Below are 56,419 nucleotides of genomic sequence, written 5' to 3'. Positions count from 1 at the left end.
GGGGTTGCCCGGTGCTTTTCAAGGCGCGTGCCGCGAAACTGGACCGGAGGCGAGCCCCGGATTGTGCCGCCTCGCGCCGCCCCGGCCCCGGTCGTCCATTCAAAAGCGGCGTTCGTCGCAGCGCCGGCGCCGCCTGCTTGACCGGCCGCCAGCCCGGCCCTTATCGTGCGCGGATGACTTCGGCCGCGCCATCCATGCCAGTGCCGGCGGCCGAGCCGCCGCGCAAGGTGCTGCCCCGCGGCCGCCAGCTGGTCGCGGTGGTGCTGGCCGCCGGCGTCGTGGCCGCGGCGCTGAAGCCGGTCACCCGCAACCCGTACATCGAACTGCTCGGCGAGACCCTGTTCGTCGGATTCATGCTTTTGTTTGCCTTCACCGCCGCCGGCGCCTGGCGCCAGCGCCTGGTGCCGGGCTGGGCCGTACAGGTGGCGGCGATCGCCGTCGCCGCCGTCGTCGCGCCCCTGGTCGTGCAGCTGTTCACCTTCGGCGGCGACTTCGCCGCGTTCGCCGGCTCGCGGCCGCACGTGCGCGGCTACGTCCTGGTCACGGTGGTGGCCGCGATCGTCGGCACCCTGTTCGCGGTGGCGGCCTGGCGCGGCGAGCGCACCCGGGCCCAGGAGCTGCAGTTCGCGCTGGAGCGCGAAACGCTGCAGCGGCAGGCCGCCGACGCCCGGCTGGCGCTGCTCACGGCGCAGATCCAGCCGCACTTCCTGCTGAACACGCTGGCCAACGTGCAGGAGCTGGTGGAGAGCGGTTCGCCCCGGGCGGCGCCGGTGTTCCGCAGCCTGATCGAGTACCTGCGCGCCTGCATGCCGCGCCTGCAGCAGGCGGACGCCACGCTCGGCGACGAGGAAAAGCTGGTGCGCGCCTACCTCGACGTGATGCACATGCGCATGCCGGACCGGCTGGCCTGCGCCATCGACATTCCCCCCGAGCTGCGCAGCCTGCGCTTTCCGCCGATGGCGCTGCTGACGCTGGTGGAAAACGCGGTCCGCCACGGCATCGATCCGGCGCTGGAGGGCGGCCGCATCGAGGTCGGCGCGGCGCGCGCCGGGCAGACGGTTCACCTGTGGGTGGCCGACACCGGCGTCGGCCTGCCGGCGCAGGCGCCCGAAGGGCAGGGCCTGGCCAACCTGAAGGCGCGGCTGCGCGTGTTCTTCGGCGAGGCGGCCCGGGTCGAACTGAGCGAGCAGGCGCCCAGCGGTGTCCGTGCCGACATCCGGGTGCCCTGGACCGCCACGCCTTGACATGCCCACCGCCCTGATCGCCGACGACGAGCCACTGCTGCGGCAACGCCTGGCCGCGCTGCTGGCGCGGCTCTGGCCCGAGCTGCAGATCGCCGGCCAGGCCCGCAACGGCAGCGAGGCCCTGGCGCTGTTCGAGCGGCTGCAGCCGCAGGTGGCGTTCCTCGACGTCCAGATGCCGGGCGCCAGCGGCATCGAGGTGGCGCGCCGGATCGCCGGCCGGGCCGAGGTCGTGTTCGTGACGGCGTACGACCAGTACGCGGTCGAGGCCTTCCGGCACCGCGCCGTCGACTACCTGGTCAAGCCGCTCGACGAGCAGCGCCTGGCGGAAACCGTCGGCCGGCTGCAGGCGCGGCTGCAGCAGCCGGCTGCGGACGGCGGGGCGGCGCTGGCGGAGACGCTGGACCGGATCGCCGCCGACCTGCGCGCGCGGCTGGCGCCGCCGGCACGGCTGCAGTGGATCAAGGCGTCGGTGGGCAGCACGGTGCGCCTGATCCCGGTGGACGAGGTCATCTACCTGAAGTCGGACAACAAGTACACGCTGGTGGTGTGGGACGGCGGCGAAGCGCTGATCCGCAAGACCATCCGGGAACTGGCCGACGAACTCGATCCGCAGCAGTTCGTCCAGGTGCACCGTTCGGCCATCGTCAGCCTGCGGCGCGTGAGCCAGTTCGTCCACGGCAGCGGCGACACCGGCGAGCTGCTCCTGAAGGGGCGGCCCGAGCGGGTGCCCGTCAGCCGCAGCTTCCAGCACCTGTTTCAGGCGCTGTGAAAACGCTGACGCGTTTTCACAGCGGTCTGATCCATTGAAGGGGGCCGGGCCCTGTGCCCTCGACAGGCTCAGGGCGGCGGCGGCTTCAGTGGGTATCCAGCAGCTCGACGTCGAACTTGAGCGTCGCGTTGGGCGGGATCACGCCGCCGGCGCCACGCGCGCCGTAGCCCAGCTGCGGCGGAATGATCAACGTGCGCTGGCCGCCGGTCTTCATGCCGGCCACGCCTTCGTCCCAGCCCTTGATCACCATGCCGGCGCCCAGCGAGAACTCGAACGGATCGCCGCGGTCGCGGCTGGAGTCGAACTTCGCGCCCTGCTGGGAGCCGTTGTAGAGCCAGCCGGTGTAGTGCACGCGCACCTGCTGACCGGGCCTGGCCTCGGCGCCGGTGCCGGGCGTGGTGTCTTCGTACTGGAGGCCGGAAGGGGTGGTGATCATCGAGGTTCCTTGCGTGAAGATGGGCGGGAGCCCGGTGCCGGCGGCCGCGACCAGCGTCGGCTCAGGCCAGCAATCCGCGCCGCGCCAGGTCCCGCATGAGCGCGCGGGTGCCGTAGCTCCACGGTGCCACCCGGTCGCTGGTGTTGACGCGATTGGCGAGTGTACCCAGGCGCGGCGTGGCCACGCTGACCACGTCGCCGACCACGTGGGTGAAGCCCTGGCCGGGGCCGTGGCGGTCCTGCGTCGGCGCGAACATGGTGCCCAGGAACAGCATGAAGCCGTCCGGGTACTGGTGGTTGGCGCCGATCGCCTGGCTCACGAGATCGAGCGGGTCGCGGCTGATCTTCGACAGCGCGCTGGCGCCGTGCATGACGAAGCCGTCCGGGCCTTCGACCCGCATCGAGAGCTCGCAGCCGCGCACGTCGTCGATGCCGAAGTGCGCATCGAACAGCCGGATGAACGGGCCGATGGCGCAGCTCGCGTTGTTGTCCTTGGCCTTGCCCAGGAGCAGGGCGCTGCGGCCTTCGAAGTCGCGCAGGTTCACGTCGTTGCCCAGCGCCGCGCCCTTCACCTCGCCGCGGCTGTTGACGGCCAGCACCACCTCAGGCTCGGGGTTGTTCCAGGCGCTGCCCGGGTGGATGCCGACCTCGGCGCCGGTGCCCACCGCGCTCATCGGCTGCGACTTGGTGAAGACCTCGGCATCGGGGCCGATGCCCACTTCGAGGTACTGCGACCACATGTTCTGCGCGATCAGGATGTCCTTCAGCCGCGCCGCCTCCGGCGAGCCGGGCTTGACGGCGCCGAGGTTCTCGCCGATCACGGCGATCACGGCCTGGCGCACCGATTCGGCCTTCGACGCGTCGCCGCGCGCCTGCTCCTCGATCACGCGCTCCAGCATCGAGGCCACGAAGGTCACGCCGGCGGCCTTGATCGCCTGCAGGTCGCACGGGGCCAGGAAGAACGGCAGGTCCTCCACGCGCGCGTCGCAGGAGCTGTTGGCCAGGATCTCCTTGGCGCCGCCGATGCGGGCGCCGCCATGGCTGCGCACCGCGGCGGCCGGATCGGGCAGCTCCAGCAGCTCGCTGCAGGTGGGCGCGAGCCGCGACAGGTCGTGCACGCCGTCGGGGCGGACGTGCACCAGGGTGGGGCCGGCGCCGGGGAGCTGGACGCGGCCGATCACGAGGGCGGCCGCATGGTCGGAGGGGAAGGCGGCCTCGGGCCGCAGGTGCGAGGAGATCATGAGCGAAGGGGTGTGGGCGCGCTTACGAAGCGGTGCGCGCCGGGAGACCGCTTTTCTTCCTGGACTGGGTGGCGGACCATTTGGCCGCGAACGACGGCAGGTCGGACAGGCGCCGCAGCAGGTCGGAGCCGCTGGGCGTGACGACGTAGCCGTTGCTGTCGTGATGGAGGAGGCCGGCCTGGCGCAGCTCCTTGATCCGGGTGTTCAAGGTGTTCGGCGTGATGCCGCCGACGCTGTCCTGCAGCAGCCGGAAGGTCTGCGCGTGGCCGTCGCGCAGGGCCCAGAGCACGCGGATCGCATAGCGCGACTCGAGCAGGCCCAGCAACTGGGTGACCGCGGCGTTTTCCTTCGAACTCATGGATGCCTTTCCTCGCCCGCGCCGGCCGGCGGCGTCGGTTGGTTCGAGTGTACGCACAAGCTGCTATGCAAACAATAGCAGTCAGGCGGGACGGTAGATCTTTTGCAACAGCCTGATCAGCGTGCGCGCCTGGGCGGCCGACAGCCGCGACGCCACCTCGGCCTCCAGCGTGCTCGCGGTGCGCTCGGCCCGGCGCATCAGCTTGCGGCCCCGGGCCGTCAGGTGCAGTCCCATCGCGCGACGGTCGGTGGGGTGGGGCGCGCGCACGATCAGCTCGCGCCGCTCCAGCAGGTTGACCATGCCGACCAGGTTCGGCGGCAGGATCCCCAGCGTGGAGCACAGCTGGCGCGAGGTGATCCCGGGGTTGTGCAGGACCAGCGACAGCACGGAAAAGTCCACCGGCCGCAGGTCGTAGGCCGCCATGCGGGGCAGGAACACCTCGATCATCGCCAGCGCGGCGCGCCGCGCGTTGTAGCCGATGAGACTCTCGAGGTACGCGGTGTCGACCTGGTCGACGGCCACCGCCGGAGCCGGTTCGCGTGCGCTCATGGATCGCGCCTGGCGTCGGCGGCCATGCCGAGGTAGGTGTCGACAACGCGCGCGTCGCCGGCGAGGTCCCGGGCCGGCCCCTGCAACGCGATCTCGCCCATTTCCAGCACGTACGCGTGGTCGGCGACTTCCAGCGCGGCGCGTGCATTCTGCTCCACCAGCAGGATGGTGACGCCGGTCTCGCGCAGCTTGACCACCGTGCGGAAGATCTCGCGCACCACCAGCGGCGCGAGACCGAGGCTCGGCTCGTCCAGCATCAGCAGGCGCGGGCCCGCCATCAGGGCGCGGCCGACGGCCAGCATCTGCCGCTCCCCGCCCGAGAGCGTTCCGGCGAGCTGCCGCCGCCGCTCGTGCAGCCGCGGGAAGATCGCGTAGACGTCGTCCAGCCGCGCCCGCCAGGGGCGATGGCGCCGCACCTGCGGCCAGGCGCCGAGCGCGAGGTTGTCCTCCACCGGCATCGACCCGAACAGCTCGCGCCGCTCGGGCACCAGCGCCATGCCGAGCATCACGCGTTCTTCGAGCGCGGCGCCGCCGATGTCCTGGCCGTCGAACAGCACGCCGCCGCGGGCGGGCAGCATCCCCATCAGCGTGTTGAGCAGGGTCGACTTGCCGGCGCCGTTCGGGCCGATCACGGTCACCACGCTGCCGGCCGGGGCGTCGAGGTCGAGCCCGTGCAGCACCTCGGCGCGCCCGTAGCCCGCGTGCAGGCCGGCGATGCGCAGCAGCGGCGTCCTGGCCATCGCGTCAGTGCTCCGTGCCGAGATAGGCCGCGCGCACCGCGGGGCTGCGCTGCACCTCGCCCGGCGTACCCTGCATCAGCAGCGTGCCGAATTCCATCACGACCAGCCGGTTGCAGACTTCCATCACCAGGTCCATGTCGTGTTCGACCAGCAGGATCGTCAGGCCTTCGGCCTGCAACTGCCGCAGCACCTGCGCCAGCGCGCGCTTTTCCTGGTGGCGCAGTCCGGCCGCCGGTTCGTCGAGCATCAGCAGCGCAGGGTCGGCGCACAGGGCCCGGGCGATCTCCAGCAGGCGCTGCTGGCCCATCGCCAGGTTGCCGGCGGCTTCATGCAGGTGCGCGCCCATGCCGATGCGTTCGAGCTGGCGCTGCGCTTCGCGAAACAGCGTGCGCTCCTCGGCGCGGTCGAGCCGCAGCATCGCGCCGAGCACGCCCTTGCGGCCGCGCGCGTGGGCGCCGAGCGCGACGTTCTCCAGCACCGTCATGTCCGGCACCATCCTCACGTGCTGGAACGTGCGCGCGAGGCCCAGGCGCGCGATGTCGCGCGAGCGCATGCCGCCGACCGACCGGCCGCGAAAGCGCACCTCGCCGGCGGTGCGCGCGAGCACGCCGCTGATCATGTGGAAGGTCGTCGTCTTGCCGGCGCCGTTGGGCCCGATCAGGCCGACGATCTCCGCGGCGCGGATCTCGAAGCTCACGTCGTTGACGGCCACCAGGCCGCCGAACGCCTTGCGCAGCGCCCGCACCTGCAGCACCGGCTCGCCGGCCGCCGGCCGGGTCCGCACGGCGAGCGGCGGCGCGTCGCTCCAGTCGACGGCGCGCGGCGCCCGCGGCAGCCGCCGCTGCACGAAGTCCCACAGGCCGTCCGGCTGGTACTTCAGCACCAGCACCAGCGCCACGCCGAACACGATCACCTCGTAGCTGCCGCTGGTGCCGATCAGGCGCGGCAGCAGGACCTGCAGCTGATCGTCCAGCAGCTTGGTGAGCGCCGCGCCGGCGATCGCGCCCCAGACATGGCCGACGCCGCCGACCACGGTCATGAACAGGTACTCGATGCCCATCTTCAGGCCGAACGCCGTCGGGTTCACCGTCCGCTGGAAATGCGCGAGCAGCCAGCCGGCGAGGCAGGCGAACAGGGCGGCGATCAGGAAGATCGCCACCTTGTAGCGGAAGGTGCTGATGCCCACCGACTCGGCCATCACGGCGCTGGTCTTGAGCGAGCGCATCGCCCGGCCCGCGCGCGAGTCGAGCAGGTGCAGCAGGGCCACGGCCAGGGCGATCACGAGCGTCCAGGTGAGCAGGAAGAAGCCGCGGCCCTGGCCGAGGTCGTGGCCGAACAGCGAGAGGCTCCGCACGCCGAGGATGCCGTCGTACTTGCCGAGCGCGTCGAGATTGCCCATCAGGTAATAAAGCGACAGCCCCCAGGCAATCGTCGCGAGCGGCAGGTAGTGTCCGGACATGCGCAGCGTGACGAGCGCGAGCAGCAGCGCGCTGGCGCCGGTGATGGCCAGGCCCACCGGCAGCGTCAGCCACGGCGACCAGCCCAGGTTCACCGTGAGCCAGCCCGTGGTGTAGGCGCCGATGCCGACGAAGGCCGCCTGGCCGAACGAGGTGAGCCCGGCAATGCCGGTCAGCAACACGAGGCCGAGGCAGGTGAGGCTGTACAGCCCGATGTAATTGAGCTGGGTGATCCAGAAATCCGGCAGCGGCAGCAGCGCCGCCAGCGGCAGCGCGGCCAGCGCGGCCCAGCCCAGCCGGCGCCGCGCGCGCACCCGGCTGCGGGCGCCAGGCACCGCCGCGACGTCGGACAGGCTCACGCTTCCTCCTCGGCGTGGTCGGTCAGCGAGCGCACCAGCAGCACCGGCAGGATCAGCGTGAAGACGATCACTTCCTTGAAGGCGCTGGCCCAGAACGAGCCGAACGACTCGATGACGCCGACGAACAGCGCGCCGAGCAGGGCGCCCGGATAGCTGGCGAGGCCGGCCATCACCGCGGCGACGAAGCCCTTCAGGCCGATCAGGAAGCCGGAGTCGTAGAACACCGTCGTGGTCGGGCCGATCAGCAGTCCCGACAGCGCGCCGATCAGCGCCGCCATGGCGAAGGTGGTGCGCCCGGCGCTCTCCGCGGAAATGCCCATCAGCCGGGCCCCAAGCCGGTTCACGGCCGTGGCCCGCAGCGCCTTGCCGCGCAGGGTGCGGCCGAAGAACAGCCACAGCATCACGATCAGGGCGAGCGAGACGGCCGCGATGATGATCGCCTGGCCGCTGAGGTTCACCGGTCCGAGCGGCAGCCGCAGGTCCCAGAAGGTCGGGTTGCGGAAGCCCTCGGCGCCGAAGAACAGCAGCCCCAGCCCCGTCATCGCGAAGTGCACGCCGACCGACACGATCAGCAGCACCAGCGGCGTGGCGCCGGCGAGCGACTGGAAGGCGACGCGATAGACGAGCGGCCCGTAGGCGGTGACCACCGCCAGGGTGAGCAGCGCCTGCAGCGCGATGTGCGGCCGGTGCGGGGCGGCCCACGCGGTCACCAGCGCCACCGCGACCGGCGCCGCCAGCGTCGCCGCCGCCGCGCGCAGCGCCGGCAGCGCGGCCCGGCGGCGGCGCCAGGCCGCGGTCGCGTTCATGAGCGCGGCGACGCCGGCCAGGATCAGCAGCAGCCACACCGTGCCGGGCACCTTGCCGGTCTGCAGGATGGCCAGCGTCAGCGCGCCGTAGGCGACGAATTCCCCCTGCGGGATGAAGATGACGCGCGTGACCGCGAACACGAGCACCGTCGCCAGCCCCAGCAAGGCGTAGATGGCCCCGTTGGTGAGGCCGTCGAGCAGCAGGATGCCGGCGATCGAAAGGTCCATGGGTCGGGCCGCGCGTGCGGCCGGCGCCGCGCCGCACCGGGCGGCGTGGTCCGGCCGGTGGCAGGCAGGTCAGTCGACCTTGAAGTCGCCGCCCGAGACCTTCAGCATCACGCCGGTCTCGTTGGTGAAGCCCCAGTGGTCGTCGCGGGTCCAGTTCATCACGCCGTGCGAGAACACGGTGCGGCCCATGGTCTCCATGGCGTCGCGGATCGCCGCGCGGAACTCGCTGGTGCCGGGCTTGGCCTTCTTCAGCGCCACCGGCAGCACCTTTTCCAGCACGATCTGCGAGTCGTAGGCATGGCCGGCGAACTGGTTGCGGGTGCCGGCACCGACCGACTTCTCGTACTTCTGCACGAAGTCGATCGCGACCTTCTTGGACGGGTGGCTGTCGGGCAACTGCTCGGCGATCACGGCCGGCCCGGAGACGACGAAGGTGCCTTCCACCGCCTTGCCGCCGACGCGCATCAGGTCCTTGGTAGCCGCGGCGTGGGTCTGGTAGATCTTGCCCTTGTAGCTGCGGTCGACGATCGCCAGCTCCGGCATCGCCGCGCCACTGCCCGAGGCCACGATCAGCATGGCGTCGGGATTGGCCGCGACCAGCTTGAGGGCCTGCGGCGTGACGCTGGTGTCGGGCCGCGCGAAGCGCTCGACGGCGATGACCTTGATGCCGTTCTTCTCGGCTTCCGGCGTGAATTCCTTGAGCCACTGTTCGCCATAGGCGTCGGTGTAGCCGAGGAAGCCGACGGTCTTGACGCCCTGCTTCTTCATGTGGCCGACCATCGCGTGCGCCATCACGGTGTTGGATTGCGGCAGCCGGAACAGCCACTTGTCCTTGCCCGGGGGCACGCCCACGGGGGAGGCCGCCAGCTGCACGGTGCCGGATTCGGCGGCGATGTCGGCCATCGCCGCGGCCACCGTCGTCAGGCACGAGCCGATGATCATGTCGACCTTGTCGTCGGTGACGAAGCGGCGGGCATTCTGCGCGCCCTTGCCCGGGTCGCTGGCGTCGTCCAGCACGATGAGGTTCACCTTCTCGCCCGCGATCTCCTTGGGGAAGATCTTGTAGTAGTTCTGCATCGGGATGCCCAGGCCCGAGCCGGGCCCCGTGAGCGACAGGCTCACCCCGATGTTGACGTCCGCCAGGGCGGCGGCCGAGGCCGCGAGCGTGGCCAGTCCGATCAGCGTCTTGCGCAGTGCATTCATGGCTTGTCTCCTGTCTGTGATGGCGGTGCGGGGCGGGTCAGCGCGGCGCCATGCGCAACGCGCCGTCGAGGCGGATCACCTCGCCATTGAGGTGCGTGTTGGTGACGATATGGCACGCCAGCTGCGCGAACTCCTCGGGTTTACCCAGGCGCGGCGGGAACGGGATCGAGGCGGCGAGCGATTGCTGCACGGCTTCGGGCAGCTGCTTCATCAGCGGTGTGGCGAACAGGCCGGGCGCCACCGTGCAGACGCGGATGCCGTACTGGGCCAGGTCGCGCGCCATGGGCAGCGTCATGCCCACCAGCCCGCCCTTGGAGGCGCTGTAGGCCTGCTGGCCCACCTGGCCGTCGAACGCGGCGACCGAGGCGGTGAACATCATCACGCCGCGCTCGCCGTCCGCCAGCGGCTCCAGCTTGGCGCACTGGGCGGCGAACAGGCGGCTGGCGTTGTAGCTGCCGATGAGGTTGATGCCGACGACCCGGGCGAAGTCTTCCAGCGGCGCCGGGTTGCCGTCCTTGCCGACCAGCCGCCTGGCGGTGCCGATGCCGGCGATGTTCATCAGGATGCGGGCGGGGCCGTGCGCCGTCGCGGCCCGGTCCAGCGCGGCCTGCACGCTGGCGGTCTCGGTGATGTCGCAGCGGCAGGCCACGGCGCAGCCGTTGCCGTATTGCTCGCCGATCTCCCGCGCGACCTGCTCGGCGCGCTCGACGTTGACGTCGAGCACGGCGACCCTGGCGCCCAGCCGCGCCAGTTCGCGCGCCGTCGCCTCGCCCAGCCCGGACGCGCCGCCGGTGACCAGTGCCGCTTGTCCTTCGATCCTCATGTCGCTGCTCCTCGGGGTTGGATGGTGAATGGCAGGGTGCCCTCGTGCAGGGCGGCCACCAGCGCGGCGCGCTGCTCGAGCACCGCGCGCTGGTTGATCGAGCCCTTGTCGGTGACCTCGCTGCGGTCGATCGACGGCGGCTCGTGCATCAGGTGCAGACGGGCGACGCGATTGGCGCTGCCGGTGGCGCTGGCGGCCAGCCGGTCGGCCACCTGCTGGAACGCCGCCTGTACCGGCGCGCTCTCCAGGACGGCGCGCCAGCTGGCCTCGGCGGGCAGTTGCGCCAGCCGGCGCACGGCCGGGGTGGCGAAGATCAGCGCGCCCAGTTCGTTGCGGTTCATGCCGGTGATCACCGCGTCCTGCACGTAGGGCGCGCCGGCGGCGATGAGCTTCGCGCGCAGCGGGCCGACGCTGACGAAGGTGCCGGTGGCCAGCTTGAAGTCCTCGGCGATGCGGCCGTCGAACTTCAGGCCCTGGTGCACGTCGTCCTCGTCGATCCACAGCACGGCGTCGCCGCTGCGGAAGAACCCTTCCTCGTCGAAGGCCGCCGCCGTCTCCTGCGGCGCGCGCCAGTAGCCCGGGGTCACGTTGGGACCGCGGTAGCGCACTTCGGTCTTGCCGTCGACGGGCGCCAGCTTCAGCTCGAGCCCGGCGGCCGGCACCCCGAGGTCGCCCGCCCGCACCTGCGCACTGGTGACGAAGATCGCGAACGGCCCCGACTCGGTCATGCCCAGCCCCGTGCCCATCACGATCCGCTCGCCGATCTCGCGCTCCTGCGCCTCGTGCAACGCGTCCCAGACCGGCTGCGCCAGCGCGGCGCCGGCGTAGAAGAACATCCGGACGCGCGACAGCAGCCTGCGGCGCAGCACGGCGTCGGTCTTCATCGCCTGCGCGATCGCCTCGAAGCCCGCGGGGACGTTGAAGTACACCGTGGGCGCGATCTCGCGCAGGTTGCGCAGGGTCTCGCCGACCAGCGCCGGCGTCGGCTTGCCGTCGTCGATGTAGAGCGTGCCGCCGTTGAAGAGGACCAGCCCGACGTTGTGGTTGCCGCCGAAGGTGTGGTTCCACGGCAGCCAGTCCACCAGCACCGGCGGCTCGGCCAGCACCGGCATCGACTGGCGCATCTGCTGCTGGTTGGCGCACCACATGCGATGGGTGTTGATCACCGCCTTGGGCAGCCGGGTCGAGCCGGAGGTGAACAGGAACTTGGCGATGGTGTCGGGGCCGGTCGCCTGCATCGCGGCGTCCACGGCCGGCGTGGGCGCGACCGCCAGCAGGCTGGCGAATGGCGTGCTCGGGCGGCCGGCCAGGCCGCCGGCGGCGAGCACGACTTCGGCCCCGGCGTCGACCGCCGCGGCGATCGCCGCCGCGTATCGCTCGCCATCGGCGGCGAACACGAGGCCCGGCGTGACGGTGGCCAGCGCGTGCCGCAGCTTGTCGTAGTCGCGGCTGACGATCGAGTAGGCCGGCGAGACGGGGCAGAAGGGCACCCCCGCGTAGAGGCAGCCGAGCGAGAGCAGCGCGTGCTCGAGGCCGTTCTCGCTCAGGATCGCCACCGGCCGCTCGGCGCACAGGCCACGGTCGAGCAGGGCCTGGCCGATCGCCCGCGCGCTCGCCAGCGCCTGCCGGTAGGTGAGGTGGCGCCATTCGCCGGTGCTGCCGTCGGGCCGGGGCTCGCGCCGCGCCATGAACGTCCGGTCCGGCGCCGCCTCGGCCCAGTGCACCAGCCGATCGGTGAGCCGGGCGGGGTACGGTTGCAGCGGCGCCTCGGCCCGCAGATACCGGGCGCCGCCGTCGCCGTCGCGCAGCGCCACGCGCGCGATCGGAAATTCCAACGGGCGGTAGCGAGGCGCGTTCATCCGGTCCGGGACCTTTCGCGCGGCGGCGCCGCGTGCGAACGTGGCAGCGATGCTGCTGCTGCCGGGGAAGCGATTATTGGTTATGGAAGATAACCACTCCAGCCCGATCGCACTGGTACTTTCCCGGGGGCGCCGGCCGAGTCGCCCGGCCCGGCGGCGCGGCGCGCCGGGCACGTTGACGCCGGCTGGGCTGGCGGGCACAGTGGCGCGGTCGCGCGGCCTGCCGCTGCGCGCAACCATCGAGGAAATGCCATGAACCGTGAACTGTTCGAGCAGGGGCTGAAGATCCGCCGCGAGGTGGTGGGCGACAGCTACGTGGATGCCTCGCTCCAGGGCGCCGACGAGTTCAGCCTGCCGATGCAGGAGCTCGTCACGCAGTTCTGCTGGGGCGAGGTGTGGGGCCGCCCCGGGCTCGACCGCCGCAGCCGCAGCATCCTGAATCTGGGGATGATCGCCGCGCTGAACCGGCCCGAGGAACTGGCGACGCATGTGCGCGGCGCGATCAACAACGGAGTCACCAAGGAAGAAATCCGCGAGTGCTTCCTGCAGGTCGCGGTGTACGTCGGCATGCCGGCCGGCCTGGGCTGCTTCAAGATCGCCAGGCAGGTGTTCAAGGAAATGGGCATCTGAGCCGGCCGCCATGGCGCGCTAATAATCGGCCTTTGCCCGGCGCGGTGCCGGGCGGCTGACCCATGAACAACGACGATCCCTCCTCCCAGCAGCCGGCGCCGGCCGGCACGCGCCGCAAGCAACCCGAAGACCTGCGCTCCCACCGCTGGTACGGCGTGAAGGACATGCGCTCCTTCGGGCATCGTTCGCGGACCGCGCAGATGGGCTTCCACCGCAGCGACTACGCGGGCAAGCCGGTGATCGCGATCATCAACACCTGGAGCGACATCAATCCCTGCCACACCCATTTCAAGCAGCGGGTGGAGGAGGTCAAGCGCGGCATCTGGCAGGCCGGCGGCTTTCCGGTGGAGATGCCGGCGATCTCGCTGTCCGAGCCCTTCCAGAAGCCCACCACGATGCTGTATCGCAACCTGCTGGCCATGGAGTGCGAGGAACTGCTGCGTTCCTATCCGGCCGACGGCTGTGTCCTGATGGGGGGCTGCGACAAGACCACCCCGGCCCTCGTCATGGGCGCGATCTCGATGAACCTGCCGGCGATCTTCATGCCGGCCGGTCCCATGCTGCGCGGCGACTACCAGGGCCAGTACCTCGGTTCCGGTTCCGACACCTGGAAGTACTGGGCCGAGCTGCGCGCCGGCAACATCACGGAGCAGGACTGGCAGCGCGTCGAGGAGGGGATTGCCCGCTCGCCCGGCCACTGCATGACGATGGGGACCGCCAGCACCATGACCAGCGCGGTCGAAGTGCTGGGCCTGACGCTGCCGGGCGCCGCGTCGATCCCGGCGCCGGACTCGCGCCACGCTCAGATGGCCACGCTCACCGGCAAGCGGATCGTGGACATGGTGTGGGAAGACCTCAAGCCCTCCGACCTCCTCACCGCGCAGTCCTTCGACAACGCCGTGACGGCGGTGCTGGGCCTGGGCGGTTCCACCAACGCGATCGTGCACCTGATCGCGATGGCGCGGCGCGCCGGGATCGACCTCGACCTCGCGCGCTTCGACGCGCTGGCGCGCCGCACGCCGGTGCTGGCCAACATCCGACCCGGCGGCAAGTACCTGATGGAGGACTTCTTCTACGCCGGCGGCGTGCGGGCCTTTCTCACGCAGCTGGGCGATCTGCTGGACTTCAGCCAGCGGACGGTGAACGGCCGCACGCTGGGCGAGAACGTGGCCGGTGCGAAGGTCTACCACGAGGACGTGATCCGGCCGCGCGCCAACGCGCTGCTGGAAAGCGGCGGCCTGGCGGTGCTGACGGGCAACCTGGCCCCGGCGGGGGCGGTGATCAAGCCCGCGGCGATGGAGCCGCAGCTGCGCCGGCACACCGGTCCGGCCGTCGTGTTCAAGGACTACAACGACATGGCGGCCCGCATCGACGACCCGGCGCTGCCCGTCACGAAGGACAGCGTCATCGTGCTGCAGAGCGCCGGCCCGCAAGGCGCGCCGGGCATGCCGGAATGGGGCCAGCTGCCGATCCCGCAGAAGCTGCTGAAGGAGGGCGTGCGCGACATGGTGCGCATCAGCGACGCCCGCATGAGCGGCACCAGCTACGGCGCCTGCGTGCTGCACGTGACGCCGGAGTCCCACGTGGGCGGACCGCTGGCGCTGGTGCGCGACGGCGACCTGATCGAGCTGGATGTCGACGCGCGCAGCATCCGCATGCTGGTGAGCGACGAGGAGCTGGCACAGCGCCAGGCCGCGTGGCAGGCCCCGGCGCCGAAGTTCACGCGCGGCTACGGCGTGCTGTACCTGAAGCACATCGGCCAGGCCGACACCGGCTGCGATTTCGACTTCCTCGAAACCGAGCGCGCCCGCCCGGCCGAGGGTGGCGAGCCCGAAATCCACTAGCGGATGGTGTCGCGCCGGCTGGCGCGGCTCCCGCGCGCGCCGGCGCGGCCCCGGCAACGACTGCGAATTGAAAAGGGAAACCATGAAAGAGCGAGTGCTCCAGAACGGCCGGCTGCTGCCGGCGCTCGAAGCGGCGCTGGCCCAGCGCTACGACCTGCACCCGCTGTGGCAGGAGCGGGACCCGCAGGCCTTCCTGGCCCGCCACGGCGCCGACTTCCGCGGCTACATCGCCTCCGCCCGATACGGCGCGGACGCCGCGATGATCCGGGCCCTGCCGAACCTGCGCGTGATCTCGGTCAATGGGGTCGGCCTGGACGCGGTGGACCTGGCGGCGGCGCGGGCGCGCGGCATCGCCGTCGGCTACACGCCGGACGTGCTGAACGACTGCGTCGCCGACACGGCGCTGCTGCTGCTGCTCGATGTCGCCCGCGGCGGCAGCGCGGCCGACCGCTTCGTCCGCCGCGGCGACTGGGCCCGGGGCGGGCAGTTCCCGCTGGGCAGCAGCGTCCACGGCAAGCGCGTCGGCATCCTGGGGCTGGGCCGGATCGGGCGGGCGATCGCGCGCCGCGCGCAGGGCTTCGACATGGAGGTGCGCTACCACAACCGCCGGCCCGTCGCCGATGTTCCGTACGGCTACGAGGCGACGCTGCACGCGCTGGCCAGCTGGGCCGACTTCCTCGTGATCGCCAGCGCGGGGGGGCCGCCGACGCGGCACCTGGTGGCCGAGGCGATCCTCGACGCGCTCGGGCCGCAGGGGTTTCTCGTCAACATCGCCCGCGGCTCGGTGGTCGACGAGCAGGCGCTGCTGGCGGCGCTGCAGCAGGGGCGGATCGCCGGTGCCGGGCTGGACGTTTACGAGGACGAGCCCGCGGTGACGCCTGGCCTGCTGGCCCTCGACAACGTGGTGCTGCTGCCGCACATCGCGAGCGCCACCCACGAGACCCGGCAGGCCATGGCCGACCTGTCGCTGGGCAACCTCGATGCGTTCTTCGCCACCGGCGCCGTGCAGGTGTCGGCGCTGTAGGCGCCGCAGGCACGCCTCACGCGGAAAGCGGCCCGGCCGCCCCGCCGCCGCGGCGCTCGGTCAGCGTGAAGTGGAACGAGGCGCCCGCGCCGGGCCGGGAGTCGGCCCACACGGCGCCGCCATGGCGCGAGACGATCTTGCGGACCACCGCCAGGCCGATGCCGGTGCCCGCGAACTCGCCGGGCGAATGCAGGCGCTGGAACGGGTTGAACAGCTTGTACGCGTAGGCCGGGTCGAAGCCGGCGCCGTTGTCGCGCACGCAGTACTGGAACGCCCCCCGCGGGCCGAGCGTGCCGCCGAACTCGATCCGCGCCTCGGGGTTGCGCGAGGTGAACTTCCAGGCGTTCCCCAGCAGGTTTTCCATGAGGTCCGTCAGCAGGCGCACGTCGCCTTCGGTGCGCGGCGTCTCGTGGATCACCACGGTCACCCGGCGGCCGGGGTCGCGCTCGCGCAGCCGTTCGATGGCCGCCACGGCGAGCGCCGACAGGTCGACGCTGTGGCGCAGCAGGGGAGCGCTGGACAGGTTGGCCAGGGTCAGCAGGCCCTCGGTGAGGTCGGACATCAGTTGCACGCCGGCGCGCACCCGACCCAGGTAGTGGCTGCACCGCTCGTCCAGCGCCCCCTGCAGGCGCCGTTCGAGCTGGGCGCTGAAGGCTTCCACCGACGACAGCGGGGCGCGCAGGTCGTGGGCCAGCGAATAGGCGAAGCCGCGCAGGTCCTCGTTGCTCTCCTGCAGCTGGGCGGTGCGGCTGCGGATGCGCTGCTCGAGCAGGTTGTTGAGCAGCACGATCTCCTTTTCGGCGCGCCGCTGCTCGGTCACATCGGTGTCGACCGACAGCAGCGCCGGCGGCTCCTCGCCGCCGAAATCGAGGATGGTGCAGCGCCGCTCCACCGTGAGGATCTGCCCGTGGGCGTCGACGCATTCGAGCAGCCCGGTCCAGCCGCCGCGCTCGCGCAGCTGCTCGCGCGCCGCTGCGCCGAGCGCGGCGCCGGAACCCAGCAGCTCCTCGAAGTCGCGGCCCATGGCCGCCTCGGCGGTGTAGCCGAAGAGCCGCTCCGCGCCATGGTTCCAGTACTGGATGCGGCGGTCCAGGTCTTGCAGCACGATCGCGTCGCGCGCGTGGTCGAGCAGCAGCGCCTCCTCGCGCAGCCGCGCGGTCCAGGGGCGGCGCGCCGCGTCCGGGCCGGGATCCGCCGCATCGCCCACCGGCTGCATCTGCGTGACGAAGTGGAGCGGCTCGCCGGTGTCGCTGCGCACCAGCCCGCAGTGCAGCCGCGCCGTGATCATCCGCCCGTCGCGCCGCAGGTAGCGCTTGACGCGCGAGTACTGGCTGGCGGCGCCGGCCAGCAGACGGCGGCGCTGGGCCTCGTCCTGCGCCCATTCGTCGCGCGTCGTGATCGCGTGCGGCGGCAAGGCGAGCAGTTCCCGCGCGGAGTACCCCAGCATTTCGCAGGCGGCGCGGTTGACCTCCACCGGCGTCGAATCGGGCGCCAGGATCGCCATGCCGATCGGCGCGCTTTCGAAGACGCACGAGAAAAGGGCCTGGGCGACAGCGGGGGGGTGGGGCATCCTGGTGGGCGGCGTGGCGACGGATTCTGCGCTGGCCAGGCTCGGCCGTGGTGCAAAAATGCCCGGTTTTTGCCACCCGGCGGCGGCCGGGGACTAAGAAATTTCCCTAGCCTGCCCCGCTGCTCGCGTAACAAGGGGTGGCTACAGTCTGCTCCCAGCCCATCCGTTCCATGAGCACCGCATCGCCACCGTTTCGCCCGCCGCGCCGGTCCGTCCGGCCCGCCGTGCTGCGGCGGCGGGCGGCAGAGCCGCACCCATGAGCGCGTTCAAGCACGCCGCCGTGGCCATGGTCCTGCTGGACCCGGCGTCGCGCCGGCTGCGCGCCAACGCGGCGTATGCGCGGCTGTTCGGCTATTCCGAGGCCGAGCTGCGCGCGCCCGGCCTGACGCTCACCCACCCCGACGACGTCGCGGGCGACCTGGCCGAGCGCGCGCGCTGCCTGCGCGGCGAGCAGGCCAGCTACCGGCGCGAAAAGCGCTACCTGCACCGCGACGGCCACCTGATCTGGGCCGACCACACCGGGACGCTGGTGCGGGCCGCCGACGGCGCCCCGCTGCATTTCGTCTGCCAGGTGCACGACATCACCGAGCGCAAGTGCGCGGAGGCCGCGCTGCGCGCGAGCGAGGCGCGCTTTCGCAGCCTGACGATGCTGTCGTCCGACTGGTACTGGGAGCTGGACACGCAGTTGCGCTTCACCTCCTTCGAGGGCGGCCACCAGTCGCCGAACTGGCGTCCCAACCGCGAAGTGCTGCTCGGCCGGGCCCGGTGGGAGGTCGGCTGGCTGCACCCGGTCGATGCCACCTGGGCGGAGCATCGCGCGCTGCTCGACGCCCGCCAGCCGTTCCGCGAATTCAAGTTCGTCAGCGTCAGGTTTCCCCAGCAGCCGGTCTATCTGTCGTCGAGCGGCGATCCGGTGTTCGACGAGCAGGGGCAATTCGCCGGCTACCGCGGCACCACGCGCGACATCACCGCTGCCGCGCTGGCCGAGCAGAAGCTGCGCAGCACCCAGGCGCTGCTGCGCATGGCGGCGCGCATGGGCCGGCTGGGCGCCTGGGCCTACCGCGTCGATGACGAGCGGGTGACCTGGTCCGAGCAGTTGTGCGCGATGCAGGAGGCCGCGCCCGGCTTCGCGCCGACGCCGCGCGAGGTGATGGGCTTTTTCGCGCCGGAGTTCCACGACCTGGTCACGGCCACCTTCGAGGGCTGCCTGCGCGCCGGCATCCCGTTCGACATCGAGGCCAGGGCGCGCACCCTCACCGGCCGCGAGGTCTGGCTGCGCGTCATCGGCGAGGCGCGGCGCGACGGCGACGGGAACGTGCGGCGGATCGAGGGCGCCTGCCAGGACATCACGGCCAGCCGCAAGGCGGCCGGCCGCTCGCGGCGCATGGCGTCGCAGCTGACGAACACGCTGGAGCGACTCACCGAGGGCTTTTTCACGCTGGACCGCGAGTGGCGCTTCACCTACATCAATCCCGCCGGCGCGCTGGTGCTGCGGCGCCCGCGCGGCGACCTGATCGGCCAGCGCATCACCGACGAGTTTCACGGCGGCGCGGCCGCGGCCTTCAACCGCCTTTACCAGCAGGCGCAGGAACAGAACGTCGTGGTCCAGGCGGAGGAGTACTACGCGCCGCTGGACCTGTGGGTGCAGCTGAAGATCTATCCGTCGCGCCAGGGGCTGGCGGTCTACCTGCGCGACGTGACCGAGCGGGTGCTGGCCCAGCGCGAGCTGCTGCGGCTGAACGCCGAGCTGGAGGAACGGGTGCGGGAGCGCACCGCGCAGCTGGAGATCGCCAACCGCGAACTCGAGGCCTTCTCGTACGCCATCGCCCACGACCTGCGGGCGCCGCTGGCCGCCATCCGCGGCTTCGGCGAATGCCTGGAGCGCTCCGCCGACACCGGCCTCGACAAGCTGAGCCGCCACTACATCGCCCGCATCCTGCACGGCGTCGGCCACATGACCGAGCTCACCGGCGGCCTGCTGTCGCTGGCGAACCTGTCGCGCGCCGGCCTGCGCCGCACGCCGGTGGACCTGGCCGAATTCGCGCGGTCCGCCCTGCGCGCCTGCCGCGACCAGTCGCCGGCGCGGCAGGCCGACATCGAGATCGCCGATACCCTGCCGGCCCACGGCGACTCGCGGCTGCTGGTGCAGCTGATGGAAAACCTCGTGGGCAACGCGTGGAAGTTCACCGGCCGTGTCGAGCGCGCACGGATCGAGGTGGGGGCCCTGCCCGGGACGGAGGGGACGGTGACGTACTTCGTGCGCGACAACGGCGCCGGCTTCGACCCGGACTATGCCGGCAAGCTGTTCGAGCCGTTCCAGCGGCTGCACTCGCGCGAGGAGTTCGAGGGCACCGGCATCGGCCTGGCGATCGTGCACAAGGTGGTGTCGCTGCACGGCGGCCGGGTCTGGGCCGACTCGCGGCCCGGCGCCGGCGCCAGCTTCTATTTCACCCTCGGGTAACCTGGACTCGCGCGCGGGCGCGCGCCGCGGGGACTGGCTCCGGCGCTCGCGACCCAGCCGGCGCGCGGCGCGGATTCGCCCGGCCGGCGAACCGATCCGGCTGTCCACACGCGCTTTCCCCTAGAAACTCTCACGCCCCTGTGGCGATCTATCGGCCACCTACACCGAACGATGGTTTTGGCCTACAACTGGTGACGTTTCACACATCGTGTGGTGGGGTACAGTGACTTCGCAGGGAAAGTCATCGCTGCAGGCTGCTGTCACCGTACAGGAAGGGGGGTTTCATGGATGTAGTCCGAAATTTTCTGGCGCGTTACGAGCAGACGCGCGAGGAGGAAATGTCGCTCGAGGATTACCTCGACCTCTGCAAGCGCGACCCGATGGCCTATGCGACGGCAGCCGAGCGCATGCTGGCGGCGATCGGCGAGCCGGAGGTGATCGACACCCGCCACGATCCGCGCCTGTCGCGCATCTTCGGCAACAAGATGGTGCGCATCTATCCCGCGTTCAAGGATTTCTACGGCATGGAGGAGCCCATCGAGCAGGTCGTCTCCTGCTTCCGCCATGCGGCCCAGGGCTTGGAAGAAAAGAAACAAATCCTGTACCTGCTCGGCCCGGTGGGCGGCGGCAAGTCGTCGATTGCCGAGCGCCTGAAGCAGCTGATGGAGCAGGTGCCGTTCTACGCGATCAAGGGCTCGCCGGTGAACGAGTCGCCGCTGGGCCTGTTCAACAACGCCGAGGACGCGCCGCTGCTGCAGCAGCAGTACGGCATCGCGCCGCGCTACCTGCAGCGCATCATGTCGCCATGGGCCGTGAAGCGGCTCGAGGAATTCGGCGGCGACATCCGCAAGTTCCGCGTCGTCAAGCGCTTTCCTTCGATCCTGAAGCAGTGCGGCATCGCCAAGACCGAGCCGGGCGACGAGAACAACCAGGACATCTCCTCGCTGGTCGGCAAGATCGACATCCGCAAGCTCGAGACCTTCGCCCAGGACGACCCCGACGCGTACAGCTACTCCGGCGGCCTGTGCCTGGCCAACCAGGGGCTGCTCGAGTTCGTCGAAATGTTCAAGGCGCCGATCAAGGTGCTGCACCCGCTGCTGACGGCCACCCAGGAAGGCAACTTCAAGGGCACCGAGGGCTTCGGCGCGATCCCGTTCGACGGCATCGTGATGGCGCACAGCAACGAGAGCGAATGGAAGGCGTTCAAGAACAACAAGAACAACGAGGCCTTTCTCGACCGGATCTACATCGTCAAGGTGCCGTACTGCCTGCGCGTCACCGAGGAAACCAAGATCTACGAGAAGCTGCTGCGCAACTCCTCGCTCAAGGACGCGGTCTGCGCGCCCGGGACGCTGAAGATGATGGCGCAGTTCTCGGTGCTCACGCGGCTGAAGGAGCCGGAGAATTCCAGCATCTTTTCCAAGATGCAGATCTACGACGGCGAGAACCTGAAGGACACCGATCCCAAGGCCAAGAGCTACCAGGAGTACCGCGACTACGCCGGCGTCGACGAAGGCATGACGGGCATCTCGACCCGCTTCGCGTTCAAGATCCTGTCGAAGGTCTTCAACTTCGACTCCAACGAGATCGCCGCCAACCCGGTGCACCTGATGTACGTGCTGGAGCAGCAGATCGAGCGCGAGCAGTTCGCCCCCGAGATCGAGCAGAAGTACCTCACGTACATCAAGGAGCACCTTTCGGCGCGCTACGCGGAGTTCATCGGCAAGGAGATCCAGACGGCGTACCTGGAGTCCTATTCCGAGTACGGGCAGAACATCTTCGACCGCTACGTCACGTACGCCGACTTCTGGATCCAGGACCAGGAATACCGCGACACCGACACCGGCGAGATCTTCGACCGCGCGGCGCTGAACGCCGAACTCGAGAAGATCGAGAAGCCGGCGGGGCTGTCCAACCCGAAGGACTTCCGCAACGAGATCGTGAACTTCGTGCTGCGCGCGCGCGCCAGCAACGCCGGCAAGAACCCGGTGTGGACGAGCTACGAGAAGCTGCGCACGGTGATCGAGAAGAAGATGTTCTCGAACACCGAGGACCTGCTGCCCGTCATCTCGTTCAACGCCAAGGCCAGCGCCGACGAGCAGAAGAAGCACGAGGACTTCGTGAACCGGATGGTCGAGAAGGGCTACACGCACCGCCAGGTGCGGCTGCTGTGCGAGTGGTACCTGCGGGTTCGCAAGAGCTCGTGAAGAAATTGACCCACCCCGAAGCGCCTTCGGCGCCTCTGCTCGAGGGGCGCCACCAGCGGGCCGGCACGGCCGGCCCGGCGGTGGCCGCGCGACCATGACTTCCTCCACTCCCAAGGCCGACCGGGCCATGCTGCACCAGGTGATCGACCGCCGCCTGTCGGGCAAGAACAAGTCGATCGGCAACCGGGAGCGCTTCCTCAGGCGCTACCGCGACCAGATCCGCGAGGCGGTGCGCAAGGCGGTGGGCGACCGCAGCATCCACAACATCGAGGAAGGCACCGACATCAGCCTGCCGCGCCGCGACGTCTCGGAGCCGGTGTTCGGGCACGCCCCGGGCGGCACGCGCGAGATGGTGCACCCGGGCAACCGCGAGTACGTGCGCGGCGACAAGATTCCCCGGCCGCAGGGCGGCGGAGGCGGCGGCAGCGGCAGCGGCGCCTCACCCGACGGCCAGGGCGAGGACGAGTTCACCTTCCGGATCACGCGCGAAGAGTTCATGAACTACTTCTTCGACGACCTGGCCCTGCCGCGCCTGATCCGCACCCAGCTGCTGGCCGATGTACCCGAGTGGAAGAGCCGCCGGGCCGGCTTCGTGTCGGAGGGCAATCCCACCAGCCTGCACGTGGTGCGCTCGATGCGCGTGGCGCTCGGGCGCCGCATCGCGATGGGTGGCGACGCCCGCATCGAGCTGCGGCGCCTGGAGGAAGTGCTGCGCCAGATGGAGCAGGACAAGGACGCGTCGGCCTCGGAGCTGGCAGCCGTGCGCGAGGAAGTGCTGCAGTTGCGCCAGCGCCTGAAGCGGGTGCCGTTCCTGGATCCGTTCGACCTGCGCTACCGCAACCGGGTCCGCGAGCCGATGCCCACCAGCAAGGCGGCGATGTTCTGCCTGATGGACGTCTCCGGTTCCATGGACGAGGCCCGCAAGGACCTGGCCAAGCGCTTCTTCATCCTGCTGTACCTGTTCCTGACGCGCCATTACCAGCAGACGGACGTGATCTTCATCCGCCACCACACGCAGGCGGCCGAGGTGACGGAAGACGAGTTCTTTCATGCGACCGAGAGCGGCGGCACGGTGGTCTCGTCGGCCCTGACGCTGATGCACGAGATCGTCCGCGACCGCTATCTGGGCAGCGAGTGGAACATCTATGGCGCCCAGGCCTCCGACGGCGACAACTGGCAGCAGGATTCGTCCAAGTGCCGCGAGCTGCTGGAAGGCAAGCTGCTGCCGCTGTGCCGCTACTTCGCCTACGTGCAGGTCGCCGACGAGGACCAGAACCTGTGGGAGGAGTACAGCCGGGTGCGCGAGGCCAATCCGCACTTCGCGATGCAGAAGATCGTGACGCCGGCGCAGATCTTCCCGGTGTTCCGCGACCTGTTCAAGAAGAACGTGACCACTGCCTAGAGGGGGCGCCATGATCCTGACGGACGATCAACCGGTCGCGAGCAAGCGGCTGCCGAGTCCCTCCGACTGGACGTTCGAGCTGATCGAAACGTACTTCGACGAGATCCGGCGCACCGCGCAGCGCTTCGGCCTGGACACCTATCCCGTGCAGCTCGAGCTGATCTCGGCCGAGCAGATGCTGGACGCGTACGCGTCGGTCGGCATGCCGGTGAACTACCGCCACTGGTCGTTCGGCAAGCAGTTCATCTCCAGCGAGAAGAACTACCGCCGCGGCCACATGGGGCTCGCCTACGAGATCGTGATCAACTCCGATCCGTGCATCGCGTACCTCATGGAGGAGAACACCATGCCGATGCAGGCGCTGGTGATGGCGCATGCCTGCTTCGGCCACAACTCCTTCTTCAAGGGCAACTACCTGTTCCGGATGTGGACGGACGCCAGCTCGATCATCGATTACCTGGTGTACGCCAAGTCGTACATCGGCGAATGCGAGGAGCGGCACGGCATCGACGCGGTGGAGGAGGTGCTCGACGCCTGCCACGCCCTGATGAACTACGGCGTCGACCGCTACCGGCGGCCGCAGAAGATCTCGATGGTGGAGGAGGAGATCCGGCGCAAGGACCGCGAGGCCTACCTGCAGCAGCAGATCAACGACCTGTGGCGCACGCTGCCGCGCACGCCCGGCAAGCAGTCGAAGAAGGAGCACCGGCGCTTTCCCGAGGAGCCGCAGGAGAACATCCTGTACTTCATCGAGAAGAACGCGCCGCTGCTGGAGCCGTGGCAGCGCGAGATCGTGCGCATCGTGCGCAAGATCGCGCAGTACTTCTACCCGCAGCGCCAGACCCAGGTGATGAACGAGGGCTGGGCGACGTTCTGGCACTACACGATACTCAACGACATGTACGACCAGGGCCTGCTGTCCGAGGGCTTCATGATGGAGTGCCTCAGTTCGCACACCAACGTGGTGTTCCAGCCGCCGGTGGGGCATCCGGCGTATGGCGGCATCAACCCGTACGCGCTCGGCTTCGGCATGTTCACCGACCTGCGCCGCATGTGCGAGAAGCCGACCGACGAGGATCGCGAGTGGTTCCCGGACATCGCCGGCTCGGACTGGCACAAGACGCTGGACTACGCGATGCGGCACTTCAAGGACGAGAGCTTCGTCGGCCAGTACCTGTCGCCGCGCCTGATGCGCGACCTGCGCCTGTTCGCGATCGTCGACGACTCGAGCCGCAAGGAGCTGGAGGTGTCGGCGATCCACGACGACACCGGCTACCGGCGGGTGCGCGAGGCGCTGTCGAGCCAGTACGACCTGGGGACGCGCGAGCCCAACATCCAGGTCTGGAACGTCAATCTGCGCGGCGACCGCTCGCTGACGCTGCGCCACCTGCGCCACAACGACCGGCCGCTGGACAACAGCGCGGAGGAGGTGGTCAAGCACGTCGCGCGGCTGTGGGGCTTCCGCGTCCGCCTGGAGAGCGTGGACGGCCACGACCGCGTGCTGCAGCACTGGGAAGTCACCCCGCCGGCGCATCACGGCTGAGGGTTCCCCGATCCCTTCGCGACGCCGCCGGTGCCGGGCGGGCCCCGCGCGCCTCGCGGCAGGCGGCCCCGGCGGGGCCTCATGGTTCCGCGGTTCGCGCTGCGCGCGAACTTCCCGGCGCCTGCGCGGTCTCGCGGCCCGGCGCACAACTCACTTCGCGCTCGCCAGCGAGCGCTCCGTTCGAACAGGTGCGCCGAGCATGAAGGAAGGCCGCAAGACCGCTCGGCGCCGGCGCTCCTCAAATCGGCCCCGCCGGCACCGCCTGCCGCGAGCAGTGACGCCCCGGCGACCGCAACGCTGCGCGCTCGACGTGGCTTGCGTCGGCGCGAGCGGCTCTCCAACGAGGCCGGTGATCGGGGTGGGTCGGGCGCAGCGACCCATTCGCGGTTGCCACAGAGCGTCAGCGCCGGCCACTGTGTTGACACCAGGCGAGCAGGCGTGCCGAGGTGGCCGCCCGCGAGAGGAGCGGAGAACGACCCACCCCGGTCGCCGGCCGGTGCACGGTGATGTCCGATCGTGTTCGGTTCCACGCCGCTCCGCGCGCTACCATCATCGCCGCAACTCCAGGAGAACCGTAATGAGCGAGATGACTGCCGTCGTGACCGGCGGCGCCAGCGGGATCGGCGCCGCGACGGCGCGGCGGTTCGCCGCCGCCGGCATGCGGGTGGCAATCGTCGACATGAACCGCGAGGCCGGCGCGGCGCTCGCGCAGGAACTCGCCGGCGGCGCCTCCTTTCACGCCTGCGACGTCGGCGATGCGGCCGCGGTCGAGGCGGCGGCAACCGCCATCGAGGCGGAAGGACCGCCGGTGGGGGTGCTCTTCACGTCCGCCGGCCTGATCGCCAACCCGGAAACCGTGCTCGACATGGACATGGCGGCGCACGAGCGGGTCTGGCGCGTCAACTACCTGGGCACGGTGCATGCCTGCCGCAGCTTCGGCCGGCACATGGCGGCGCGCCGCGCCGGGGCGATCGTCACGGTGGGCTCCATCAACAGCTTCATGCCCTTGCCGCTGCCGGCGTACAACGTCGGCAAGGCGGCCGTCGCGCGACTGACGCAGCTGCTCGCGGTCGAACTCGGCCCGCGCGGCGTGCGCGTCAACAGCGTCGCGCCGACCTTCGTCATGACGCCGCCGCTGCGCCAGCGCATGGACGCCGGCCTGCGCAGCGAAGCGAAGATGATGGCCACGCACGCGCTCAAGGAGTTGCCGACGCCGTCCGACATCGCCGAGGCGGTGTACTTCCTGTCGTCGCCGGCGGCCCGTGCCATCACCGGCGTCACCTTGCCGGTCGACGCCGGCTGGCTCGCGGCCGTGAGCTACAACAGCTTTCCGGGGCCGCTGCCGGCCAGCGGCGCCTGACTACGGCAGCTTGCTCAGGATGCCGTTCATCTCGTCGCGGGTGAAGGCGCGCAGCGTCTGGAACTTGACGTTGCCGGCCGAGCTCACGGCCAGCCCGAAGGCGGAGATGGCCGCCTCGTCGTCGGCTTCGCACAGCGTGACGAGGTCGTACTGCCCCTGGGTCCAGTAGATCTCGCGCATCTTGACGCCGAACTTGCCGGCCGACTCGCGGACGAGGTCGGCGCGCTTGGTCGTTTCCTTGATGGTTCGCAGGCCCTGGTCGGTGAAGGTGGCCAGCACGACATAGGTCAGCATGATCTCGTCTCCTTCCACTTCGGTTGAGCGCTGCGCCGCCGGTTGGCAATCGGCGAGACGCGGCGGCAGCAACACTAGGCGCTGAGATCGGCGCTTTCAACCTCGGCCGCAGCGTGGAGACGCCGGCCAAGCAGGGCAACACCTTCGCCATCAGCACGCCCGAACGGGCGCGGGCGGCGTTTCGCAGCGAACTGGCGAAGTACGCGGCGCTGGTGAAGAAGGTCGGACTCGAGCCGCAGGAAGCCGGCGGCCGGCGCCGCTCAGCGGCGCGGAGAGATCAGTGTGCCGGCCGCTGCCCGCCCGACAGGCCCCAGTCCTGCAATGCCCAGAGCGCCAGGGTGAGGACGATCAGGCCGACGACGAGCGCGTTCACCGTCGCCGCGGTGGACGTGAAGCCGACTGCCCAGGGAGCGATCGCCAGCCAGCCGCCGAGCGCCGTTTCCGTCCAGTCTTCCCAGGCGCGCGGCACGAACATGCCGCCCAGCGCGGCCGCCAGCAGCAGCACGCCCACCAGCACGGTGTTGCCCATGTCGGTCACTTCGTTGTGGAAGCCCAGCACCAGCGGCGAGAACGCCAGCCAGAGGCCCAGAACCGCGTTGCCCGAGTCCTGCCAGTGCTTCAACTGTTTCATGGTTGTCTCCTGTCATGTTGGAAAGCTGTTCTGCACGCCCGCGCTGGGGCAGGCGCGACCGGAATAGGCGCTGAACTCTAGGTCGCGCCGACAGGAAAACCTTGACCTGAATCAAGCTTGCGCAGGCGTCCGCCGCCGCCGCTGATCAGGGCGCGCCGATGGTGACCTGCACTGCCAGGTTCTGCGTCGGGTCGTACACCATGTTGCTGCCGGCCAGGCCGGTGACGCCGAACACGGTGCTGGCGGTGGTGGAGCCGAGCGCGCCGCTCGTGGCGGTGCAGGCCCCGGTGCCGGCGGTCACGCAACTGGCGCTGCCTCCGGGCGAAAACGTGCCGCTCACGGTGACATTGGCGACGACCGCGCCGGTGTTCACGTCGCGCACCGTGACGGTCGCCTGTGCCCGCCAGTTGCGGCCCTTCCTGCTGCTCGTGCCGCTGAGCGATTTGACGGCGATGGCGGTCTGCGGCGGTTCGGCGGCGGTGCCGCCGGCCAGCGAATACAGCAGCAGGTTCGGCGAGCCGGCGCCCAGCGCGCCGATGCGATCGGGCGTCGCGTTGGCCACCAGGAACGCCGCCACCGCGCCCGGCGTCGCCGTCGGGTTGGCCTGGCTGACCAGCGCCGCGGCCCCGGTGACATGCGGCGTCGCCATCGAGGTGCCGCTGATCGTGTTGGTCGCCGACGCGCTCGTGTTCCAGGCCGAGGTGATGCTGCTGCCCGGCGCGTAGAGGTCGACGCACGAACCGTAGTTGGAGTAGGACGCCTGCGCGTCGGCGCTGGTGGTCGCGCCGACCGTCAGGGCGCTGGGCTCGCTGGCCGGCGAATAGTTGCAGGCGTCGGCCGTGCTGTTGCCGGCGGCCACGACCATCGTCACGCCCGCCGCCACCGCGCCGGCGACCGCCGCGTTGACCGAGGACGACTTGCCGCCGCCCAGCGACATGTTCGCCACCGCCGGCCGCTGCGTGCTGCCGGCGACCCAGTCCACGCCGGCGATCACCCCGCTCCAGGTGCCGGAGCCGCGGCAGTCGAGCACCCGTACCGGCCGCAGCGCCACCTGCTTGGCCACTCCCCAGGTCGTGCCGCCGACGGTGCCGGACACATGCGTGCCGTGGCCGTTGCAGTCTTCCGTGCCGCGGCCGTCATTGATCGCGGTGTAGCCCGGGAAGATGCGGCCGGTGAACTCGACGTGGTCGGAGCGGATGCCGGTGTCGATGATGAATGCCGTCACGGCAGGCGCCGTGTCGTTGTAGTGGTAGAGCAGGTCCAGGGGCCGGTCCGCCTGGTCGATCCGGTCCAGGCCCCAGGTCGCGTTGTTCTCGACAGCCGACAGCGACACCGTCTGGTCCTGCTCGACCGACTCGACGTTCGGGTTCTGGCGCAGGGCGGCGAGCGCGGCGTCGGGCAGGGTCGCCGCGAAGCCTTTGATGGCGGCGGTGTAGACGTGGTGCAACTGGGCGCCGGCTCCCGCGGACCGGACGATCGCCGCTGCTTGCGCCGCCGGATCCGGCAGGCTGCGCTGGAACGTCACGATGTAGCGGCCGGCGATCGGATGCGAGGGCGCGAACGGATGGGTCGCCGGGTCCAGGCCCTGCGCGGCCGCGCCGCAGCCGAAGGCCGCGGCACAGGCGCAGGCGAAGATGGACAGTGAGCGGCGCAGCGCTGCGGACATGGCGTTCCTCCCAGAACAGAAGGAAGCCATGAAATCGCGGAAGCACAGCCGGAACAAGGGCTTGTGGCGGCGCTGTGACAGCGCTTACGAAAAATTGCGGGCGTGGCCGCCCGCGGTCACGCCGTGCGGATGACGGTGATGTGTTCCGTCCCGCTTTCCGGCAACCACACCTCGCCCGGCCGGCCGAGGATCTGGCGGATGTTGGCGTTGGCACGGGGCAGTGGGTAGGACTCGAATTTTTCGGTCCTGGGATCGAAGGCCAGCACGGCGTTGCCGCCGAAGTCGCTCACCCACACCAGGTCGCGCTCGTCGACGTAGATGGCGTACGGCTGCGGCGACTTGCCCGGCAGCCGCCACTCCTTCCAGGTCTTGGCCTGCGGGTCGTAGCGGCCGATCTGCCCCACGTTCCACTCGGAGACCCAGAGCTGGTTGCGGCTGTCGCTCCAGATGCGGCGGGCGCCCTGGTCCCGGGTGGGCGGCTCGACCATCGACGAGTCGCCGGTGCGGCGATCCACCTGGGCGATGTAGGAGCCGGCCAGCGAGCACCACCAGATCTCGCCGGCGGGGGTGGCGCAGATCCCGTAGGGCCCGCGGCCGCGCACGCTGCGCTTGACCGACACCTGCCCGTTCTTCGGCGACAGCTTGCCGACCCAGCCGGACTGCCCGGTGAACCACAGGTCGCCGTCCTTGTCGAACGCCGCCGTGTTGAGGTTGACGTGCGGCACGCCCGGCGGCAGGGGGAAGGCGGTCACCTTGCGGTCGGGCCACCCGACGCGCACGATCGCGTTCTGCGCGCCGTCGGTGATCCAGGCGGCCTTGTCCGGGCCCTGGATCACGCCGTGCGGCGAGGAGCGCTCGGCCAGCGCGATCAGCTCGGTGCGGCCGCTCTTCGGGTCGAGCCAGCCGAGGTGGCCGCTGGCCTGGGCGGTGAACCAGACGCCGCCGTCGGGCGCCGGGGCGAGGTCGTGGATGCCGGTATGCCGGGGCGCCTTGAGCGGCCAGGACTGCATCTGGAAGCGCGGCGCGGCGCGGGCGGGCAGCCCCGCGGCGGCAAGCAGCGACAGGGCGCCGGCCGTACCGAGGGCGCTGCGTCGGGTGAGTGAGGACATGGCGGGAACAGGCGGGTTGTGGCGGCGTGCTCGCCGCCGGGTTGGACTAGTTGTCTCCCCACACTTCCTGGGCGGTTTCGATCACGAGGCGCAACTTGTTGCGCTGGTCCTCGACGGCGATGTTGTTGCCGTGCACGGTGCTCGAGAAGCCGCACTGCGGCGACAGCGCGAGCTGCTCGAGCGGCGCGTGCTTGGCCGCCTCGTCGATGCGGCGCTTCAGGTCGTCCTTCCTTTCGAGCTGGCCGAACTTGGTCGTCACCAGCCCCAGCACCACGGTCTTGCCCTTGGGCAGATAGCGCAGCGGCCGGAAGTCGCCCGAGCGGTCGTCGTCGTACTCCATGAAATACGCGTCGAGGTCCATTTCCTGGAGCAGCGCCTCGGCCACCGGCTCGTAGTTGCCCTGGGCCGCGAACGTGCTCTTGAAGTTGCCGCGGCACAGGTGCATCGCCAGCAGCATGCCCGGCGGCTTCTGGGCGACCACCTTGTTGATGAACCCGGCATAGCGGTGCGGCAGCTCGTTCGGGTCGTCGCCGCGCAGGCGGGCGGCTTCGCGCATCTTCTCGTCGCACAGGTAGGCCAGGTTGGTGTCGTCCATCTGCACGTAGCGGCAGCCGGCGGCATGCAGCGAGCGCAGCTCGTCGCCATAGGCCTGCGCGACGTCGTCGTAGAACGCCGGGTCGAGTTCCGGGTACGCGTCCTTGCTGATGCCGGCACGCCCGCCGCGGAAGTGCAGCATGGTCGGCGAAGGAATCGTCACCTTGGGCGTGCGGCCGGCGCCCACCTGCGACTTCAGGTACTCGAAGTCGGCGCGCTGGATGTCCTTGGCATGCCGCACCTTGTCGATCACGCGGATCACCGGCGGCGCGAGTTCCTCGGTGCCATCGGGCTTTCTCACGGTGACCGGGATGTCGGTCTTGACGCCGCCGAGCTGCTCGAGGAAGTCGATGTGGAAATAGGTGCGGCGGAACTCGCCGTCGGTGATGCTCTTCAGGCCGACGTCCTGCTGGAACTGCACGATCTCGGCGATCGCCTGGTCCTCCACGGCGCGCAGCTGCTCGGCGCCGATCTCGCCGCGCGCCTTGCGGGCCCGCGCTTCGAGCAGGTACAGGGGGCGCAGGAAGCTGCCGACATGGTCGTAACGGGCGGGAAGCTGCTGGCTCATGATCTGGGTCCTTCCTCTGGCGCTGGTTCTGCAGCCAGCGCATATCGTAGGGCATCGGCCGCGCCAGCGGCGCGCGTGCGGCGCGCCGGATTGAATAGCCGGCGCCGCTCCATAGCCGACCGGCATATCTGGTAGTGTGGGCCGGCGTTTGCGGCCGAGCCGGGCGCGCCGCAGAATCGCGTCTTCGCCGGGCGGCCGGAGCGCCCGCGGCCACAATCACAAGGAGACCCCCATGCACCAGAGAACCGTGATCCAGGCGGCCATCGCCGCCGCGTTGCTCGTGGCCGGCGGCGCGGCGCTGGCCCAGGAGCGTTTCAGGATCGGCCTGATCCTGCCGATGACCGGCCAGCAGGCGACCACCGGCCGGCAGATCGAGGCCGCGGCCCGGCTGTGGATGGCGCAGAACGGCGACACGGTGGCCGGCCGCAAGATCGAGCTGATCGTCAAGGACGACACCAGCCTGCCCGACATGACGCGGCGCCTGGCGCAGGAACTGGTCGTCAACGAGAAGGTGAACGTGCTCGCCGGCTTCGGCATCACGCCGTCGGCGCTGGCGGTCGCGCCGATCGCCACCCAGTCCAAGACGCCCGAAGTGGTGATGGCGGCGGCGACGTCGAGCATCACCGAGGCCTCGCCGTACATCGTTCGCACCAGCTTCACGCTGCCGCAGGTCTCGGTGGCCATGGCCGACTGGGCCCCGAAGAACGGCATCAAGAGCGTGGTGACGCTGGTGACCGACTACGGCCCCGGCCTGGACGCCGAGAAGTTCTTCAAGGACCGCTTCCTGTTCAACGGCGGCAAGGTCCCCGATTCGCTGCGGGTGCCGCTGCGCAACCCCGATTTCGCGCCGTTCCTGCAGAAGGTGCGCGACATCAAGCCCGATGCGCTGTTCGTGTTCGTGCCCTCGGGCGCCGGCGCCGCGGTGATGAAGCAGTTCCTGGAGCGCGGCATGGACAAGGCCGGCATCAGGCTCATCGCCACCGGCGACGTCACCGATGACGACCAGCTGAACGACATGGGCGACGGCGCGCTGGGCGTCGTGACCTCGCACCACTACTCGGCGGATCACCAGTCGGCGGCCAACAAGAAGTTCGTCGAGGCCTTCCAGAAGGCCAACAAGGGGCTGCGTCCCAACTTCATGGCCGTCGGCGGCTACGACGGCATGCGGGTGATCTACGAGGCGCTGAAGAAGACGGGCGGCAAGGGCGGCGGCGAAGCGCTGGTGGCCGCGATGAAGGGCCAGGTGTTCGAGAGCCCGCGCGGCCCGGTCTTCATCGACGCGCAGACCCGCGATGTCGTGCAGAACGTCTACCTGCGCAAGGTCGAGAAGAAGAACGGCCAGCTGTTCAACGTGGAGTTCGACGTCATCAAGGACGTGAAGGACCCGGGCAAGACGAAGAAGTAAAGTCCGGGCTGCGACGTGACTTCCCGCTCCCCTCGGGGCGCGGGAAGGGCCAGCGGGTGCGGACCCGGGCCGTCCACGCCTTCTCCCCGCGCCGCAGCGGGGGCGCTACCCAGAACTTCCCGGCCTCATGCTCACCATCCTCTTCGACGGCATCGCCTACGGCATGCTGCTGTTCGTGCTCGCGGTCGGGCTGGCCGTGACGATGGGCCTGATGAACTTCATCAACCTCGCGCACGGCGCCTTCGCCATGGTCGGCGGCTACGTCACGGTGCTGGCGATGCAGCGCCTGGACGTGCCGTTCCTGGCTGCGCTGCCGCTGGCCTTCATCGCCTCGGCGCTGCTGGGCGCCGGGCTGGAGCGCACGCTGTACCGGCCGCTGTATCGCAAGCCGCACCTCGACCAGGTGCTGTTCTCGATCGGGCTGGTGTTCATGTCGGTGGCCGCGGTGGACTACTACGTCGGCTCGACGCAGCAGATCATGCAGCTGCCCCAGTGGCTCAAGGGCCGCACCGAGATCGGCTCGCTGGGAATGGGGCACTACCGGCTGTTCATCATCGCGGTGTGCGCCGCGCTGACCCTGGTGCTGCAGTACGTCCTGACGCGCACCCGCTTCGGCAGCCGGCTGCGCGCAGCGGTCGACGACCAGCGCGTCGCCGCCGGCCTGGGGATCAACGTGAACGTGGTCTTCCTTTCCACCTTCGCCTTCGGCTCCGGGCTGGCCGGCCTGGGCGGCGCGCTCGGCGCCGAGGTGCTGGGACTGGACCCGTCGTTCCCGCTGAAGTACATGATCTACTTCCTGATCGTGGTCGCCGTCGGCGGCACCTCCTCGATCACCGGCCCGCTGCTGGCGGCGCTGATGCTCGGCATCGCCGACGTCGCCGGCAAGTACTACATCCCGAAGATGGGGGCGTTCATCGTCTACAGCCTGATGATCGCGATCCTGCTGTGGCGGCCCAACGGCCTCTTCATGCGCCAGGGAGGCAAGGCATGAGCGGCGGCCGGACCTCCTTGCTGCAGGCCCGCCGCATCAGGCCGTGGGAGCCGCTGGCGTGGCTGCTGGCGTTCGCGGCGCCGCTGGTGTTTCCCTCGCATGCATTGATCGTCAACGAGATCGCGATCGTGGCGCTGCTGGCCGTCTCGCTCGACCTGGTGCTGGGCTACGCCGGCATCGTCTCGCTCGGGCAGGCCGCCTTCTTCGGCTTTGGCGCCTACACCGCCGCGCTGTTCGCGCGCTACGTGACGGCCGATCCGCACGCCGGACTGCTGGTGGCGATGGCCGCCGCCGCGCTGCTGGGACTGGCGGCGAGCTTCACCGTGCTGCGCGGCAGCGACCTGACCCGCCTGATGGTCACGCTCGGCGTGGCGCTGATCCTGCTGGAGCTGGCCAACAAGCTGGACTGGCTCACCGGCGGCACGGACGGCATCCAGGGGCTGGCGATCGCGCCGGTGCTCGGCCGCTTCGAGTTCGACCTGACCGGCCGCACCGCCTCGTATTACTCGCTGACGGTGCTGGCGATCCTGTTCTTCGTGGCGCGGCGCGTCGTCGACTCGCCCTTCGGCGCGACGCTGAAGGCGATCCGCGACAACCGCCTGCGCGCCATGGCGGTCGGCATCCCGGTGCACGCCCGGCTGGTCGCGATCTACACCGTGGCGGCCGCGATGGCGGGCGCCGCCGGCGCGCTGTTCACGCAGACCTCGGGTTTCGCCTCGCTCGACGTGTTCGAGTTCCACCGCTCCGCCGACGTGATGCTGATGCTGGTGATCGGCGGCGTGGGCTGGCTCTACGGCGGCATCGCCGGGGCGATCGTGTTCAAGCTGCTGCAGGACTTCGTTTCGCAGATCACGCCGCAGTACTGGACCTTCTGGATCGGACTGTTCCTGGTGGTGCTGGTGGTGGTCGGCCGCGACCGGCTGCTCAGGCCCTGGACCTGGTGGGGTCGAGGCCGATGAGCGACCCGGTTCTTTCCTGCCGCGGGCTGGTCAAGCGCTTCGGCGGCATCACCGCGACCGGCAACGTCAGCCTGGACCTGCGCCAGGGCGCCCGCCACGCGCTGATCGGCCCCAACGGCGCCGGCAAGACGACGCTGGTGAACCTGCTCACCGGCGTGCTGCCCGCCACCGCGGGAACCATCACGCTCGACGGCGAGGACATCACGCACCTGGCGCCGCACCTGCGGGCACGCCGCGGCATGGTCCGCACCTTCCAGATCAACCAGCTGTTTGACCAGCTCACGCCGCTGGAGACGCTGGCGATGACGGTCTCGCAGCACCGGGGGGCCGGCGCCCGCTGGTGGCAGCCGCTGGGGCGGGACCGGGCGGTCGCCGCGCGTTGCGACGCCCTGCTGGAGCAGTTCCATCTCACCTCCGTGCGGGACCAGCGCACCAGCGTGCTGGCCTACGGCAAGCGGCGGCTGCTGGAGATCGCGATCGCCCTGGCCTGCGAGCCGCGCGTGCTGCTGCTCGACGAACCGGTGGCCGGGGTGCCGGCGGGCGAGCGCGAGGAGCTGCTGCGGACCGTCGGCGCATTGCCGGGCGACGTGTCGGTGCTGCTGATCGAACACGACATGGACCTGGTGTTCAGCTTCGCCAGCCGCATGACGGTGCTGGTCAACGGCGCCGTGCTGACCGAAGGCACGCCGCAGGAGATCTCCGGCAACCCCGAGGTGAAGGCGGTGTACCTCGGCACCACGGAGCGCGGCCATGGCTGACCTGCTGCGTGTCGAAGGCCTGCGCGCCGGTTATGGCGAGGCCGTGATCCTCGATGGCATTTCGTTCTCGCTGGCGGCCGGCGAGACCCTCGCCCTGCTGGGGCGCAACGGCACCGGCAAGACGACGCTGATCAACACGCTTGCCGGCGCCACCCGCCAGCACGGCGGCAGCATCCGGCTGGACGGCCGGGAGTTGCACCGCCTGCCTTCGCATGCGCGGGCGGCCGCGGGCATCGGCTGGGTGCCGCAGGAGCGCAACATCTTCAAGTCGCTCACCGTGCACGAGAACCTCACGGCAGTGGCGCGGCCCGGCCGCTGGACGCCCAGGGAGGTGTACGAGATGTTCCCCCGCCTGGGCGAGCGCAGGTGCAATCTCGGCACGCAGCTGTCCGGCGGCGAGCAGCAGATGCTGGCCATGGGACGCGCGCTGGTGGTCAATCCGCGGCTGCTGCTGCTGGACGAGCCGCTCGAAGGACTGGCGCCGATCGTCGTCGCGGAGCTGCTGCAGGCGATCGCGCGCATCACGCGCGGCGAAGGCCTGTCGGCCATCATCGTCGAGCAGCACCCGCAGGCGATCCTGGCGATCTCCAACGAGGCGATCGTGCTGGACCACGGCACCGTCGTGCATTCGGGCCCGGCGCGCGAGCTGGGCGACTCGCCCGAACTACTCGATCGCCTGCTGGGCGTGGCGCGCTGAAGGGGCGCCGATGCTGGACCGTCGTCGTTTCGCAGCGCTGGCACTGGCGGGCGTGCCGGCGCTCGGCGCTGCCGGCACGACGTTTCCGACCCGGCCGCTGAAGATCGTCGTGCCCAATGCAGCCGGCGGGGCGGCGGATCTGACGGCGCGGCTGGTCGCGCGGGAGATCGCCGGACCAATGGGGCGGAACGTCGTCATCGACAACCGGCCGGGCGCCGGCGGCGTGGTGGCGGGGGAGCTGGTGGCGCGCGCCGAGCCCGACGGCCACACCATGCTGCTGGTGTCCAGCGGCACGGCGGTGAGCGCGGCGCTCTTCCGGTCGCTGCCGTTCGACACGCTGAAGGACTTCGCGCCGGTGTCGATGCTGGCGACCTTCGATCTGGCGATCGTGGTCAAGGAGGGCGGGCGCCTGCGCACGCTCGGCGAGTTGCTGGCGCAGGCGCGAGCGCATCCCGGCCAGCTCAATCTCGGCACGCCGCAGGTCGGCACGACGCAGCACCTGGCCGCCGAGCTGTTCAAGGCGACCGCCGGGATCGACCTGCAGGTGGTGCCCTTCAACGGCACGCCGGCGGTGCTCACGGCCGTGCGAGCCGGCGACATCGATGCGGCGCTCGACATCCTCGGCCCCCTGATGCCGCAGATCGCGAGCCGCGCGCTGCGGCCGCTCGCCGTGCTGGGCGACCGGCGGGCGCCCCAGTTGCCCGAGGTGCCGGCGGCCCGCGAGAGCGGCGGGCCGCTGGCGGGCCTGAACCTGAGTTCGTGGAACGGCCTGGCCGTGCCGGCCAGGACGCCGCCCGACGTGGTGGCTCGCCTGAGCCACGAAGTCCGGGCCGCGCTCGGCCGGCCGGAAGTCGCGCAGCGGCTGCTGGAGCTGAATCTGGTGGCGCAAGGCAGCACGCCGGCGCAACTGCAGGCGCGCCTGGCGGCCGACATCCGGCGCTGGAGCGAGGTCATCGCGCAGGCGAAAATTCCGCGGCAATAAGGAGCACGGGAGCAATCGACATGGACAGCCATACCATCGGCCTGGTCGGCTACGGCGAAGTCGGCAAGATCTTCGGCGCCGGGCTGAAGCCGCAGCCTGGCATCGCCGCCATCGGCGCCTGGGACCTGAAGTTCGCGGCTGCCGCCACGCAGGAGGCGGAGATCGCGCATGCGCGGGCCGCGGGCATCCTGCCGCAGCCTTCGATGCAGGCGCTGTGCACTTCGGCCAGCCTGATCATCTCGGCGGTGACGGCGTCGAACACGCTCGCGGTGGCCCAGGAGGCCGCCCGGCACATCCGCCCCGGGACCGTGTTCCTCGACCTCAATTCGGCCTCGCCGGGCACCAAGCAGCGCGCCGCGGCGGCGGTCGACGGCGCCGGCGGCCGCTACGTCGAGGCCGGGGTGATGACCTCGGTGCCGCCCCACGGCATCAAGGTCCCCATGCTGCTGGGCGGCGCCGCTGCGGCCCGGCTCGCCGCGACGCTGCAGGGCTGGGGCATGGACGCGACCGCCGTCTCCGACCGGCTGGGCATCGCCTCGGCCATCAAGATGTGCCGCAGCGTGATGATCAAGGGGCTGGAAGCGCTGGTGATCGAGAGCTATGCCACGGCGCGGGCGTACGGGGTCGAGGACCACCTGCTGCCGACGCTGGCCGAGACCTTCCCGTCGATCGACTGGCAGCAGCAGGGCGCCTATTTCTTCAGCCGCGTCGTGCAGCACGGAAAGCGCCGCGCCGAGGAGATGCGCGAGGCCGCCAACACGGTGCGCGAAGCCGGCTTCGAGCCCTTCATGGCGGACGCCGCCGCGGACAAGCAGCAGTGGGTGGCCGAGCAGGCGGCGGCGCGCGTCTTCGAGGGGGTGGCCAAGGGCGCGCGCTGGCAGGACTATGCCGACCGCCTGCTGGCGGCGCGCCGGCGGTCCTGACCCCCGCGCCGCCGTGCGGCCGCGACCGGCGGCCGGCGATGCCTCAGACGCGGCGCTCGGCCAGCAGCCGCGGCGCCAGCTCCTGCATCAGCTGCAGCATCGCCTTCTGGGTGAGCGTGGCGGGCCGTTGCGAGCTCATGGCCAGCAACAGCTTGCTGCGCAGCGGCGGCGTGCCGATCGGCCGAACCGCGAACCCGCCCGCATGCGCCGACGTGGCCACGGCGTTGCGCGAGAGGATCGCGCTGCCCGCGCCGTCGGCCACCAGGTCCAGCATGGCGGCGACGCCGTCGATCTCCAGCGCCACATTGGGCCGGCAACCGATGGCGGCCAGTTCCGTTTCCACCAGCATGCGGATCGCGTTCGGGCGGCTCGGGATCACCAGCGGCACCGCCGCGACGTCGCGCAGCGCGATCGCGCGCGGCCGCGCCGGCGGGGCCCCGGCGCCGGCGTGGCGCTGCACCAGGTAGAGCGGCTCTTCCATGAGGTGGGTGAGTTCGATGTCGGGCGACGGCGCGGCGTTGTACAGCACGGCGATGTCGAGGCGCCCGGTGGCGAGCGATTCCTGCATGCCGGCGGAGAGGCTCTCGCTGATCGACAGGGTGGCGTCCGGCATCCGCTGCCGGAACTCGCGGATGAGCGGCACCGCCATCACCTTGGCGACGCTCGGCGGCAGGCCGATGGCGACCCGGCCGGCGAGGGCGCCGCGCACCCGGCCGAGTTCCTCGCGCGCGCGCTCGACCTGGTGCAGGATGCCGCGGCCGTGCTCGAGCAGCAGCTTGCCCGCCTCCGTCGCGACGGCCCCGCGCCCGTTGCGGGTGAGCAGGTTCTGGCGCAGTTCCACTTCCAGCAGGCGCACCTGCCGGCTCAGCGCCGGCTGGGCGACGTCGAGCGCGACGGCGGCCCGCGTGAAACTGCCGAGCTCGGCCACGCGGACGAAGTACTCGAGCTGCTTGAGGTCCATGATCGGGAATACCTTTGGCTCGATTATGCCGGGGCGGCATAGCTGCTAGTCTCACTGCCGGCTTTGTTCCGGGACCGGCCGCGACCACAATCGGCCCATGTGCCCCCACGCCTGCGCGCGCCCTGCCGGAGCGCCGTCATGAGCGCCGCGCTCCGCGGCATTTCGTCGATGGCCACCCGCCTGCTGTTGGCGGAGCTGGCGGCCGCCTATCGGCAGCGCACGGGCACCGCGGTGCAGATCGAGTCGGTTGGTGGGGTCGACGCGGCCAGGCGGGTGCAGGCCGGCGAAGCCTTCGACCTGGTGCTGCTGGCGGCCGATGCGATCGACCAGCTCGTCGCTGGCGGCGCAGTCGTGCCGGGCAGCAAGGTGGACCTGGTGCATTCGCCGGTGGCGGTGGCCGTGCGCGCGGGCGCACCGGTGCCCGACCTCTCGAGCGAAGATGCCTTGCGGCGCGCGGTGGAAGCCGCCACGAGCATCGGCTATTCGACCGGCCCCAGCGGCACGGCGCTGCTGCGCCTGTTCGAGCGCTGGGGCCTGGCGGCCGCGCTGCAGCCACGGCTGGTGCAGGCGCCGCCGGGAGTGCCGGTCGGCTCGCTGGTCGCCGGCGGCGCGGCCGCGCTGGGTTTCCAGCAACTGAGCGAGCTCATTCACCTGTCTGGGATCACTGTGGCCGGTGCGCTGCCCGAGCCGGTGCAGATCGTCACCACGTTCTGCGGCGCGGCGTGCCGGACCTCGGCGCAGCCCGAAGCGGTGGGCCGCCTGCTCGCGTACCTGGCCTCGCCCGAGGCCGACGCCGCCAAGCGCCGGCACGGAATGGACCCCGCCTGACACTCCCTGAAGGAAGCCCCCCATGTTGATCATCGACTGCCACGGCCACTACACGACCGCGCCGAAGGCGCTGGAGGACTGGCGCAACAAGCAGATCGCCGGCATCAAGGACTCCGCGGCGATGCCGCGCGCCGCCGACCTCAAGATCGGCGACGACGAGCTGCGGGAATCGATCGAGACCAACCAGCTGAAGCTGATGCGCCAGCGCGGCAGCGACGTCACGCTGTTCTCGCCGCGCGCCAGCTTCATGGCCCACCACATCGGCGATTTCGAGGTGTCGTCGACCTGGGCCGCGATCTGCAACGAGCTGTGCTTCCGCGTGAGCGAGCTGTTTCCTGACCACTTCGTGCCGGTCGCCATGCTGCCGCAGTCGCCCGGCGTCGACCCCGCGAGCTGCATTCCCGAGATGGAGAAGTGCGTCAGGGAGTACGGCTGCGTGGGCATCAACCTGAACCCGGACCCTTCCGGCGGCCACTGGACCGCGCCGCCGCTGTCGGACCGGCACTGGTTCCCGATCTACGAGAAGATGGTGGAGTACGACATCCCCGCGATGATCCACGTCAGCACCAGCTGCAATCCGTGCTTCCACACCACCGGCGCGCATTACCTGAACGCGGACACCACGGCGTTCATGCAGTGCCTGACGTCGGACCTGTTCCGGGAGTTCCCGACGCTGCGCTTCACCATCCCGCACGGCGGCGGCGCCGTGCCGTACCACTGGGGGCGCTTCCGCGGCCTGGCGCAGGAGATGAAGAAGCCGCTGCTCACGGAGCACCTGCTGAACAACATCTTCTTCGACACCTGCGTGTACCACCAGCCCGGCATCGACCTGCTGAACACCGTCATCCCGGTCAAGAACGTGCTGTTCGCCTCCGAGATGATCGGCGCGGTGCGCGGCATCGATCCGGAAACCGGCCACTTCTACGACGACACCAGGCGCTACATCGAGGCCTGCGCCAAGCTGAGCGAAGCCGACCGCGAGCAGATCTACGAACTCAATGCCCGCCGCGTGTTCCCGCGCCTGGATGCGCGCCTGAAGGCGCAGATCGGGCTGGTGGGCGGGTCGGCGGCCTGAGGCCGGCACCCGTGACGACGCCGCCGTGACGCCTGGCGAACGCGACACCATGACATTCGAAAAGACCCCCGGCTGGCTGGACTGGTACCAGGGCCCGAGCCAGCCGCAGTTCAAGGTCCCGCCCGGCAGCGTGGACGCGCACTGCCATGTGTTCGGCCCCGGCGCGCGGTTCCCGTACGCCGCCGAGCGCAAGTACACGCCGTGCGACGCCAGCCGCGAACAGCTGTTCGCGCTGCGCGACCACCTCGGTTTCTCGCGCAACGTGATCGTGCAGGCCACCTGCCACGGCGCCGACAACGGCGCGCTGATCGATGCGCTGCGGCACTCGGACGGCAAGGCGCGCGGCGTGGTGACCGTGCGGCGCAACGTGAGCGACCAGGAGCTGCTCGCGATGCACGATGCCGGCGTGCGCGGGGTGCGCTTCAACTTCGTCAGGCGGCTGGTGGACTTCACGCCCAAGGACGAACTGATGGAGATCGCCGGCCGCATCGCGCCGCTCGGCTGGCACGTGGTCATCTACTTCGAGGCGGTCGACCTGCCCGAACTGTGGGACTTCTTCACCGCGCTGCCGACCACGGTGGTCGTCGACCACATGGGGCGGCCCGACGTCACCAAGCCGGTGGACGGCGAGGAGTTCGAACTGTTCGTGAAGTTCATGCGCGACCATCCGAACGTGTGGAGCAAGGTGAGCTGCCCCGAGCGCCTCAGCGTCAGCGGACCGCCGGCGCTGGACGGCGAACGCAACGCCTACCGCGACGTGGTGCCGTTCGCGCGCCGCATCGTGGAGACCTTTCCCGAGCGCGTGCTGTGGGGCACCGACTGGCCGCATCCGAACCTGAAGAACCACATGCCGGACGACGGCCTGCTGGTCGACTTCATCCCGCACATCGCCGTGACGCGGGAGCTGCAGGGGAGGCTGCTGGTGGACAATCCGATGCGCCTGTACTGGCCGGAGGAAGGGAGCTGAGCATGGCGCTGGACAAACCGTATCTCGACGTGCCCGGCACGACCATCTTCGACGCCGATCAGTCGCGCAAGGGCTATCACCTCAACCAGTTCTGCATGTCGCTGATGAAGGCCGAGAACCGCGCCCGGTTCAAGGCCGACGAGCGCGCTTACCTGGACCAGTGGCCGATGACGGAGGAGCAGAAGCAGGCCGTGCTGGCGCGCGACCTGAACCGCTGCATCCAGCTCGGCGGCAACATCTACTTCCTCGCCAAGATCGGCGCCACCGACGGCAAGAGCTTCCAGCAGATGGCCGGCAGCATGACCGGCATGAGCGAGGAGGAATACCGCGACATGATGATCGCCGGCGGCCGTTCCATCGAAGGCAACCGCTTCGTCGGCGAAAAGAAAGGCTGCTGACATGCGCCCCCACGCTCACTGGCGTTCGCTGCCCCCCGAGGGGGCCTCAGTCTCCTTGAGGCGGCTCGGCGGAGACTGACATGGCCCGCGTCACCGCCAGCGTCTACACCTCGCACGTGCCCGCCATCGGGGCGGCGCTCGACACCGGCAAGAGCCACGAGCCTTACTGGCAGAAGGTCTTCGCCGGCTACGAATTCTCCAAGCAGTGGTTGCGCGAGCACCGGCCGGACGTGATCCTGCTGGTCTACAACGACCACGCCACCGCGTTCAGCCTCGAGATGATCCCGACCTTCGCGATCGGCTGCGCCGAGGCGTTCCAGCCGGCCGACGAAGGCTGGGGCCCGCGCCCGGTGCCCACCGTGGTCGGCCATCCCGAGCTCGCCGCCCATATCGCGCAATCGGTGATCCAGCAGGACTTCGATCTCACCATCGTCAACCGGATGGACATGGACCACGGCCTCACGGTGCCGCTCTCGCTGATGTGCGGCCAGCCGCCGGCCTGGCCCTGCCCGGTGATCCCGTTTGCCGTCAACGTGGTGCAGTATCCGGTTCCCTCCGGCCGGCGCTGCCTCAACCTCGGCCGGGCGATCCGCAAGGCGATCGACAGTTTCGACGCCGGGCTGACCGTGCAGGTGTGGGGGACGGGCGGCATGAGCCACCAGCTGCAGGGGCCGCGCGCCGGGCTGATCAACAAGGAATTCGACAACGCCTTTCTCGATCGCCTGGTGGCCGACCCGCAGGGCTTGGCCGCGATGCCCCATGTCGACTACGTGCGGGAGGCGGGCAGCGAAGGCATCGAACTGGTGATGTGGCTGATCGCCCGCGGCGCCATGGGCGACCTGGCCGGCGGCCGCCCGCCGAAGGTGGCGCATCGCTTCTACCATGTGCCCGCGTCGAACACTGCCGTGGGGCACCTGATTCTCGAGGAACAGTCATGAGCAGGACCATCAAAGTGGCGCTCGCCGGCGCCGGCGCGTTCGGCATCAAGCACCTGGACGGCATCAAGCGGATCGACGGCGTGCAAGTCGTGTCGCTGGTCGGCCGCCTGTTGGACAAGACCCAGGAGGTCGCGCGCCAGTACGGCATCGGCCACGTCACGACCGACCTGGCCGAGAGCGTCGCGCGCGCCGACGTCGACGCCGTGATCCTGTGCACGCCCACCCAGATGCACGCGGCGCAGGCGATCCAGTGCCTGCGGGCCGGCAAGCACGTACAGGTGGAGATCCCGCTGGCCGACAGCCTGAAGGACGCGCGGGCCGTCGTGGCGCTGCAGCAGCAGACCGGGCTGGTGGCGATGTGCGGCCACACCCGCCGCTTCAATCCCAGCCACCAGTACGTGCACCGCAGGATCGGGGCCGGCGACTTCCACCTCCAGCAGCTGGATGTGCAGACCTACTTCTTTCGCCGCACCAACATGAACGCGCTGGGCCAGCCGCGCAGCTGGACCGATCACCTGCTGTGGCACCACGCCGCCCATACCGTGGATCTGTTCGCGTACCAGTGCGGCAGCCCGATCGTGAAGGCCAACGCAATCCAGGGGCCGATCCACCCGCAACTGGGCATCGCGATGGACATGAGCATCCAGCTCAAGGCCGCCAACGGGGCGATCTGCACGCTGTCGCTCTCGTTCAACAACGACGGCCCATTGGGCACCTTCTTCCGCTACATCGGCGACACCGCCACCTACATCGCGCGCTATGACGACCTGTTCAGCGGCAAGGACGAGCAGATCGACGTGTCCAAGGTCGACGTGTCGATGAACGGCATCGAGCTGCAGGACCGCGAGTTCTTCGCCGCCATCCGCGAGCAGCGCGAGCCCAACGCGAGCGTCGCGCAGGTGCTGCCCTGCTACGAGGTGCTGCACCAGCTCGAACAGCAACTGGCCGCCTGAACCCCATGCCGGTACGACAACTCGGTCCATTCCAGGTCGGCGCCATCGGCCTGGGCTGCATGAGCCTGTCCCACGCCTATGGCTCGCCGCCGCCGGCGCCGGAGGGCGAGCGGCTGCTGCTGGCGGCGCTCGACGCCGGCGTGACACTGTTCGACACCGCCGCGCTGTACGGCTTCGGCGCGAACGAGACGCTGCTGGGCCGGGTGCTCAAGCCCCATCGCAACCGCATCACGCTTGCCAGCAAGGGCGGCATGGCCGGCGTGCAGGGCGAGGAGGGCATGAAGCGGGTGATCGACGGGCGCCCCGAAGCGATCCGCCGCAACTGCGAGGACAGCCTGCGCCGCCTGCAGACCGACGTGATCGACGTCTACTACCTGCACCGCTGGGACCAGCGGATCCCGATCGAGGAGAGCGTCGGCGCGATGTCGGACCTGGTCCGGGCCGGCAAGGTGCGCACCCTCGGGCTTTCGGAGGTGTCGGCGGCGACGCTGCGCAAGGCCCATGCAGTGCATCCGATCGCGGCGGTGCAGAACGAATATTCGCTGTGGACGCGCAATCCGGAGATCGCGATGCTGGATGCCTGCCAGGAGCTGGGCGTGGCCTTCGTCGCGTTCAGCCCGGTCGCGCGTGCGTTCCTGTGCGATGCCCTGCACGACGTGGCGGCGCTCGATCCGAAGGACATCCGCCGCCACATGCCGCGGTTCGCGCCGGAGAACTACGGGCGCAACCTGAAGCTGCTGCCGCCGTACCGGGAACTCGCGCGGGAGGCGGGCTGCACCCCGGCGCAGCTGGCGCTGGCGTGGCTGCTGCACCAGCGGCCCTTCATCATCCCGATTCCCGGCACCACGAAGGTCGAGCACCTGCGTGAGGACCTCGGTGCCGCCGGCGTCGTGCTCGAGGCCGGCCTGGTGCAGCGGCTCGATGCGCTGATCAACCAGAACAGCGTCGCCGGCAACCGCTACAGCGAGCAGTCGAACCGGGAGGTTGATACGGAGGTGTTCTGAAACCCGAATCCCGACCCAACAGCCGAACGCAGCGGGCGCAAAGGCTACGCAGAAGATGCAGAAGAACAGCCGACAAGAAGGTGGAGGGCGCTGCGCGCTCTGCCCGATGGGAGCGGGCGGCGTGCACAAAGAAAACCTTGGATTTTTTTTGCGTCCCCTGCGTTCGGCTGTTGGGTTTGCAGTTCCTCAGTGCTGCGCGCAACAGCGCAGCACCACCCGGCCGTTGATCCGGCCGCGGCGCATGCGCTCGAACACGGCGTTGACCTCGGCGAGCGGCTGCACTTCCGTCAGGCAGCGCAGCTGGCCGCTGGCCGCGAGGTCGAGCACCGCCCGCATGTCGTCGCGGGTGCCGACCGACGAGCCGATGACCTTCGCCTCGATCCCGACCAGGGACAGCGCCGGGAAGGTGAGCGGCTCGGCCGGCAGGCCGACCACCGACAGGATGCCGGCGGGCCGCAGGCACCGGAACGCGGTGTCGTATGCCGCCTTGGCGGCCGAGGTCACCACGGCCACGTGCACGCCGCCTTGCTTGCGCAGCGCCTTGATGTCGTCGGCGCTGCCGGCGTCGAGCGCCTGGTCGGCGCCGAGCTGGCGCGCCAGGTCGAGCTTGGCCGGGTCGAGGTCGAGCGCGATCACCTCGGCGCCCCAGGCCTTGGCGATCTGCACGGCCAGGTGGCCGAGACCGCCGACGCCGAAGATCGCCACCTTCTGACCGCGCGCCACCTCGGCATTCTTGAGCGCGCGATAGACCGTGAGGCCGGCGCAAAAGAGCGGCGCCGCCGCTTCCGGCGTCAACGAGTCCGGCACCTTCAGGGCATGGCTGGCGCGCGCGACCATGTATTGGGCATAGCCGCCGTCGACCATCACGCCGGTGATGACGGCCTTGCGGCACAGGTTCTCGCGGCCCTCCAGGCACGGCGGGCATTCGCCGCAGGTGGCATGCAGCCAGGCCACGCCGACGCGGTCGCCGAGCGCCAGATGCTTGACGTTCGCGCCGAGCTCCACGACGCGGCCGACGACCTCGTGGCCGGGGATCAGCCTGGGCTTGGTCACCGCCTTCAGCGGCGGCTGGTCGCCTTCGGCGACATGGAGGTCGGAATGGCAGACGCCGCAGGCCTCGACCTGCAGCAGCACGTCGTCGGCGCCGGGCTGCGGCTTGGCGACCTCCTGCACGCTGAGCGACGGGCCGAATTGCTCCAGGACGGCGGCTTGCATGGCGGTGCTCCTCGGGTCTGCGGGCGCCGGGGCGGCGCCAGGCGCGATGGTAAGCCGCCCGCGGGGGCGAGGGCAGTCACCGAGGCGGCACGCCGGCGCTTCTGGTTCAATGCACGCCTGACGAAGGAGAGCAAGCAGTGGCAGAGATCCTGATCCGGCGCGACGGCGCCATCGGCACGGTGGTCATTTCGAACCTGGAAAAGCACAACGCGATGACCATGGACATGTGGCGCGCGCTGCCCGAGCGCATCGCGCAGCTCGACGCCGATCCCGCCATCGTCGCCATCGTGCTGACCGGCGACGGCGAGCAGGCGTTCGTCTCCGGCGCCGACATCTCGCAATTCGAGGCCGAGCGCACCGACCCGCAGGCGCAGGAGCGCTATGGCGAGATCGTCGATGCCGCCTATCTGGCGCCGGTGCGTGCCAGCAAGCCCGTGATCGCCAAGATCCGCGGCATCTGCATGGGCGGCGGCCTGGGGCTGGCCGCCGCCTGCGACATCCGCCTGTGCGCGCTCGATGCCCGCTTTCGCATGCCGGCGGGCCGGCTGGGCCTGGGCTACAAGCCGGCCGGGGTGCACCGCTTCGTTTCCCTCATCGGCGTGCAAAACACCTATGACATTTTCTTTTCGGCCCGGGTCTTCGGCGCGGACGATGCGCTGCGCATGGGATTCGTGAGCCAGGCCGTCGCGGCGGACGGCCTGGACGGCGCGGTACAGCACCTGGCCGGCGCCATCGCCGAGAACGCGCCGCTGACCCTGAAGGCGGTCAAGCTGACGGTGAACGCGTTCCTGGGCACCGAGAGCGATCTGCCGCGGGCCGAGGCGGCCGTCGACGCCTGCAATGCCAGCGAGGACTATCGCGAAGGCGTGCGCGCTTTCGGCGAGAAGCGCAAGCCCGCCTTCCGCGGCCGCTGACCGGCGCCGCCCGCTCCGGGCGCCGCGGCGCTAACTTTCGGTTGCGCGCCGCATTCTGGAAATTGCCTATTGGGGCCGCCCGGCGATCTGTCTACAGTGGCTCACGCTCGCCCTGGTGCAGTGCAGGAACGCACCGGCGCGCCGCGACCCCCGGACGGGGCGCCGTACAACAGGTTCGAAGACCAAAGGAGACAGCTCATGCACACAGGCGTGGCGAACAGGATCTTGATCGGGGTGGCGGCGGCGCTGGCCATGGCGAGCGCGCCGGCCCGGGCCGACATGGCTCCGTGGGAGAAGGAGCTCTACGAGGCGGCCAAGAAGGAAAAGCCGATCACGGTCTACACGGCGCACTACAACACCGAAGAGGCCCAGAACCTGTGCCAGGCCTTCGAGAAGAAGTACGCCGGCCTGAAGTGCAACTTCGTGCGCACGACGGCCCAGGTGGCCTTCCAGCGGCTGCAGCAGGACATCCAGGCCAACGCGCCGGTGGCCTCGGTCTTCAGCAGCACCGACGTCAGCCACTATCCGGCCCTCAAGAGCAAGGGCCTGCTGATGCAATACCAGCCGCGCAGCCTGGACCAGATGGTCGACTCGCTCAAGCCGTACAACGACAAGGAGGGCTACTACCACGTCACGGCGGCGGCGCTGATGACGGTCACGTACAACAGCAGCCTGGTGGCGGAAAAGGATGCGCCCAGGAACTGGCCCGACCTGCTCGATCCCAAGTGGAAGGGCAAGGTCTCGATCGGCCATCCGGCCTTCAGCGGCTATGTCGGCACCTGGGTCGTGCTGATGCAGAAGCTCTACGGCTGGGATTACTTCACCAAGCTCGAAAAGAACCAGCCGCAGATCGGCCGCTCCGTGAACGACACCGTGACCATGCTCAACTCGAAGGAGCGCTGGGTGGCGGCCGGTCCGGAGGCGACCACGCTGCTCAGCCGCGACAAGGGCAATCCGCTGGCGGTGGTGTATCCGACCGACGGCGCCCTGCTGATGGTCTCGCCCAGCGGCATTCCCAAGAACGCGCCTTCGCCGAATGCCGGCAAGCTGTACATCGAGTTCCTGCTGAGCAAGGAAGCCGGCGAGACCCAGGTGAAATCGCATTCGCTGTCGGTGGTCAAGGGCGTGGCCCCGGCGCCGGGCGCCAAGCCGCTGGAGCAGATCAAGGTGACCCGGCCGACCGAGGAAGAGATCACCAAGGGCATCCCCGAGGTGAAGCAGAAGTTCCGCGACACCTTCGGCGTCTGATCGCGCCGGCGGCAGCCTCATGGCTTATGTGAAGACCGCCCTGCCCAAGGCAGGGGCGCTGTCCATGCTGGACCAGCGCTGGCGCCACCTGGACAAGTCGTTCTGGGTGTGGGGCCTGGCGATCGTGGTGCTGGTGTTCCTGGTGGTGAACCCGCTGCTGCGGCTGCTCGTGGTGAGCTTCCAGGACGAGACCGGCGCGTTCACGTTCGCCAACTACGTGAGCGCGTACCGGAACCTGCGCCACGTCGAGGCGCTGGGCAACTCGCTGCTGCTGGGGGTCAGCGCCGGCATCACCTGCCTGTTGTTCGGGCTGCCCATGGCGTGGGCCTTGTCGCGCACCGACATGCCCGGCAAGCCGCTGATCTGGATCTCGATCCTGGGCACCTTCATCATCCCGCCCTACCTCGGCGCGGTCGGCTGGATCCTGCTGGCCGGGCCCAACGCGGGCTGGCTGAACAAGGCGGTGGTGGCGCTCACCGGCATGCAGTCGGGGCCGTTCAACATCTACTCGATGCCGGGCCTGGTGCTGGTGGTCGCGTGCTACAGCTTCCCGTATGTCTTCGTGCTGACCAAATCGGCGCTGGACCTGATCTCCTCGGAGATGGAGGACGCGGCCAACATCCTGGGCGCGAGCAACCTGCGCACGACGCTGTCGATCACCTTGCCGCTGGTGGCCCCGGCGATCCTGGGCGCCTTCATCCTGGTGTTCCTGGAGGCCATCGCGCTGTTCGGCTCGCCGGCGCTGCTGGCACTGCCGGGGCGCTTCCACGTGGTGACGACGCAGCTGTGGCAGTTCTTCGAGTTCCCGCCGCAGGTCGGCGTCGCCTCGGCCTATGCCATGCCGCTGCTGGTGATCACGGTCGTGCTGTTCTGGGTGCAGCGCCGCATCACCAGCCGCAAGGGCTACGTGTCCCTGACCGGCAAGGGCGGCGAGCGGCGCCCGGTGCCGCTGGGGCCGTGGAAATGGCCGGTGCTGGGGTACTGCCTGCTGGTCTGCACGATGTCCTTCTTCATGCCGCTGGTCGTGATCTGCCAGGCGGCGTTCGCCAAGGCGTGGGGCCGCGGGTTCGCGCTGGACAACCTCACGTTCGACAACCTCTATCGCACGGTGTTCGAGAACCAGCTGACCCGCACGGCGACCTGGCACACCTTCCTGTACGCCGGCACCGCCTCGCTGATCGCCATCGTGCTGGCGCTGACCATCGCGTACATCGTCAATCGCAACCTGGTCAACCGGCATGTCGGGGCGGTGCTGGGTTTCCTCACCATGGCGCCGTTCGTGGTCCCCGGCATCGTGCTGGCGATCGGCTTCTACGCGGCCTACACGCGGCCGCCGCTGCTGCTGTACGGCACGGCCTGGATCCTGATCCTGGCGTTCGTCACGCGCTTCCTGCCGATCGCGTTCGTCAACAGCAACGCCGCCATCCGCAGCATCAACCCCGAGCTGGAAGATGCGGTGCGCATCCTGGGCGGCACGCGCTTCACCGCCATCGCCGACGTGGTCATGCCGCTGCTCAAACGCAGCCTGGCCGGCGCCTTCATCCTCGTGTTCATCCCCGCGACGCGCGAGCTGAGCACGGCGATCTTCCTGTACTCGATCAACACCCAGGTGCTGTCGGTGCTGCTGTTCGACAAGAGCGACGAAGGCAACTTCGAGATGCTGGCCTCGATCGGCCTGGTGCTGGTGGTCATCACCGTCGCGCTCATCCTGGTCGGCTTCCGGCTGATGGGGCGGGACTTCATGCTGAGGAGGACGGTCGCGTGAGCAAACTCGTGCTCAAAAACATCACCAAGTCGTTCGGCAGCTACACCGCCGTCGACAACCTGAACCTGACGCTGAACGAGGGCGAGCTGGTCTCGCTGCTCGGCTCGTCCGGCTGCGGCAAGACGACGACGCTGCGCATGATCGCCGGGTTCATGACGCCGACCGAAGGCACGATCGAGCTGGACGGGCAGGTGATCTCGTCGCCCCAGTCCAGCCTGCCGCCGGAAAAACGGCAGATGTCGATGATCTTCCAGAGCTATGCGATCTGGCCGAACATGACGGTGGAGGAGAACGTCGGCTACGGGTTGAAGCTGCGCAAGATTCCGGCCGACCAGGCCAGGCGGCGCGTGGCCGAGATGCTGGACGTGGTGCAGCTCGGCCCGCTGCGCGACCGCTATCCGGCGGAGCTGAGCGGCGGGCAGCAGCAGCGGGTGGCGCTGGCGCGCTCGATGGTGGTCAAGCCCTCGATCCTGCTGCTGGACGAGCCGCTGTCCAACCTGGATGCCAACCTGCGCGAGGAAATGCGGTTCGAGATCCGGCGCCTGCACGACGAGTTCAGGATGACCATGGTCTACGTGACGCACGACCAGGCCGAAGCGATGGTCACGTCGGACCGCATCGCCGTGATGAACAAGGGCAGGATCGAACAGATCGATGCGCCGTTCGAGCTGTATCGCCGGCCGAAGACCAGGTTCGTCGCCGGCTTCATAGGCCGCACCAACTTCCTCACCGGCCGCAGCGGCGCCGACGACGTGGACTTCGGCGGCTTCCGCATCCCCGTGCGAGAGCTGTCGCCCGGCGGCAGCCTGCCCCCGGAGGTGCAGGTTTCGATCCGGCCGCAGAGCATCCACCTGCTGCGCGAGCGGCCGGCCGGCGCGCCCCAGCGCTGCTGCGTCGAGGGCAGCGTGCAGCGGCGCGCCTATCTCGGCGAGTCGTGGGACTACCACATCGCCGTGGCGCCGAGCGCCGAGCCGATCCGCGTCACGGCGCGGCCCAATGAGGTGTTCGACGTCGGCCAGAAGATCTATGCTGAAATCGACACCTCGCAGATCACCCTCGTCAGCTGAATAACGAATATGCCACTTCCTCTTGAAGGCGTCCGGGTCCTCGATCTCACCAACGTGATGGCCGGCCCCTACTGCGCAATGGTGCTGGGCGACATGGGCGCCGAAGTGATCAAGGTCGAGAGCTTCGAAGGTGACACCTCGCGCCGGTTCGAGCCGCAGATCAACGGCGAGTCCTACTGCTTCGCTGTCCTGAACCGCAACAAGAAGAGCATCGCGCTCGACCTGAAGGACCCGCGGGGCAAGGCCGTGGTGACGCAGCTGGCGAGCAAGGCCGACATCGTGCTGGAGAACTTCCGGCCGGGCGTGGTCAAGAAGCTTGGCCTCGACTACGAAGCGCTGAAGCAGCACAACCCGGGGCTGATCTACGCGTCGATGTCCGGCTTCGGCCAGACCGGCCCCTACGGCCGCAAGGGCGGCTTCGACATCATCGCCCAGGGCATGTCCGGCATCATGATGATGACGGGTTATCCGGGCGGACGGCCGGCGAAGGTCGGCATCGCGATGAACGACATCGCCAGCGGCGCGACGGCGCTGTACGGCATCCTCGGCGCCTACATCGGGCGCCTGCGCCACGGCAGCGGCCAGTACCTCGAGACCTCGCTGCTGGAGGCCGGCCTGGCATGGAGCATCTGGGAATTCGGCGCCTTCTTCGGCGGCGGCGAATTGCCCACCGCCACCGGCACCCGCCATCGCCGTTCGGCGCCGTACCAGGCCTACCGGACCAAGGACGGCTACGTGACGGTGGGCGCCGGCAGCGAGAAGCTGTGGCGGGCCTTCGCCACCATGGTCTGCGACAAGCCGGAATGGATCGAGGATGCGCGCTTCAACGCGCCCAACACGCGGGTGCGCAACGCGGACGCGCTGGAAGCCGAGATCGAGCAGGTGTTCGCCGCGCACCCGACGGCCCACTGGGTCGGCAAGCTCGACGCCGCCGGCGTCCCCGGCGGCCCGGTGTACACCTACGACCAGACGCTGTCCGACCCGCACGTGCTGGCGCGCAAGATGGTGGTCGAGATCGACCACCCCAAGATCGGGCCGATGAAGACGCTGGGCCTGCCGATCAAGTCGACCGGCTCGCTCACCGAGATCCGCCAACCCGCGCCCTGGCTCGGCCAGCACTCGGAAGAGGTGTTGCGCGAGATCGGCTACGCGGATGGCGACGTGCGGCAGCTGTTCTCCGAGGGTGTGGTCTACGACAGCTCCCGCGCGCGGGCGCCTGCGGTGGCGGCGGGCGAGGAATGAAGCTGCTCACCGACAAGATGATCGCCCGCAAGGACGGGGCGATCGGGTGGATCACGTTCAACAATCCGGCGCGTCACAACGCGGTGTCGCTCTCGATGTGGGAGGCGTTGCACGAGATCGTCGCCGACTATGCGGGGGACCCGGAAATCCGCGTGATCGTCGTGCAGGGCGCCGGCGACAAGGCGTTCGTTTCGGGCGCCGACATCTCCGAATTCGAGGAGAAGCGCTCGTCGCCCGACACCACGCGCCTGTACAACGAGACGGCGCAGCGCGCCTCGCGGGCGCTGAAGGACGTCGGCAAGCCGACCATCGCGATGATCCGCGGCTACTGCGTCGGCGGCGGCGTGTCGACGGCGCTGGCCTGCGACATGCGCATCGCCGCCGAGGGATCGAGCTTCGCCGTGCCGGCGGCGAAGCTGGGGCTGGGCTACGAGTTCGAGGGGGTGCGCAAGCTGGTCGACGTCGTCGGCCCGGCGTTCGCCCGCGAGATCTTCTACACGGCCCGCCAGTTCACGGCGCAGGAAGCGCTGGCGATGGGACTGATCAACCGGCTGGTGCCGGCCGACTGGCTGGAGTCGTACGTGCGCGACTACGCGGCGTCGATCGCCGCCAACGCGCCGCTCACCGTCGCCTCGATCAAGACGCTGGTGGCGCAGGCGCTGAAGGACGAATCCGAGCGCGACACGAAGCTGTGCCAGGACGTGGTCGACCGCTGCTTCAACAGCGACGATTACAAGGAAGGCCGCCAGGCTTTCATGGAAAAGCGCAGGCCGAGGTTCGTGGGACGCTGAAGCCGTTTGCCCTGAGCGGGCTGTTGCGTCGTGAGCCGCCTCGCACCGCGGCAGGCGGTGCCCGGCGGGACCTCATAGTTCCGCGGGAGAAATCCGGGGTCAGAGCCGAATTTCGTCGTTGCTCCACGCGCCACTGAACGGCTCTCGTCCTGAATTCGGATCCGACCCCGGATTTCCCTTCCCGTCGCCTGCGCGCCCTTGCGGCCCGGTCCACAACTCGACTCCGCGCCGCAAGCGGCGCTGCGCTCGAACAGGTGGACCGAGAATGAGACAAGGGCCGCAAGACCGCTCGTCCCCGGCGCTGCACAAATCGGCCCTGCCGGGCACCGCCTGCCGCGGCGAAGTGGTGTTGCTTTCGCTCGAACGAAGAGACGCAGTTCGAAGCCGCGTGCGAGCGGTTCGCGGCGCGCCTTGTGTGGCGCCGACGGGGAGCGGTCTTGCGGCCCTTGTCTCATGCTCGCGGCGCTTGTCCGAGCGGAGCGCGTATTTCGCGCGCAGCGAGTTGCGCCGCGGGCCGCAAGACCGCGCACGACCGGCGGGACTCCCGGGCGCCAGCACGGGACGCCATACCAGGACGACGTGGACCGCTCGTACGCGGCTTCGCGCAGCGCTGGCTGGTGTTCTGTCCGAGGCGCCTCAGCTCGCGAACACACGGTTTCGCGAGGTGCGAAGGGTGCAAAAGAAAACGCCCCGTAGGGCGTCTTCTTCGTGCATCCCGGATCGAGTCCGGGATGCCAATCAGCGCGCTTACAGCGTATCGATGAACGACCGCAGCTTGTCCGACCGGCTCGGGTGCTTCAGCTTGCGCAGCGCCTTGGCCTCGATCTGGCGGATCCGCTCGCGGGTGACGTCGAACTGCTTGCCGACTTCCTCCAGCGTGTGGTCGGTGCTCATCTCGATGCCGAAGCGCATGCGCAGCACCTTGGCCTCGCGCGGCGTCAGCGAGTCCAGGATGTCCTTGACCACGTCGCGCAGGCCGGCCTGCATCGCGGCCTCGATCGGCGCGGTGTTGGCCTGGTCCTCGATGAAGTCGCCCAGATGCGAATCGTCGTCGTCGCCGATCGGCGTCTCCATGGAGATCGGCTCCTTGGCGATCTTCATGATCTTGCGGATCTTGTCCTCGGGGATCTCCATCTTGGCGGCCAGGATGCCGGCATCCGGCTCGAAGCCGAATTCCTGCAGGTGCTGGCGCGAGATGCGGTTCATCTTGTTGATGGTCTCGATCATGTGCACCGGGATGCGGATGGTGCGCGCCTGGTCGGCGATCGAACGGGTGATGGCCTGGCGGATCCACCACGTCGCATAGGTCGAGAACTTGTAGCCGCGGCGGTATTCGAACTTGTCGACGGCCTTCATCAGGCCGATGTTGCCTTCCTGGATCAGGTCCAGGAACTGCAGGCCGCGGTTGGTGTACTTCTTGGCGATCGAGATCACGAGCCGCAGGTTGGCCTCGATCATTTCCTTCTTCGCCTCGCGCGAGCTGGCCTCGCCCTCGTTCATGCGCTTGTTGATGTCCTTCAGCTCGGTCAGCGGCACCACCACGCGCGACTGCAGGTCCATCAGCTTCTGCTGCAGTTCCTGGATCGGCGGGATGTTGCGGGCCAGCACCGTGGACCAGGGCTTGGCGGCGGCGGCCTGCTTCTCCACCCACTTCAGGTTCAGCAGGTTGGGCGGGAAATCCTTGATGAAGACTTCCTGGGGCATGCCGCACTTGTCGACGATGATGCGGCGCAGCTCGCGCTCCTTCTTGCGCACGTCGTCGACCTGGCCGCGCACCATGTCGCACAGCTTCTCGATGGTCTTGGCCGTGAAGCGGATCGTCATCAGCTCTTCGGACAGCTGGTGCTGGGCCTTCACGTAGGCGGGCGTGCCGTAGCCCTCCTTGTCGTAGATCCGGTGCACCTTCTCGAACAGTTCCTGGATCCGGCTGAAGCGCTCCAGCGCCTGCGTCTTCAGCTCCTCGAGCTTCTTGGTCAGCGCCTTGGAGCCGCCGTTGCCGTCGTCGTCGTCGTCGGCGTCGAATTCGTCGAAATCCTCCTCGGCCACGTAGTCGTCGGCCTCGTTCGGATTGGAGAAGCCGTCCACCACGGTGGAGATGACGATGCGGCCCTCGCGGATCTCGTTGGCCAGTCGCAGGATCTCGGCGATCGTGGCCGGCGAGGCGGAGATCGCCTCCATCATCGCCTGCAGGCCGCCTTCGATGCGCTTGGCGATCTCGATCTCGCCCTCGCGCGTGAGCAGTTCCACCGTGCCCATCTCGCGCATGTACATGCGCACAAGGAAGAACCCGCCGCCTGACCGTCATTGCGAGGAGCCGAAGGCGACGCGGCAATCCAAACGTCGCTGGATTGCTTCGCTCCGCTCGCAATGACGGCGGAGGCGCTCTTGCTGACAATCGAGCCTCACCCTAAGGCCGCCTGCGCAATGACGCAGTTCGATCTCACTGACGACCAGCTCCAGATCCAGGAGATGGCCCGCAAGTTCACCGCGGACGCCATTACCCCGTTCGGGGCCGAGTGGGACGAGAAGCACATCTTCCCCCGCGACACGATCCGCGAAGCAGCGGGGCTTGGTTTCGGCTCGATCTACGTCAGCGAAGAAAGCGGTGGCATCGGCCTCGGCCGGCTCGAGGCCGCGTTGATCATGGAAGCCATGGCTTACGGCTGCCCGTCGACCAGCGCCTTCATCTCGATCCACAACATGGCGAGCTGGATGATCGACCGCTTCGGCTCGGACGCGGTCAAGCAGAAGTACCTGCCGTCGATGATCACCATGGAACGAATGGGGAGCTATTGCCTGACGGAGCCTTCGTCCGGCTCCGATGCCGCGGCACTCAAGACCAAGGCCGTGCTCGATGGCGACCATTATGTCGTCTCCGGCTCCAAGGCGTTCATCTCGGGCGGCGGCGAGAATGAGATCTACGTAACCATGGTCCGCACCGGCGAAAAGGGGCCCAAGGGCATCTCCTGCCTGGTCATCGAAAAGGACATGCCCGGCGTCAGCTTCGGGGCGCAGGAAAAGAAGCTCGGCTGGCATTCGCAGCCGACCGCGCAGGTCAATTTCGACGAGGTCCGGGTGCCGGTCGAAAATCGCGTCGGCGGGGAAGGCGAAGGGTTCCGGATCGCCATGATGGGACTCGATGGCGGTCGGCTGAACATCGGAGCCTGCTCGCTCGGCGGCGCGCAGCGCTGCCTCGACGAGGCGGTTAAGTACACCAAGGAGCGCAAGCAGTTCGACCAGCCGATTGCCGATTTCCAGGCGACGCAGTTCACGCTCGCCGACATGGAGACCGATCTCCAGGCGGCGCGATACCTGCTCTACGTCGCCGCCGCCAAGGTGACCGCCAACGCGCCCGACAAGACGC

At 69.6% G+C, this 56,419-nt stretch carries 50 protein-coding genes; 31 read left to right on the top strand and 19 right to left on the bottom strand.

The window, feature by feature from the left end; translation table 11 throughout:
• Positions 1-194 precede the first annotated feature (194 nt).
• Both VNT59_RS03255 and VNT59_RS03250 read left to right on the top strand, forming a co-directional pair.
• A complete protein-coding gene (locus tag VNT59_RS03255; protein ID WP_325496568.1) occupies positions 195-1,244 on the top strand; it encodes a sensor histidine kinase in 1,050 nt (349 codons plus the stop codon).
• A 1-nt stretch (position 1,245) separates the two neighbouring features.
• Complete coding sequence (locus VNT59_RS03250; RefSeq protein WP_325496567.1) at positions 1,246-2,013, top strand: LytTR family DNA-binding domain-containing protein; 768 nt, start codon at positions 1,246-1,248, stop codon at positions 2,011-2,013.
• Positions 2,014-2,098: 85 nt separating this feature from the next.
• On the opposite strand, the gene VNT59_RS03245 is transcribed toward VNT59_RS03250, so the two are convergent.
• The 10 genes from VNT59_RS03245 to VNT59_RS03200 all read right to left on the bottom strand — a co-directional run bounded on the left by VNT59_RS03245 (position 2,099) and on the right by VNT59_RS03200 (position 12,071).
• Entirely contained in the window at positions 2,099-2,449 is a 351-nt protein-coding gene (locus tag VNT59_RS03245; RefSeq protein WP_325496565.1) for an FKBP-type peptidyl-prolyl cis-trans isomerase, read from the bottom strand.
• Between the two features lie 61 nt (positions 2,450-2,510).
• Positions 2,511-3,689, bottom strand: coding sequence for a fumarylacetoacetate hydrolase family protein (locus VNT59_RS03240; RefSeq protein ID WP_325496563.1), 1,179 nt, complete (start codon positions 3,687-3,689; stop codon positions 2,511-2,513).
• A 22-nt stretch (positions 3,690-3,711) separates the two neighbouring features.
• Positions 3,712-4,047: a winged helix-turn-helix transcriptional regulator gene (locus VNT59_RS03235; RefSeq protein ID WP_325496561.1), complete on the bottom strand. Its 336-nt coding sequence runs from the start codon at positions 4,045-4,047 to the stop codon at positions 3,712-3,714.
• A gap of 81 nt (positions 4,048-4,128) precedes the next feature.
• Complete coding sequence (locus tag VNT59_RS03230; RefSeq protein WP_325496559.1) at positions 4,129-4,596, bottom strand: MarR family winged helix-turn-helix transcriptional regulator; 468 nt, start codon at positions 4,594-4,596, stop codon at positions 4,129-4,131.
• Complete coding sequence (locus VNT59_RS03225) at positions 4,593-5,336, bottom strand: ABC transporter ATP-binding protein (RefSeq protein ID WP_325496557.1); 744 nt, start codon at positions 5,334-5,336, stop codon at positions 4,593-4,595. Before VNT59_RS03225 ends, VNT59_RS03230 begins: the two co-directional genes overlap by 4 nt.
• Positions 5,337-5,340: 4 nt before the next feature.
• Positions 5,341-7,152: an ABC transporter permease subunit gene (locus VNT59_RS03220; protein WP_414708332.1), complete on the bottom strand. Its 1,812-nt coding sequence runs from the start codon at positions 7,150-7,152 to the stop codon at positions 5,341-5,343.
• The gene (locus VNT59_RS03215) at positions 7,149-8,186 is read right to left on the bottom strand and encodes a branched-chain amino acid ABC transporter permease (protein ID WP_325496555.1); all 1,038 of its coding nucleotides are present in this window, start codon (positions 8,184-8,186) and stop codon (positions 7,149-7,151) included. The genes VNT59_RS03220 and VNT59_RS03215 overlap by 4 nt, the downstream gene beginning before the upstream one ends.
• Positions 8,187-8,255: 69 nt before the next feature.
• Positions 8,256-9,389: an ABC transporter substrate-binding protein gene (locus tag VNT59_RS03210; RefSeq protein WP_325496553.1), complete on the bottom strand. Its 1,134-nt coding sequence runs from the start codon at positions 9,387-9,389 to the stop codon at positions 8,256-8,258.
• 37 nt (positions 9,390-9,426) lie between these two features.
• On the bottom strand, positions 9,427-10,212 hold the full coding sequence (locus VNT59_RS03205) for an SDR family NAD(P)-dependent oxidoreductase (RefSeq protein ID WP_325496551.1): 786 nt from the start codon (positions 10,210-10,212) through the stop codon (positions 9,427-9,429).
• The gene (locus tag VNT59_RS03200) at positions 10,209-12,071 is read right to left on the bottom strand and encodes a feruloyl-CoA synthase (protein ID WP_325496549.1); all 1,863 of its coding nucleotides are present in this window, start codon (positions 12,069-12,071) and stop codon (positions 10,209-10,211) included. Before VNT59_RS03200 ends, VNT59_RS03205 begins: the two co-directional genes overlap by 4 nt.
• 252 nt (positions 12,072-12,323) lie before the next feature.
• Between VNT59_RS03200 and VNT59_RS03195 the strand changes: the two genes are divergently transcribed.
• The 3 genes from VNT59_RS03195 to VNT59_RS03185 all read left to right on the top strand — a co-directional run bounded on the left by VNT59_RS03195 (position 12,324) and on the right by VNT59_RS03185 (position 15,569).
• The gene (locus VNT59_RS03195) at positions 12,324-12,701 is read left to right on the top strand and encodes a carboxymuconolactone decarboxylase family protein (RefSeq protein ID WP_325496547.1); all 378 of its coding nucleotides are present in this window, start codon (positions 12,324-12,326) and stop codon (positions 12,699-12,701) included.
• 62 nt (positions 12,702-12,763) lie between these two features.
• Positions 12,764-14,545, top strand: coding sequence for an L-arabinonate dehydratase (gene araD, locus VNT59_RS03190; RefSeq protein WP_325496545.1), 1,782 nt, complete (start codon positions 12,764-12,766; stop codon positions 14,543-14,545).
• Positions 14,546-14,627: 82 nt separating this feature from the next.
• Positions 14,628-15,569, top strand: coding sequence for a 2-hydroxyacid dehydrogenase (locus VNT59_RS03185; RefSeq protein ID WP_325496543.1), 942 nt, complete (start codon positions 14,628-14,630; stop codon positions 15,567-15,569).
• 16 nt (positions 15,570-15,585) lie between these two features.
• Here VNT59_RS03185 and VNT59_RS03180 read toward each other — a convergent pair whose 3' ends face one another.
• On the bottom strand, positions 15,586-17,139 hold the full coding sequence (locus VNT59_RS03180; RefSeq protein WP_325496541.1) for a PAS domain S-box protein: 1,554 nt from the start codon (positions 17,137-17,139) through the stop codon (positions 15,586-15,588).
• 256 nt (positions 17,140-17,395) lie between these two features.
• Between VNT59_RS03180 and VNT59_RS03175 the strand changes: the two genes are divergently transcribed.
• From VNT59_RS03175 to VNT59_RS03155, 5 genes are all read left to right on the top strand, one after another.
• Entirely contained in the window at positions 17,396-19,600 is a 2,205-nt protein-coding gene (locus VNT59_RS03175; RefSeq protein WP_325496539.1) for a PAS domain S-box protein, read from the top strand.
• A gap of 284 nt (positions 19,601-19,884) precedes the next feature.
• A complete protein-coding gene (locus VNT59_RS03170; RefSeq protein ID WP_325496537.1) occupies positions 19,885-21,807 on the top strand; it encodes a PrkA family serine protein kinase in 1,923 nt (640 codons plus the stop codon).
• A 127-nt stretch (positions 21,808-21,934) separates the two neighbouring features.
• Positions 21,935-23,209 (top strand): YeaH/YhbH family protein, encoded by a 1,275-nt coding sequence (locus tag VNT59_RS03165; RefSeq protein ID WP_325496575.1) that lies wholly within the window; start codon positions 21,935-21,937, stop codon positions 23,207-23,209.
• A 10-nt stretch (positions 23,210-23,219) separates the two neighbouring features.
• On the top strand, positions 23,220-24,752 hold the full coding sequence (locus VNT59_RS03160) for a SpoVR family protein (RefSeq protein WP_325496535.1): 1,533 nt from the start codon (positions 23,220-23,222) through the stop codon (positions 24,750-24,752).
• A 577-nt stretch (positions 24,753-25,329) separates the two neighbouring features.
• Positions 25,330-26,112: an SDR family oxidoreductase gene (locus VNT59_RS03155; RefSeq protein WP_325496533.1), complete on the top strand. Its 783-nt coding sequence runs from the start codon at positions 25,330-25,332 to the stop codon at positions 26,110-26,112.
• Here VNT59_RS03155 and VNT59_RS03150 read toward each other — a convergent pair whose 3' ends face one another.
• The 5 genes from VNT59_RS03150 to VNT59_RS03130 all read right to left on the bottom strand — a co-directional run bounded on the left by VNT59_RS03150 (position 26,113) and on the right by VNT59_RS03130 (position 30,974).
• The gene (locus tag VNT59_RS03150; RefSeq protein WP_325496531.1) at positions 26,113-26,406 is read right to left on the bottom strand and encodes a GYD domain-containing protein; all 294 of its coding nucleotides are present in this window, start codon (positions 26,404-26,406) and stop codon (positions 26,113-26,115) included.
• Between the two features lie 277 nt (positions 26,407-26,683).
• Positions 26,684-27,037 (bottom strand): SPW repeat protein, encoded by a 354-nt coding sequence (locus tag VNT59_RS03145; protein WP_325496529.1) that lies wholly within the window; start codon positions 27,035-27,037, stop codon positions 26,684-26,686.
• Positions 27,038-27,182: 145 nt separating this feature from the next.
• Positions 27,183-28,703: a S8 family peptidase gene (locus VNT59_RS03140; RefSeq protein WP_325496527.1), complete on the bottom strand. Its 1,521-nt coding sequence runs from the start codon at positions 28,701-28,703 to the stop codon at positions 27,183-27,185.
• Positions 28,704-28,819: 116 nt separating this feature from the next.
• Positions 28,820-29,812: a virginiamycin B lyase family protein gene (locus tag VNT59_RS03135; RefSeq protein WP_325496525.1), complete on the bottom strand. Its 993-nt coding sequence runs from the start codon at positions 29,810-29,812 to the stop codon at positions 28,820-28,822.
• A 46-nt stretch (positions 29,813-29,858) separates the two neighbouring features.
• Positions 29,859-30,974 (bottom strand): 5-methyltetrahydropteroyltriglutamate--homocysteine S-methyltransferase, encoded by a 1,116-nt coding sequence (locus VNT59_RS03130; RefSeq protein ID WP_325496524.1) that lies wholly within the window; start codon positions 30,972-30,974, stop codon positions 29,859-29,861.
• A 232-nt stretch (positions 30,975-31,206) separates the two neighbouring features.
• Between VNT59_RS03130 and VNT59_RS03125 the strand changes: the two genes are divergently transcribed.
• From VNT59_RS03125 to VNT59_RS03095, 7 genes are all read left to right on the top strand, one after another.
• Positions 31,207-32,379 carry an ABC transporter substrate-binding protein gene (locus VNT59_RS03125; RefSeq protein ID WP_325496522.1) on the top strand — a complete coding sequence of 391 codons (1,173 nt, stop codon included), beginning with the start codon at positions 31,207-31,209 and terminating at the stop codon, positions 32,377-32,379.
• A 127-nt stretch (positions 32,380-32,506) separates the two neighbouring features.
• Entirely contained in the window at positions 32,507-33,370 is an 864-nt protein-coding gene (locus VNT59_RS03120; protein ID WP_325496520.1) for a branched-chain amino acid ABC transporter permease, read from the top strand.
• Positions 33,367-34,329: a branched-chain amino acid ABC transporter permease gene (locus tag VNT59_RS03115; RefSeq protein WP_325496517.1), complete on the top strand. Its 963-nt coding sequence runs from the start codon at positions 33,367-33,369 to the stop codon at positions 34,327-34,329. Before VNT59_RS03120 ends, VNT59_RS03115 begins: the two co-directional genes overlap by 4 nt.
• Positions 34,326-35,087 carry an ABC transporter ATP-binding protein gene (locus VNT59_RS03110; protein ID WP_325496515.1) on the top strand — a complete coding sequence of 254 codons (762 nt, stop codon included), beginning with the start codon at positions 34,326-34,328 and terminating at the stop codon, positions 35,085-35,087. The genes VNT59_RS03115 and VNT59_RS03110 overlap by 4 nt, the downstream gene beginning before the upstream one ends.
• Complete coding sequence (locus VNT59_RS03105; protein ID WP_325496514.1) at positions 35,080-35,784, top strand: ABC transporter ATP-binding protein; 705 nt, start codon at positions 35,080-35,082, stop codon at positions 35,782-35,784. The genes VNT59_RS03110 and VNT59_RS03105 overlap by 8 nt, the downstream gene beginning before the upstream one ends.
• 10 nt (positions 35,785-35,794) lie before the next feature.
• Entirely contained in the window at positions 35,795-36,766 is a 972-nt protein-coding gene (locus tag VNT59_RS03100) for a tripartite tricarboxylate transporter substrate binding protein (RefSeq protein WP_325496512.1), read from the top strand.
• A gap of 20 nt (positions 36,767-36,786) precedes the next feature.
• Complete coding sequence (locus tag VNT59_RS03095; protein ID WP_325496510.1) at positions 36,787-37,689, top strand: DUF1932 domain-containing protein; 903 nt, start codon at positions 36,787-36,789, stop codon at positions 37,687-37,689.
• Between the two features lie 43 nt (positions 37,690-37,732).
• Here VNT59_RS03095 and VNT59_RS03090 read toward each other — a convergent pair whose 3' ends face one another.
• A complete protein-coding gene (locus VNT59_RS03090) occupies positions 37,733-38,650 on the bottom strand; it encodes a LysR substrate-binding domain-containing protein (protein WP_325496509.1) in 918 nt (305 codons plus the stop codon).
• Between the two features lie 138 nt (positions 38,651-38,788).
• On the opposite strand from VNT59_RS03090, the gene VNT59_RS03085 reads away from it, so the two are divergent.
• From VNT59_RS03085 to VNT59_RS03055, 7 genes are all read left to right on the top strand, one after another.
• Positions 38,789-39,478 (top strand): substrate-binding domain-containing protein, encoded by a 690-nt coding sequence (locus tag VNT59_RS03085; protein ID WP_325496507.1) that lies wholly within the window; start codon positions 38,789-38,791, stop codon positions 39,476-39,478.
• Between the two features lie 25 nt (positions 39,479-39,503).
• Positions 39,504-40,553, top strand: a complete 1,050-nt coding sequence (locus VNT59_RS03080) for an amidohydrolase family protein (RefSeq protein WP_325496573.1) — start codon at positions 39,504-39,506, stop codon at positions 40,551-40,553.
• A 49-nt stretch (positions 40,554-40,602) separates the two neighbouring features.
• Complete coding sequence (locus tag VNT59_RS03075) at positions 40,603-41,520, top strand: amidohydrolase family protein (RefSeq protein ID WP_325496506.1); 918 nt, start codon at positions 40,603-40,605, stop codon at positions 41,518-41,520.
• 2 nt (positions 41,521-41,522) lie between these two features.
• Positions 41,523-41,918 (top strand): protocatechuate 4,5-dioxygenase subunit alpha, encoded by a 396-nt coding sequence (ligA, locus tag VNT59_RS03070; RefSeq protein WP_325496504.1) that lies wholly within the window; start codon positions 41,523-41,525, stop codon positions 41,916-41,918.
• Positions 41,919-41,998: 80 nt separating this feature from the next.
• Positions 41,999-42,856, top strand: coding sequence for a class III extradiol dioxygenase subunit beta (locus tag VNT59_RS03065; RefSeq protein ID WP_325496502.1), 858 nt, complete (start codon positions 41,999-42,001; stop codon positions 42,854-42,856).
• On the top strand, positions 42,853-43,809 hold the full coding sequence (locus tag VNT59_RS03060) for a Gfo/Idh/MocA family oxidoreductase (protein ID WP_325496500.1): 957 nt from the start codon (positions 42,853-42,855) through the stop codon (positions 43,807-43,809). Before VNT59_RS03065 ends, VNT59_RS03060 begins: the two co-directional genes overlap by 4 nt.
• 5 nt (positions 43,810-43,814) lie before the next feature.
• Entirely contained in the window at positions 43,815-44,813 is a 999-nt protein-coding gene (locus VNT59_RS03055; RefSeq protein WP_325496499.1) for an aldo/keto reductase, read from the top strand.
• 186 nt (positions 44,814-44,999) lie between these two features.
• Here VNT59_RS03055 and VNT59_RS03050 read toward each other — a convergent pair whose 3' ends face one another.
• On the bottom strand, positions 45,000-46,028 hold the full coding sequence (locus tag VNT59_RS03050) for a zinc-dependent alcohol dehydrogenase (RefSeq protein ID WP_325496498.1): 1,029 nt from the start codon (positions 46,026-46,028) through the stop codon (positions 45,000-45,002).
• 137 nt (positions 46,029-46,165) lie between these two features.
• Here VNT59_RS03050 and VNT59_RS03045 point away from each other — a divergent pair, with 137 nt between their 5' ends.
• The 6 genes from VNT59_RS03045 to VNT59_RS03020 all read left to right on the top strand — a co-directional run bounded on the left by VNT59_RS03045 (position 46,166) and on the right by VNT59_RS03020 (position 53,055).
• Positions 46,166-46,942, top strand: coding sequence for an enoyl-CoA hydratase (locus tag VNT59_RS03045; RefSeq protein ID WP_325496496.1), 777 nt, complete (start codon positions 46,166-46,168; stop codon positions 46,940-46,942).
• Between the two features lie 198 nt (positions 46,943-47,140).
• Positions 47,141-48,190 (top strand): ABC transporter substrate-binding protein, encoded by a 1,050-nt coding sequence (locus tag VNT59_RS03040; RefSeq protein WP_325496495.1) that lies wholly within the window; start codon positions 47,141-47,143, stop codon positions 48,188-48,190.
• Positions 48,191-48,209: 19 nt separating this feature from the next.
• Positions 48,210-49,955: an iron ABC transporter permease gene (locus VNT59_RS03035; RefSeq protein WP_325496493.1), complete on the top strand. Its 1,746-nt coding sequence runs from the start codon at positions 48,210-48,212 to the stop codon at positions 49,953-49,955.
• Positions 49,952-51,022 carry an ABC transporter ATP-binding protein gene (locus tag VNT59_RS03030; RefSeq protein ID WP_325496492.1) on the top strand — a complete coding sequence of 357 codons (1,071 nt, stop codon included), beginning with the start codon at positions 49,952-49,954 and terminating at the stop codon, positions 51,020-51,022. Before VNT59_RS03035 ends, VNT59_RS03030 begins: the two co-directional genes overlap by 4 nt.
• 9 nt (positions 51,023-51,031) lie before the next feature.
• Positions 51,032-52,264, top strand: coding sequence for a CoA transferase (locus VNT59_RS03025; RefSeq protein WP_325496490.1), 1,233 nt, complete (start codon positions 51,032-51,034; stop codon positions 52,262-52,264).
• Entirely contained in the window at positions 52,261-53,055 is a 795-nt protein-coding gene (locus tag VNT59_RS03020) for an enoyl-CoA hydratase (RefSeq protein WP_325496489.1), read from the top strand. Before VNT59_RS03025 ends, VNT59_RS03020 begins: the two co-directional genes overlap by 4 nt.
• Positions 53,056-53,802: 747 nt before the next feature.
• Here the strand turns inward: VNT59_RS03020 and rpoD are convergent.
• Entirely contained in the window at positions 53,803-55,332 is a 1,530-nt protein-coding gene (rpoD, locus tag VNT59_RS03015) for an RNA polymerase sigma factor RpoD (protein ID WP_325496487.1), read from the bottom strand.
• 147 nt (positions 55,333-55,479) lie between these two features.
• Here rpoD and VNT59_RS03010 point away from each other — a divergent pair.
• The coding region (locus tag VNT59_RS03010) for an acyl-CoA dehydrogenase family protein (RefSeq protein WP_325496485.1) at positions 55,480-56,419 on the top strand (940 nt) is incomplete at its 3' end.

It is taken from the genome of Ramlibacter sp. (assembly GCF_035554825.1).
GTDB lineage: Bacteria > Pseudomonadota > Gammaproteobacteria > Burkholderiales > Burkholderiaceae_C > Ramlibacter.
Note: the sequence above shows the minus strand (reverse complement) of the source record. Positions and strands in the feature narration are given on the sequence as shown.

What these genes read in the sequence shown, in the direction of transcription:
- VNT59_RS03050 (WP_325496498.1), bottom strand. Translation starts at nt 46,028, where the DNA reads ATGCAAGCCGCCGTCCTGGAGCAATTCGGCCCGTCGCTCAGCGTGCAG.
- VNT59_RS03090 (WP_325496509.1), bottom strand. Translation starts at nt 38,650, where the DNA reads ATGGACCTCAAGCAGCTCGAGTACTTCGTCCGCGTGGCCGAGCTCGGC.
- VNT59_RS03085 (WP_325496507.1), top strand. Translation starts at nt 38,789, where the DNA reads ATGAGCGCCGCGCTCCGCGGCATTTCGTCGATGGCCACCCGCCTGCTG.
- VNT59_RS03130 (WP_325496524.1), bottom strand. Translation starts at nt 30,974, where the DNA reads ATGAGCCAGCAGCTTCCCGCCCGTTACGACCATGTCGGCAGCTTCCTG.
- VNT59_RS03075 (WP_325496506.1), top strand. Translation starts at nt 40,603, where the DNA reads ATGACATTCGAAAAGACCCCCGGCTGGCTGGACTGGTACCAGGGCCCG.
- VNT59_RS03120 (WP_325496520.1), top strand. Translation starts at nt 32,507, where the DNA reads ATGCTCACCATCCTCTTCGACGGCATCGCCTACGGCATGCTGCTGTTC.
- VNT59_RS03125 (WP_325496522.1), top strand. Translation starts at nt 31,207, where the DNA reads ATGCACCAGAGAACCGTGATCCAGGCGGCCATCGCCGCCGCGTTGCTC.
- VNT59_RS03185 (WP_325496543.1), top strand. Translation starts at nt 14,628, where the DNA reads ATGAAAGAGCGAGTGCTCCAGAACGGCCGGCTGCTGCCGGCGCTCGAA.
- VNT59_RS03140 (WP_325496527.1), bottom strand. Translation starts at nt 28,703, where the DNA reads ATGTCCGCAGCGCTGCGCCGCTCACTGTCCATCTTCGCCTGCGCCTGT.
- VNT59_RS03135 (WP_325496525.1), bottom strand. Translation starts at nt 29,812, where the DNA reads ATGTCCTCACTCACCCGACGCAGCGCCCTCGGTACGGCCGGCGCCCTG.
- VNT59_RS03105 (WP_325496514.1), top strand. Translation starts at nt 35,080, where the DNA reads ATGGCTGACCTGCTGCGTGTCGAAGGCCTGCGCGCCGGTTATGGCGAG.
- VNT59_RS03025 (WP_325496490.1), top strand. Translation starts at nt 51,032, where the DNA reads ATGCCACTTCCTCTTGAAGGCGTCCGGGTCCTCGATCTCACCAACGTG.
- VNT59_RS03205 (WP_325496551.1), bottom strand. Translation starts at nt 10,212, where the DNA reads ATGAGGATCGAAGGACAAGCGGCACTGGTCACCGGCGGCGCGTCCGGG.
- VNT59_RS03235 (WP_325496561.1), bottom strand. Translation starts at nt 4,047, where the DNA reads ATGAGTTCGAAGGAAAACGCCGCGGTCACCCAGTTGCTGGGCCTGCTC.
- VNT59_RS03160 (WP_325496535.1), top strand. Translation starts at nt 23,220, where the DNA reads ATGATCCTGACGGACGATCAACCGGTCGCGAGCAAGCGGCTGCCGAGT.
- VNT59_RS03150 (WP_325496531.1), bottom strand. Translation starts at nt 26,406, where the DNA reads ATGCTGACCTATGTCGTGCTGGCCACCTTCACCGACCAGGGCCTGCGA.
- VNT59_RS03060 (WP_325496500.1), top strand. Translation starts at nt 42,853, where the DNA reads ATGAGCAGGACCATCAAAGTGGCGCTCGCCGGCGCCGGCGCGTTCGGC.
- ligA (WP_325496504.1), top strand. Translation starts at nt 41,523, where the DNA reads ATGGCGCTGGACAAACCGTATCTCGACGTGCCCGGCACGACCATCTTC.
- VNT59_RS03250 (WP_325496567.1), top strand. Translation starts at nt 1,246, where the DNA reads ATGCCCACCGCCCTGATCGCCGACGACGAGCCACTGCTGCGGCAACGC.
- VNT59_RS03095 (WP_325496510.1), top strand. Translation starts at nt 36,787, where the DNA reads ATGGACAGCCATACCATCGGCCTGGTCGGCTACGGCGAAGTCGGCAAG.
- VNT59_RS03100 (WP_325496512.1), top strand. Translation starts at nt 35,795, where the DNA reads ATGCTGGACCGTCGTCGTTTCGCAGCGCTGGCACTGGCGGGCGTGCCG.
- VNT59_RS03110 (WP_325496515.1), top strand. Translation starts at nt 34,326, where the DNA reads ATGAGCGACCCGGTTCTTTCCTGCCGCGGGCTGGTCAAGCGCTTCGGC.
- VNT59_RS03155 (WP_325496533.1), top strand. Translation starts at nt 25,330, where the DNA reads ATGAGCGAGATGACTGCCGTCGTGACCGGCGGCGCCAGCGGGATCGGC.
- VNT59_RS03165 (WP_325496575.1), top strand. Translation starts at nt 21,935, where the DNA reads ATGCTGCACCAGGTGATCGACCGCCGCCTGTCGGGCAAGAACAAGTCG.
- VNT59_RS03170 (WP_325496537.1), top strand. Translation starts at nt 19,885, where the DNA reads ATGGATGTAGTCCGAAATTTTCTGGCGCGTTACGAGCAGACGCGCGAG.
- VNT59_RS03245 (WP_325496565.1), bottom strand. Translation starts at nt 2,449, where the DNA reads ATGATCACCACCCCTTCCGGCCTCCAGTACGAAGACACCACGCCCGGC.
- VNT59_RS03180 (WP_325496541.1), bottom strand. Translation starts at nt 17,139, where the DNA reads ATGCCCCACCCCCCCGCTGTCGCCCAGGCCCTTTTCTCGTGCGTCTTC.
- VNT59_RS03230 (WP_325496559.1), bottom strand. Translation starts at nt 4,596, where the DNA reads ATGAGCGCACGCGAACCGGCTCCGGCGGTGGCCGTCGACCAGGTCGAC.
- araD (WP_325496545.1), top strand. Translation starts at nt 12,764, where the DNA reads ATGAACAACGACGATCCCTCCTCCCAGCAGCCGGCGCCGGCCGGCACG.
- VNT59_RS03035 (WP_325496493.1), top strand. Translation starts at nt 48,210, where the DNA reads ATGGCTTATGTGAAGACCGCCCTGCCCAAGGCAGGGGCGCTGTCCATG.
- VNT59_RS03195 (WP_325496547.1), top strand. Translation starts at nt 12,324, where the DNA reads ATGAACCGTGAACTGTTCGAGCAGGGGCTGAAGATCCGCCGCGAGGTG.
- VNT59_RS03200 (WP_325496549.1), bottom strand. Translation starts at nt 12,071, where the DNA reads ATGAACGCGCCTCGCTACCGCCCGTTGGAATTTCCGATCGCGCGCGTG.
- VNT59_RS03240 (WP_325496563.1), bottom strand. Translation starts at nt 3,689, where the DNA reads ATGATCTCCTCGCACCTGCGGCCCGAGGCCGCCTTCCCCTCCGACCAT.
- VNT59_RS03255 (WP_325496568.1), top strand. Translation starts at nt 195, where the DNA reads ATGCCAGTGCCGGCGGCCGAGCCGCCGCGCAAGGTGCTGCCCCGCGGC.
- VNT59_RS03055 (WP_325496499.1), top strand. Translation starts at nt 43,815, where the DNA reads ATGCCGGTACGACAACTCGGTCCATTCCAGGTCGGCGCCATCGGCCTG.
- VNT59_RS03065 (WP_325496502.1), top strand. Translation starts at nt 41,999, where the DNA reads ATGGCCCGCGTCACCGCCAGCGTCTACACCTCGCACGTGCCCGCCATC.
- VNT59_RS03145 (WP_325496529.1), bottom strand. Translation starts at nt 27,037, where the DNA reads ATGAAACAGTTGAAGCACTGGCAGGACTCGGGCAACGCGGTTCTGGGC.
- VNT59_RS03115 (WP_325496517.1), top strand. Translation starts at nt 33,367, where the DNA reads ATGAGCGGCGGCCGGACCTCCTTGCTGCAGGCCCGCCGCATCAGGCCG.
- VNT59_RS03040 (WP_325496495.1), top strand. Translation starts at nt 47,141, where the DNA reads ATGCACACAGGCGTGGCGAACAGGATCTTGATCGGGGTGGCGGCGGCG.
- VNT59_RS03175 (WP_325496539.1), top strand. Translation starts at nt 17,396, where the DNA reads ATGAGCGCGTTCAAGCACGCCGCCGTGGCCATGGTCCTGCTGGACCCG.
- VNT59_RS03225 (WP_325496557.1), bottom strand. Translation starts at nt 5,336, where the DNA reads ATGGCCAGGACGCCGCTGCTGCGCATCGCCGGCCTGCACGCGGGCTAC.
- VNT59_RS03210 (WP_325496553.1), bottom strand. Translation starts at nt 9,389, where the DNA reads ATGAATGCACTGCGCAAGACGCTGATCGGACTGGCCACGCTCGCGGCC.
- VNT59_RS03215 (WP_325496555.1), bottom strand. Translation starts at nt 8,186, where the DNA reads ATGGACCTTTCGATCGCCGGCATCCTGCTGCTCGACGGCCTCACCAAC.
- VNT59_RS03020 (WP_325496489.1), top strand. Translation starts at nt 52,261, where the DNA reads ATGAAGCTGCTCACCGACAAGATGATCGCCCGCAAGGACGGGGCGATC.